This window comes from Rheinheimera marina, from assembly GCF_042654345.1.
GTDB classification, from domain to species: domain Bacteria; phylum Pseudomonadota; class Gammaproteobacteria; order Enterobacterales; family Alteromonadaceae; genus Pararheinheimera; species Pararheinheimera marina.
This window is the reverse complement of the sequence record NZ_JBHSGB010000004.1, coordinates 1-56835: the sequence shown is the minus strand read 5'-3', so window position 1 is coordinate 56835 and position 56835 is coordinate 1. Positions and strand designations below refer to the sequence as shown.

Annotated in this window: 51 protein-coding genes (1 of these 51 only partly in view); 25 read left to right on the top strand and 26 right to left on the bottom strand. The window is 53.8% G+C overall.

Annotation, left to right across the window (positions count from 1 at the left end; translation table 11 throughout):
• From ACFO3I_RS03710 to ACFO3I_RS03700, 3 genes are all read left to right on the top strand, one after another.
• Window positions 1–774 carry the 3' portion of an FAD-binding oxidoreductase gene (locus ACFO3I_RS03710; protein WP_377331870.1) on the top strand. It extends 738 nt beyond the left edge of the window, so 774 of the gene's 1512 nt are visible here — the last part of the coding sequence; its start codon lies off the left edge, out of view; the stop codon is at window positions 772–774.
• Window positions 775–1632 (top strand): SMP-30/gluconolactonase/LRE family protein, encoded by an 858-nt coding sequence (locus ACFO3I_RS03705; RefSeq protein ID WP_377331868.1) that lies wholly within the window; start codon window positions 775–777, stop codon window positions 1630–1632.
• Between the two features lie 115 nt (window positions 1633–1747).
• Window positions 1748–4465, top strand: coding sequence for a DUF2339 domain-containing protein (locus tag ACFO3I_RS03700; protein ID WP_377331866.1), 2718 nt, complete (start codon window positions 1748–1750; stop codon window positions 4463–4465).
• On the opposite strand, the gene ACFO3I_RS03695 is transcribed toward ACFO3I_RS03700, so the two are convergent.
• Both ACFO3I_RS03695 and ACFO3I_RS03690 read right to left on the bottom strand, forming a co-directional pair.
• Window positions 4395–5108 (bottom strand): AraC family transcriptional regulator, encoded by a 714-nt coding sequence (locus ACFO3I_RS03695; RefSeq protein WP_377331864.1) that lies wholly within the window; start codon window positions 5106–5108, stop codon window positions 4395–4397. The two genes, ACFO3I_RS03700 and ACFO3I_RS03695, sit on opposite strands and share 71 nt — an antisense overlap.
• A complete protein-coding gene (locus ACFO3I_RS03690; RefSeq protein ID WP_377331862.1) occupies window positions 5102–5530 on the bottom strand; it encodes a chlorhexidine efflux transporter in 429 nt (142 codons plus the stop codon). Before ACFO3I_RS03690 ends, ACFO3I_RS03695 begins: the two co-directional genes overlap by 7 nt.
• A 174-nt stretch (window positions 5531–5704) precedes the next feature.
• Here ACFO3I_RS03690 and ACFO3I_RS03685 point away from each other — a divergent pair, with 174 nt between their 5' ends.
• Complete coding sequence (locus tag ACFO3I_RS03685; protein ID WP_377331860.1) at window positions 5705–6577, top strand: 3-keto-disaccharide hydrolase; 873 nt, start codon at window positions 5705–5707, stop codon at window positions 6575–6577.
• Here the strand turns inward: ACFO3I_RS03685 and ACFO3I_RS03680 are convergent.
• The 6 genes from ACFO3I_RS03680 to ACFO3I_RS03655 all read right to left on the bottom strand — a co-directional run bounded on the left by ACFO3I_RS03680 (window position 6574) and on the right by ACFO3I_RS03655 (window position 10773).
• A complete protein-coding gene (locus tag ACFO3I_RS03680) occupies window positions 6574–6846 on the bottom strand; it encodes a hypothetical protein (protein WP_377331858.1) in 273 nt (90 codons plus the stop codon). The two genes, ACFO3I_RS03685 and ACFO3I_RS03680, sit on opposite strands and share 4 nt — an antisense overlap.
• A 207-nt stretch (window positions 6847–7053) precedes the next feature.
• Window positions 7054–7614, bottom strand: coding sequence for a CBS domain-containing protein (locus ACFO3I_RS03675; RefSeq protein WP_377331856.1), 561 nt, complete (start codon window positions 7612–7614; stop codon window positions 7054–7056).
• Window positions 7615–7687: 73 nt separating this feature from the next.
• Entirely contained in the window at window positions 7688–8011 is a 324-nt protein-coding gene (locus ACFO3I_RS03670; RefSeq protein ID WP_377331854.1) for a hypothetical protein, read from the bottom strand.
• A 184-nt stretch (window positions 8012–8195) separates the two neighbouring features.
• Window positions 8196–8321: a hypothetical protein gene (locus ACFO3I_RS03665; protein WP_377331852.1), complete on the bottom strand. Its 126-nt coding sequence runs from the start codon at window positions 8319–8321 to the stop codon at window positions 8196–8198.
• Window positions 8321–9364 (bottom strand): cytochrome d ubiquinol oxidase subunit II, encoded by a 1044-nt coding sequence (cydB, locus tag ACFO3I_RS03660; protein ID WP_377331849.1) that lies wholly within the window; start codon window positions 9362–9364, stop codon window positions 8321–8323. The genes ACFO3I_RS03665 and cydB overlap by 1 nt, the downstream gene beginning before the upstream one ends.
• The gene (locus ACFO3I_RS03655; RefSeq protein WP_377331847.1) at window positions 9364–10773 is read right to left on the bottom strand and encodes a cytochrome ubiquinol oxidase subunit I; all 1410 of its coding nucleotides are present in this window, start codon (window positions 10771–10773) and stop codon (window positions 9364–9366) included. The genes cydB and ACFO3I_RS03655 overlap by 1 nt, the downstream gene beginning before the upstream one ends.
• Window positions 10774–11046: 273 nt before the next feature.
• Between ACFO3I_RS03655 and ACFO3I_RS03650 the strand changes: the two genes are divergently transcribed.
• The 4 genes from ACFO3I_RS03650 (at window position 11047) to ACFO3I_RS03635 (ending at window position 15664) form a co-directional block, all read left to right on the top strand.
• Entirely contained in the window at window positions 11047–12930 is a 1884-nt protein-coding gene (locus ACFO3I_RS03650; protein ID WP_377331845.1) for a sensor histidine kinase, read from the top strand.
• On the top strand, window positions 12920–14326 hold the full coding sequence (locus tag ACFO3I_RS03645; RefSeq protein ID WP_377331843.1) for a sigma-54-dependent transcriptional regulator: 1407 nt from the start codon (window positions 12920–12922) through the stop codon (window positions 14324–14326). The genes ACFO3I_RS03650 and ACFO3I_RS03645 overlap by 11 nt, the downstream gene beginning before the upstream one ends.
• A 31-nt stretch (window positions 14327–14357) precedes the next feature.
• Window positions 14358–14789, top strand: coding sequence for a hypothetical protein (locus ACFO3I_RS03640; protein ID WP_377331841.1), 432 nt, complete (start codon window positions 14358–14360; stop codon window positions 14787–14789).
• Window positions 14790–14863: 74 nt separating this feature from the next.
• A complete protein-coding gene (locus tag ACFO3I_RS03635) occupies window positions 14864–15664 on the top strand; it encodes a hypothetical protein (RefSeq protein ID WP_377331839.1) in 801 nt (266 codons plus the stop codon).
• A 26-nt stretch (window positions 15665–15690) separates the two neighbouring features.
• On the opposite strand, the gene ACFO3I_RS03630 is transcribed toward ACFO3I_RS03635, so the two are convergent.
• The 4 genes from ACFO3I_RS03630 to ACFO3I_RS03615 form a co-directional block, all read right to left on the bottom strand.
• Window positions 15691–16329, bottom strand: a complete 639-nt coding sequence (locus ACFO3I_RS03630; protein ID WP_377331837.1) for a YkgJ family cysteine cluster protein — start codon at window positions 16327–16329, stop codon at window positions 15691–15693.
• 96 nt (window positions 16330–16425) lie between these two features.
• On the bottom strand, window positions 16426–19293 hold the full coding sequence (locus ACFO3I_RS03625) for an EAL domain-containing protein (RefSeq protein ID WP_377331835.1): 2868 nt from the start codon (window positions 19291–19293) through the stop codon (window positions 16426–16428).
• On the bottom strand, window positions 19294–19608 hold the full coding sequence (locus ACFO3I_RS03620; protein WP_377331833.1) for a DUF3630 family protein: 315 nt from the start codon (window positions 19606–19608) through the stop codon (window positions 19294–19296).
• Window positions 19609–19612: 4 nt separating this feature from the next.
• Window positions 19613–21055: a protein adenylyltransferase SelO gene (locus ACFO3I_RS03615; protein ID WP_377331831.1), complete on the bottom strand. Its 1443-nt coding sequence runs from the start codon at window positions 21053–21055 to the stop codon at window positions 19613–19615.
• Window positions 21056–21226: 171 nt separating this feature from the next.
• Here ACFO3I_RS03615 and ACFO3I_RS03610 point away from each other — a divergent pair, with 171 nt between their 5' ends.
• Window positions 21227–21550 carry a c-type cytochrome gene (locus ACFO3I_RS03610; protein ID WP_377331829.1) on the top strand — a complete coding sequence of 108 codons (324 nt, stop codon included), beginning with the start codon at window positions 21227–21229 and terminating at the stop codon, window positions 21548–21550.
• On the opposite strand, the gene recQ is transcribed toward ACFO3I_RS03610, so the two are convergent.
• A complete protein-coding gene (recQ, locus tag ACFO3I_RS03605; protein WP_377331828.1) occupies window positions 21532–23355 on the bottom strand; it encodes a DNA helicase RecQ in 1824 nt (607 codons plus the stop codon). The two genes, ACFO3I_RS03610 and recQ, sit on opposite strands and share 19 nt — an antisense overlap.
• A 101-nt stretch (window positions 23356–23456) precedes the next feature.
• Here recQ and ACFO3I_RS03600 point away from each other — a divergent pair, with 101 nt between their 5' ends.
• The 3 genes from ACFO3I_RS03600 (at window position 23457) to rarD (ending at window position 25804) form a co-directional block, all read left to right on the top strand.
• Window positions 23457–23909: a thioesterase family protein gene (locus ACFO3I_RS03600; RefSeq protein ID WP_377331827.1), complete on the top strand. Its 453-nt coding sequence runs from the start codon at window positions 23457–23459 to the stop codon at window positions 23907–23909.
• Between the two features lie 371 nt (window positions 23910–24280).
• Window positions 24281–24781 (top strand): arsinothricin resistance N-acetyltransferase ArsN1 family B, encoded by a 501-nt coding sequence (locus ACFO3I_RS03595; protein WP_377331825.1) that lies wholly within the window; start codon window positions 24281–24283, stop codon window positions 24779–24781.
• 123 nt (window positions 24782–24904) lie between these two features.
• Complete coding sequence (rarD, locus tag ACFO3I_RS03590; RefSeq protein WP_377331823.1) at window positions 24905–25804, top strand: EamA family transporter RarD; 900 nt, start codon at window positions 24905–24907, stop codon at window positions 25802–25804.
• Here the strand turns inward: rarD and ACFO3I_RS03585 are convergent.
• The 10 genes from ACFO3I_RS03585 to ACFO3I_RS03540 form a co-directional block, all read right to left on the bottom strand.
• Window positions 25801–26199, bottom strand: a complete 399-nt coding sequence (locus ACFO3I_RS03585) for a VOC family protein (protein ID WP_377331822.1) — start codon at window positions 26197–26199, stop codon at window positions 25801–25803. The genes rarD and ACFO3I_RS03585 overlap by 4 nt on opposite strands.
• A 57-nt stretch (window positions 26200–26256) precedes the next feature.
• Entirely contained in the window at window positions 26257–28338 is a 2082-nt protein-coding gene (recG, locus tag ACFO3I_RS03580) for an ATP-dependent DNA helicase RecG (protein WP_377331821.1), read from the bottom strand.
• 75 nt (window positions 28339–28413) lie between these two features.
• The gene (locus tag ACFO3I_RS03575) at window positions 28414–29100 is read right to left on the bottom strand and encodes a substrate-binding periplasmic protein (RefSeq protein ID WP_377331819.1); all 687 of its coding nucleotides are present in this window, start codon (window positions 29098–29100) and stop codon (window positions 28414–28416) included.
• On the bottom strand, window positions 29100–29885 hold the full coding sequence (locus ACFO3I_RS03570) for a substrate-binding periplasmic protein (protein ID WP_377331818.1): 786 nt from the start codon (window positions 29883–29885) through the stop codon (window positions 29100–29102). Before ACFO3I_RS03570 ends, ACFO3I_RS03575 begins: the two co-directional genes overlap by 1 nt.
• Window positions 29886–29906: 21 nt before the next feature.
• Complete coding sequence (locus tag ACFO3I_RS03565; RefSeq protein WP_377331816.1) at window positions 29907–30299, bottom strand: RidA family protein; 393 nt, start codon at window positions 30297–30299, stop codon at window positions 29907–29909.
• Between the two features lie 6 nt (window positions 30300–30305).
• Window positions 30306–32426 (bottom strand): bifunctional GTP diphosphokinase/guanosine-3',5'-bis pyrophosphate 3'-pyrophosphohydrolase, encoded by a 2121-nt coding sequence (spoT, locus tag ACFO3I_RS03560; protein WP_377331814.1) that lies wholly within the window; start codon window positions 32424–32426, stop codon window positions 30306–30308.
• A gap of 103 nt (window positions 32427–32529) precedes the next feature.
• Window positions 32530–32808 carry a DNA-directed RNA polymerase subunit omega gene (gene rpoZ / locus ACFO3I_RS03555; protein ID WP_377331812.1) on the bottom strand — a complete coding sequence of 93 codons (279 nt, stop codon included), beginning with the start codon at window positions 32806–32808 and terminating at the stop codon, window positions 32530–32532.
• A 47-nt stretch (window positions 32809–32855) separates the two neighbouring features.
• On the bottom strand, window positions 32856–33488 hold the full coding sequence (gmk, locus tag ACFO3I_RS03550) for a guanylate kinase (RefSeq protein WP_377331810.1): 633 nt from the start codon (window positions 33486–33488) through the stop codon (window positions 32856–32858).
• 63 nt (window positions 33489–33551) lie between these two features.
• Entirely contained in the window at window positions 33552–34028 is a 477-nt protein-coding gene (locus tag ACFO3I_RS03545; RefSeq protein WP_377331809.1) for a PaaI family thioesterase, read from the bottom strand.
• 33 nt (window positions 34029–34061) lie between these two features.
• Entirely contained in the window at window positions 34062–34541 is a 480-nt protein-coding gene (locus ACFO3I_RS03540) for a hypothetical protein (protein WP_377331807.1), read from the bottom strand.
• A 108-nt stretch (window positions 34542–34649) separates the two neighbouring features.
• Here ACFO3I_RS03540 and ACFO3I_RS03535 point away from each other — a divergent pair, with 108 nt between their 5' ends.
• The 3 genes from ACFO3I_RS03535 to ACFO3I_RS03525 all read left to right on the top strand — a co-directional run bounded on the left by ACFO3I_RS03535 (window position 34650) and on the right by ACFO3I_RS03525 (window position 41632).
• Window positions 34650–35768, top strand: a complete 1119-nt coding sequence (locus ACFO3I_RS03535) for an efflux RND transporter periplasmic adaptor subunit (protein ID WP_377331805.1) — start codon at window positions 34650–34652, stop codon at window positions 35766–35768.
• Window positions 35765–38848, top strand: a complete 3084-nt coding sequence (locus ACFO3I_RS03530; RefSeq protein WP_377331803.1) for an efflux RND transporter permease subunit — start codon at window positions 35765–35767, stop codon at window positions 38846–38848. The genes ACFO3I_RS03535 and ACFO3I_RS03530 overlap by 4 nt, the downstream gene beginning before the upstream one ends.
• A 348-nt stretch (window positions 38849–39196) precedes the next feature.
• On the top strand, window positions 39197–41632 hold the full coding sequence (locus tag ACFO3I_RS03525) for a TonB-dependent receptor (protein WP_377331802.1): 2436 nt from the start codon (window positions 39197–39199) through the stop codon (window positions 41630–41632).
• 100 nt (window positions 41633–41732) lie between these two features.
• On the opposite strand, the gene gntR is transcribed toward ACFO3I_RS03525, so the two are convergent.
• Entirely contained in the window at window positions 41733–42734 is a 1002-nt protein-coding gene (gntR, locus tag ACFO3I_RS03520) for an HTH-type transcriptional regulator GntR (protein WP_377331801.1), read from the bottom strand.
• A gap of 121 nt (window positions 42735–42855) precedes the next feature.
• Between gntR and ACFO3I_RS03515 the strand changes: the two genes are divergently transcribed.
• The 4 genes from ACFO3I_RS03515 (at window position 42856) to ACFO3I_RS03500 (ending at window position 48202) form a co-directional block, all read left to right on the top strand.
• Complete coding sequence (locus tag ACFO3I_RS03515; protein WP_377331799.1) at window positions 42856–43371, top strand: gluconokinase; 516 nt, start codon at window positions 42856–42858, stop codon at window positions 43369–43371.
• 74 nt (window positions 43372–43445) lie between these two features.
• Window positions 43446–44819, top strand: a complete 1374-nt coding sequence (locus tag ACFO3I_RS03510; protein WP_377331797.1) for an MFS transporter — start codon at window positions 43446–43448, stop codon at window positions 44817–44819.
• Between the two features lie 5 nt (window positions 44820–44824).
• The gene (locus ACFO3I_RS03505) at window positions 44825–47209 is read left to right on the top strand and encodes a GH36-type glycosyl hydrolase domain-containing protein (RefSeq protein WP_377331796.1); all 2385 of its coding nucleotides are present in this window, start codon (window positions 44825–44827) and stop codon (window positions 47207–47209) included.
• 3 nt (window positions 47210–47212) lie between these two features.
• On the top strand, window positions 47213–48202 hold the full coding sequence (locus ACFO3I_RS03500) for a Gfo/Idh/MocA family protein (RefSeq protein WP_377331794.1): 990 nt from the start codon (window positions 47213–47215) through the stop codon (window positions 48200–48202).
• Window positions 48203–48212: 10 nt separating this feature from the next.
• Here ACFO3I_RS03500 and ACFO3I_RS03495 read toward each other — a convergent pair whose 3' ends face one another.
• The gene (locus ACFO3I_RS03495) at window positions 48213–48641 is read right to left on the bottom strand and encodes an RrF2 family transcriptional regulator (protein WP_377331793.1); all 429 of its coding nucleotides are present in this window, start codon (window positions 48639–48641) and stop codon (window positions 48213–48215) included.
• A 138-nt stretch (window positions 48642–48779) separates the two neighbouring features.
• On the opposite strand from ACFO3I_RS03495, the gene ACFO3I_RS03490 reads away from it, so the two are divergent.
• Window positions 48780–49697 carry an NAD(P)/FAD-dependent oxidoreductase gene (locus ACFO3I_RS03490; protein ID WP_377331792.1) on the top strand — a complete coding sequence of 306 codons (918 nt, stop codon included), beginning with the start codon at window positions 48780–48782 and terminating at the stop codon, window positions 49695–49697.
• A complete protein-coding gene (locus ACFO3I_RS03485) occupies window positions 49697–50407 on the top strand; it encodes a class I SAM-dependent methyltransferase (RefSeq protein ID WP_377331790.1) in 711 nt (236 codons plus the stop codon). Before ACFO3I_RS03490 ends, ACFO3I_RS03485 begins: the two co-directional genes overlap by 1 nt.
• Before the next feature lie 41 nt (window positions 50408–50448).
• Here the strand turns inward: ACFO3I_RS03485 and katG are convergent, their stop codons facing one another.
• Complete coding sequence (gene katG / locus ACFO3I_RS03480; protein ID WP_417714984.1) at window positions 50449–52620, bottom strand: catalase/peroxidase HPI; 2172 nt, start codon at window positions 52618–52620, stop codon at window positions 50449–50451.
• 340 nt (window positions 52621–52960) lie between these two features.
• Between katG and ACFO3I_RS03475 the strand changes: the two genes are divergently transcribed.
• The 4 genes from ACFO3I_RS03475 to ACFO3I_RS03460 all read left to right on the top strand — a co-directional run bounded on the left by ACFO3I_RS03475 (window position 52961) and on the right by ACFO3I_RS03460 (window position 56693).
• The gene (locus tag ACFO3I_RS03475) at window positions 52961–53941 is read left to right on the top strand and encodes a tetratricopeptide repeat protein (protein WP_377331786.1); all 981 of its coding nucleotides are present in this window, start codon (window positions 52961–52963) and stop codon (window positions 53939–53941) included.
• 423 nt (window positions 53942–54364) lie between these two features.
• Window positions 54365–54808, top strand: coding sequence for an excisionase family DNA-binding protein (locus ACFO3I_RS03470; RefSeq protein ID WP_377331784.1), 444 nt, complete (start codon window positions 54365–54367; stop codon window positions 54806–54808).
• A 206-nt stretch (window positions 54809–55014) separates the two neighbouring features.
• Window positions 55015–55326, top strand: a complete 312-nt coding sequence (locus tag ACFO3I_RS03465) for a helix-turn-helix transcriptional regulator (RefSeq protein ID WP_377331783.1) — start codon at window positions 55015–55017, stop codon at window positions 55324–55326.
• Between the two features lie 56 nt (window positions 55327–55382).
• Window positions 55383–56693, top strand: coding sequence for a type II toxin-antitoxin system HipA family toxin (locus tag ACFO3I_RS03460; protein WP_377331782.1), 1311 nt, complete (start codon window positions 55383–55385; stop codon window positions 56691–56693).
• Window positions 56694–56835 lie beyond the last annotated feature (142 nt).

Here is a 56835-nt window from a genome sequence, read left to right as displayed (position 1 = left end):
CAGTTTGAGCAGGCCTTGCCGGTGCTGAATCTTTGGCAGCATTGGAGCCGTCAGTTGCCGCGAGAGCTCTGGTCGCAGGCCGCTTTTTGGTGGACGGACGATCAAAGTAAAGCACCGGTGCTGCAAATTCGGGTCAGTAGCCTGGGGGCCACCAAAGAGTTGCAGCAGCAATGGGCCACCTGGTTGCGGCGCTTGCCGTCCCAGCCTTTTGAGCAGGACGTGGTACTGCATGACTATGCCGAATATATGCTGAGCGACTGTGCTGGCCTCGAAATGCAGCAGTGCAAACTGCCGCATCAGTCTGAGCAGGGAGTTTTACGCCGGGTGGCGATGGCCGGCAGTTCTGATTTTTTTCAGGGCCCTTTACCCAAAGCCGGGTTGGATGCCTTGCTGGACGCGGTGCAGCAGCGCCAGCAGCAAGGCCATGGCGGAGGTATTTTGCTGACGCTGATGGGCGGGGCTATCCGGGATTTGGCACATAACGACAGCGCCTTTGCGCACAGAGCTGCCGATTTTTGCACTCAGTATTTAGTGAGCCGACCAGTAGGCACCGCTGAACAGGAACTGCAACAGGCCGATTTGTGGATGGGCCAGATGCGCCTCACCATGGCGCCCTGGAGTACAGGTGGCGCTTATCTGAACTACACAGATCCGCTCTTGTCGAATTGGCCGCAGGCTTATTATGCTGACCATTACCCAAGGCTGCAGCGCCTGAAAAAACAGTACGACCCGGAAGGTATGCTGCGGTTTGCCCAAAAAATTAAGGAGGATTAAATGACGTTATGGCTCAATGCAGTGCTGGCCACTGTGGTGATGACTTCGGCACCGGCAGAGCGTGACAGTACAGATTTTGTCGGCGACGGGGTGTTTTACGCCACCATTGAAGGCCCGGCCATGGACAAGTCCGGTAATTTGTATGCGGTAAACTTAGGCTCAGAAGGCACCATTGGCAAAGTCAGCCGTGATGGCAAAGCTCAGTTGTATCTGTCATTGCCACAAGGCAGCATCGGTAATGGCATTCGCTTTGACCGGAAAGGCCAGATGTTTATTGCCGACTATACGGGTCACAATATTTGGCGTTATGACGGTAAGCAGTTGACATTGCACAGTCATGAATACCGCATGTTTCAGCCCAATGACTTGACGATCGCCGACAATGGCGTAATTTTCGCGTCCGACCCAGATTGGGCTAACCGTCAGGGCCAGTTCTGGCGTATCGGGCTGGATGGCAAAGCGCAACTGATGGAAACTGGCATGGGCACCACCAATGGCATTGAAATCAGCCCGGATCAACGCCGCTTGTATATCAATGAAAGTGCGCAGCGCCGGGTCTGGGTTTATGACCTGGATACAGAGCTGAACCCAGGCAATAAACGCCTGCTGATCGAGTTTGCCGACTTTGGCCTGGATGGCATGCGCTGCGATAAAGACGGTAATCTGCTGATTGCCCGCTACGGCAAAGGCACTGTCGCCAAGGTCAGCCCGCAAGGTGAGCTGCTGCGCGAATACCGCCTCAAAGGCGAGTTTCCGACCAATGTCACTTTTGACAGTCAAAACCCCGACTTACTCTATGTCACTCTGCAAAAGCGCGGCGCAGTGGAACTGCTGAAGCTAACAACCGACAGCCACTAAGGGGCTTGCGCGCGGCAGCAGAATGTAACGGTTTTGTTGCAAATGATGAATCGTGTTATGGTGATTTCATCACCAGACAATCAACAGACTAGCACCAGAGCAAGGATGTTAAGGCATGTGGATATGGATAGGCCTGTTTTTTGGTGCCGTATTGGGGGCTCTTGCTGAGCAGGTTCTGGCCGGTGCTGGCCTGGGTCTGGCGCTGGGTATTGGCGGGGAGTTATGGCTGCGCCTGGCCAGAGTGCAAAATCAGGTTCAGCTGCTCAGCAAACAAATTTCCGCACTACAGCACAAGTTGCACACCGATGGCGCGTCTTCTGCTTCGGATGCTTCATCACAACATCAGACCATCGCAGACCCTGCTGATCCAAATGACCTCCAAACTGAACTCGTCTCTGTGGTTACGCTGATGTCGGCAGAACCAGAGCGGAGCCTGCCTGTCCCTTTGGCTTCCCAGTCCGTCAAAGATCTATCAGGGCGAAAGCCAGTGCCGATGCTGTTCCAACAATTGTGGGCCGTTTTGGCAGGCGTGAATCCGCTGGTGCTGGCGGGTTTGGGCGTGTTGTTTTTAGGCCTGAGCTTTCTTGCCACCTATTTTGCGCATCAGGGGTTGTTGTCGATGCAGGTCCGGCTGGGTTTTATTGGTCTGACAGGTGCTGGCTTGATTGGGCTTGGCTGGTGGAAGCGGCTGCGGCTTGGCAGCAATGCGGTGCTGTTGCAAGGGGCCGGTTTTGCTGTGGTTTATCTTTGTTTGTTTGCCGCGTGTAAGTATTACCCGATGATAAGCCCCGGTGTGGCTTTTGTGTTGATGTTGTTGACAGTGCTGGCGGGCTCTGGCTTTGCACTGGCGCAGCACTCGCAGCGGCTCGCCATTCTGGCGACAGCGGGTGGCTTTCTGGTGCCTATCTTAACGTCGGATGGGTCCAACCGTTTTGTCGCTTTGTTTGGTTATTATTTGTTGCTCAATGCTGGTGTGTTGTTGTTGGCCTGGTTGCGGCAATGGCGCTGGCTGAACTGGACGGGTTTTGTCGCGACCTTTGTCATTTCATTGAGCTGGCAATTGCTGCAGTACCGCAGTGCGGATTACCTGCTGGTACAGCCATTTTTTGCCGCCTTTTTCCTGTTGTACCTGCTGATTGGGTACCGGTTTACCCTGCGTCAGGGCCACCAAAGCCGCGGTCTTATTGATGGCAGTCTGGTGTTTGGTTTGCCATTGCTGTCCTTTAGCCAGCAATTGTTACTGACGGAGCATTTTCGTCATGGCGATGGCATCAGTGCCGCTGTGTATGCCTTGGTGTATGCCGGGTTGTATGCTCTGGTACGGCGGCAACAGCGCGACGATCTGCAACGTTTTGCGCAGATCCAGCTGGGTTTAGCACTGATGTTTGCTTCGCTTATCCTGCCATTTTCCTTTGGCGCCAGCTGGACCACAGTCGGCTGGGCGCTGGAGGCTGCGGGTTTATGCTGGTTAGGCTATCAGCAGCAGAGTCGCGCCAGTCGGGTGGGTGCTTACCTGTTGATGCTGGGAGCCTTGCTGGCTTTTGCACTGCAATGGCCTGCGCAAACCGGTGCCTTGTGGTTTGTGCAGGGCGATTTCATTAACTGGCTGGTGCTGGGAATATCCTTGTTGCTGTTGTGTATCAGCGCCGATTTGCGTCCTGCGGCAGCACGCTTATTGCCCGCTGAAGCTGGGCTGGCAATCTGTTGTTTCATGCTGGGATGGTATTGCTGGCACCGGGCATTTTTCGCCGAGTTTGCAGCCCATCTCGATACGCCTTTACCCTGGCAACTGATCATGGCTGCGGCTTCTTTGCTATTGAGTTGTGCTTTGGTAAAACGTTGGCCTTTACCCAGCTTCAGCCGTTTTGGCTGGCTGTTCTTGCCCTTGGCGTGGTGGTTGTATGGCAATGAATTGGCTCTGCAGCTGTATCAGGGTGTTTGGGGGCCTGTGTTGAGTTGGCAGGGTGCTGTGGCCGTGTTAGTGACAGTGGTGGCGTATTATCGCTGGCTCCAACCCCAGGCACAGCCTCATGCTGTGTATCTGTTGGGTATGCCTTGGTTGCTGTCATTGCTGCTGTTATGGCAGGGGCATTATCTGGCGACGCTTTGGTCTTTGGAGCAGCGGTATGAGTTAGTACTGCTTTTTTCCTGCCTGACGCTGCCTGTGATCTGTTCGTTATGGCTGACTTTGCGCCAGCTTTGGCCTCATCCGGCTCCGTTGGCCCTGTTCCTGCGGATATTACCTTTGCCTTGGCTGGGTCTGTTGTTGTGGCTCTGGTATCTCGCCTTGCTGTGGCCAACAGCAGGCTGGCCGCTGCTGAATCTGAACGATCTGCTGATGACTGGCTGCATTGGACTGAGTTGGCTGCAGTTGCTGGTACTGCGTCGGGAGCTGGCGGCAGAGCCTTATGCAGAACTCTTGCTCAAAAGCCTGAGTTTTATCAGTGCGACGACGCTGTTGGTACGGGCCATTCAGCTCAGTCTTGGCTTACCCTGGCAATGGTCTGTGCTTTGGCAGAGCAGTGAGGTGCAACTGGGGCTGGCCATTGGCTGGACACTGTTGGCGCTGGCATTGATGTTTAGCGGGCACAAAGCGCAGCACAGATTGCGCTGGCAGGCTGGTGCTGCCTTGCTTGCGTTGGTGCTGTTGAAGCTGTTTTTGGTCGATCTGGCAGATGCCGGTTCGCTCAGCCGTATTGTGTCTTTTATTACTGTGGGCGGTTTAACGGTGCTGATAGGTATAAAAGCCCCGCTGCCGGCTGCTAAGCAGAAGGCGGCAACTCACGATACTGCTTCGGTTTCTGCTGAAACTGCTGACGAAAGCGGGCGCTAAAGGCGGACGCTGAGGTGTAGCCGCACAACTGGGCGATGCGCTGCACCGGCAGGTCGGAGAACTGCAGCAATTGCCTGGCCTGTTCCATCCGCAGCTGGGTCAGGTAGTCGCCCGGCGTTTGCTGCAGTTGCTGGCGGAACAGTTGTTTAAACTGGCTCAGACTCAGGTTGGCTTTGTCGGCCAGCACGACTAAATCGAGCGGTGCTCCCAGGTTCTGCTGCATATACAACATGGCGCGTTGCAGCCGCTGGTCCAGCCTGGGTTGCAACTGGTACTGGCACAGCATATCCAGCAACAACTGACCTGCTTGCGGTAGCAGCGGCGACGGTTCCAGCAGCAGTTGCTCCAGCGTGCTCAGGTAGCTGGTGATGGGGCCGGGCAGCATCAGGGTCTGGCCGGAATAATTAGCAAAGGCCGCCGGGGCTTCGGCTAAATCCAACACCAGAAAACGGCTAAGGTTTTGCGCGGCAAAACCATGTTCGGTGCCTGGCGCAATAAACACCACTTCCCCCGGGTGCAGCATTACCAAGCCTGCCGGCATCGCCAGTTTTAATACGCCAGTCAGCGGTAACACCAACTGGGTAAACTCATGCTGATGGCTTTGCAGCTGCGGGCTGTACTGGCGGATGGATAAACTCAGCATTGGGGTGCGTCTGCCGTCGGAAACACTTTGTCATAGCCCAGATTAAACAGATAGGTATAGAGCGTAAAGGCGAAAAACATCAGCAGTTCACGCAACAGCGCCTGCTGCCAGCTAAACCCCAGCAGCCATAAGGTGAGCGGAATACTGATAAGCGAAGCGGTCAGCTCATAACTCAGGCAATGCCAGATACGGGCGCGCCGGCTTTTCTGCAGGCTGCCGGTCAGCCTGTTCAGCCAATAATCGAAAATACGGGTATGGCTTAACGTCAGCAAAAAGACGGTTAGCGTGCTGAGCAATGAAAAACTGGTCGCCACCCCTAAGCCAATTTGCGCCACCGCCAGCGTACAGAGGGTGCGCAAACCAACAGCCCCCAACTCATAACAAATTGCATGGCGAAACCAATCCAGATGTGAACGACGCATACCACTTCACTAAAGATGTACTCAGGTAAAGGTGCTCAGGCTAACACAGAGGGCTGTCGTCACAAGCTGTTGTTTTAGCGCCAAAAGCTGATCCTGCTTTGCACTGGTTTGGCTTGTTGTGTTGCTTGCTTTCTGTACAATGAAAGGCCTTTCATCAGAAGCAGGAAGCCTGAAATGCGTTGGATAGGCCTTTGGTTATGTCTGATAGCGCCACAATTGGCGGCATCGGAGTGGCAACAATTATTGGACCCGCAGTTAAGCCAGTGGGACACCTATTTAAGCTACCGTCATCAGCCGGGGTATAACGGAGACGTGCCCAAAGACGCGCAAGGTCGGGTGATTGCGCCTATAGGCCTGAATACCGGCAATGACAAGTTCAAGGTATTCACAGTACAAAACGAGCAGGGCGAGCCTGTGCTGCGGGTCAGTGGTGAAATCTATGGCGCCCTGACCAGCAAACAGAGTTACCGCAATTACCACCTGAAACTTCAATTCCGTTGGGGCGAGCTGAAATGGCCACCGCGCGAGCAGTTGTTAAAAGACAGTGGGGTGCTGTACCACGCTGTCGGTGAACATGGCAAAGAGTACTGGCGCTCCTGGATGTTGTCGCAAGAGTTCCAGATCATGCAGGGCCATAACGGCGACTACTGGAGCCAGGCCAGTTCCGCCATCGACATCCGTGCTTTGTTGCCAGAATCCATTATGAATGCCGTGGCAGACCCCACTCAGCCATTTTTGCCTGTGGGGGCGGGCGAAAAGAACCAGGGTTTTGTGTTACGTCATGCCGACCATGAATTGCCGGCTGGCCAATGGAACACGCTGGAGCTGATTTGCTTTGAAGGCCAGAGCCTGCATATCGTTAATGGCGAAGTGGTGATGGTGCTGCGTAACTCGCGCTATCTGGATCCGCAAGGCCAGCTGCAGCCGATGGTTGAGGGTAAATTGCAGCTGCAAAGTGAAGCCGCTGAAGTGTTTTTCCGCCGTATTCAGTTAAAGCCACTGGCCGGCTTGCCTGCGCAGTACCAGCCGTTGTTTAACCAACCTTAATGCACCTGGTACTGACGGCAGAAATAATCAATCACTTTGTCCGGGTCTGGCCGGAAGGGTAAGTCGTACTTTAGTGCCAGACCCTGGGCCAGCCGCAGCAAGGTGACTTCCAGTGGCACGCCGCTAGGACGTTGCAATTCGTGTTCACGGAACAGAAAGTTCAGTGCGGCGCCGGCATAGGATTGTTGGGCGGACGTCGACACTAACCGAAGTTCGTGTAATCTGACCCCAAGGTCTCGGATCCGTTGTAAGCGGCGGCTTTCTGTCATAGTGATGCTCTCTGCACAGGTCGATGACTTTATATCTGCAGATGCGGCAAAAACTTGAGGGGGAAGGCTGAAAGGGCCGCCATAAACTGCAATGCAGCAGAGGGGAGGTCTTGGAGTCACCTATGCTCTGTGGCGGCTTTCAAAATCCCCGTCCGCTGGGAATGACTGCAGACGGGGGCAGAAGAAAAACGTTTACAAATCAATCAATCAGGCATAAACCCTGTCGAAAATATTCAAAAAGGTGGGCGCCTTTTCAATGTGCACCGGCACATGCAAGCGGCTGGCAATATCGGCCGCCGACATCAGGCCACGGATATGGTGTGAGTCGGTATCAATCACCAGACAGTATTGTTCACCATGGCTTTGCAGCGTGTGCAGCACGTCGCCGATAGAGCAATGTTGCAGTTGCTGATAGGCCAGTGCTTTCACTTCGCTGCGTGGCAACATTAAGTCAGCAACGGACAGTTCTTTGCGGTTGATGCCTTTACCCATGCGCTGCAGTACATTCTGAATCGACAGCTGGTCGAAACTGATTAAACCAATCATTTCCTGGTTGGCATCGATCACCAGTTTCAGTTTGCTGTGTTCATGTTTCATCATGTCTTCCGCTTCCACAGCACAAGTGTCCGCGTCGATCATCATCGGGCTGTTGTGTTTGAAGTCGGTGACAAAATCCAGGGCGGCAGTGTTCAGGCTGCTGTCAGCAAACTCTGCTGGCTGAACTAAATGGTCGGCAGTTTCAACGGCAAATAAATTTAACTTTCTCATGGTAACCTCGATAGGCTTTGTGCAGAGGCCACAAAACCTGAAATTTAATTCAACAAATTCAAAACGTTGGTAATTAAACGAGGTCGACAGGTGGTGCGCGGCTGGCGTATGGCCTTACCTGCGCAGTAAAAACCGGGTTTTCGGCTGACTGAGGGCAAACAGCTGAACCAGACGGAAATTCAAAACTACGCCACAGCGCTAAGGTTTTGTCCGGATCAGAAGAATTCTCTGTGCTGTCAGTGGCTTGATGTGAGGATGTTGCTGCACTGACCAGGGCATGGTGGCTGATTTTGTTGCTTTCACGCACGTCTACCCAACTGCTTGACGCAGAATAGCCTGCTGAAGGGCTCAGCAAACTCAGGTAAAACAATGCAGCGATAAAACTCAACAATCTCATTTTTCGCACCCGGTCATGACCAAAACTGCTTGGTCTTGACCTGACTATAGCAGCAGTGATTTTTTAAAAGCAACCGGAAAAATGAAAAAAATGAAAAAAGATCCGGCCGCAAATCTGCCAATTTATTGTGACAGATCAAATTCTGCGGCCAGATTTCTCTGAAAAATGGTTGATTTTTAAGCGCTTACAGAAAACTCACAGCCCATTTCAGCAAGGACGCCAGAGCAGCCAGTGCTGCGACGCCCAGCAGATAAAACGCGACAAACCACAGCCACTGCTGGCGGGGTTGCTGAACACCTTGCTGTTGCATCAGTAGCCCTCCTGAAAATCTTCTACTTTGCCAGCGAAAATGCGGTAGCCCCACAGGGTGTAAGCGCAGATCAGCGGCACGAAAATAAAAATCCCCGGCAACATAAACTGCAGGCTCGAGTCTGGCGCAGCGGCCTGCAGGTAATCGAGCTGCCGGGGCAACAGGTAAGGGAAGACACTGACGACCAGGCCTGCGAATGCGAACAGAAACAGACTGGCTGCCAGCCAGAACGGCCTGTCTTCGTGGCGGCTTTGCACCTCTTGTTCGGCCTGGAACTGCCGTTGCACCCGGCCCAGGTCACGGAACAATAAACGGGCGGCCAGCAAGGACAACAAAGGGAGAGGAACGAACCACAACCCATGCCAGCCGCCAAACCAGCGAAGCCGGATTTCAGCTTCAATAAACACAGTCCAGAGACTGACCAGCAGCATGGCCAGCATCACCGCCAGCAGCAGGCGCTGGCCATAACGGGCGGCTTTTTGCTGCAGCTCACCGCGGCTTTTCATCACCAGGTAGCAGCAGGCCAACAAGGCGTAACCGGCCATCACGGCAAAACCACAAAACAGGCTAAAGGGGCTGAGCCAGTTCAGGCTGGATTGGTTGAGCAGGCTGTCTGACGAGCCTTGCACCAGGGTGCCCAGCATCAGTCCCTGGCAAAAAGCCGCCAGGCTGGAGCCTGCAGCAAAGGCGGTATTCCACCAGCGTCTGGAACTGTCGGATTTAAAGCGGTATTCAAAAGCGACCCCACGGAAAATCAACCCGAGCAGCATCAGCACTATCGGCAGGTAAAACTGCGAGGCGATGGCCGCGTAAGCTGCCGGGAAGGCACCAAATAAAATCACCCCGCCAAATACCAGCCAGGTTTCATTGCCGTCCCAGACGTGGGATACCGAGCGCATCAGGTGGTCGTGTTCGGCATCCGTATTAAACCAGGGGTATAAAATGCCGATGCCTAAGTCAAAACCGTCCAGCAGCACGTACATCAGCACGGCAAAGCCGAGCAGCAGGAAATAAAACAAAGGTAAACCCAGTGACAGTTCCATTAGTGTGTTCCTTCGGATTCATCAGCCAGTTGTTTGGTAAAGGACAAGGCGTACCCAGAAGCTTTCACCCCGATGCGTTGCTGCTGCAACTGCTCGACCGGTGCCGGGCCTTTTTTGATCAGCTTGCGCATAAAGTACAGATAGACCGCAAACAGCAAGCTGTAGGCCAGCACAAACAAGGTCAGCGAAAACAGTACCCGCTCTGCCGGTAAGGGGCTGACCACATCACTGGTGCGGATCAGGCCATAGACCAGCCAGGGTTGGCGGCCAATTTCCACCACGTACCAGCCGGCTAATACGGCGATCACACCGGCTGGAGCCAGCCAGCTGACAGGCGTCAGGAACCAGTTGGCCTGGTACAGGGTTCCGCGGTAGCGCAGGTAGTTGCCGACCAAAGCCACACCAATCATCAGCACGCCAATGCCGACCATCACCCGGAAGGAGAAAAACACCATAGGCACATAGGGCCGGTCGGCGGCAGGTACTGATTTCAGACCTTGCAGCTCGCCATGCCAGTTGTGGGTCAGGATCAGGCTGGCCACACCGGGCAAGGCAAGTTCGGCATGATTGGTTTCGTTTTTCATATCCGGCAGTGCAAACAGCAGCAGTGGCACATTGGTTTCTTTTTCTTGCCAGATGCCTTCCATCGCCGCCAGTTTCACCGGCTGGTGCTCTTTAACGTTCAGACCATGCAGGTCTCCCACCCAGGCCTGCAGCGGGGTGAGTACCAGCGCAAACCACAGCATCATCGACAAGCCTTTACGGCCAAAATCCTGATGTTCACCCCGTTTTAAATACCAGGCGTGGGTGGCCATTACCACAAAGGTCGCGGTGATCATTGCCGCCAGTAGCATATGAACCAGACGGTAAGGCATGGATGGGTTAAAAATCACCTCCAGCCAGCTGGCGACTTCCAGTTTGCCATTGACCCACTGATGCCCCTGTGGCGTTTGCATCCAGGAGTTGGCGGCAATGATCCAAAAGGCAGAAATCCAGGTGCCGATGGCGACTGTGACTGTGGCAAAGAAGTGCATTTTGGCGCTGACCCGTTGCCAGCCAAACAACATGACCCCGAGGAAACCAGCTTCAAGGAAAAAGGCGGTGAGTACTTCATAGGCCATTAAGGGGCCGAGTACGGCACCAGCCAGTTCAGAAAACTTGCTGAAGTTGGTGCCAAACTCGTACGACAGCACGATGCCGGACACCACCCCCATGCCGAAGGTAATGGCAAAAGGTTTGATCCAGAATTTGGCCAGCTGCAGGTACTGAGGATTACCGGTTTTCAGCCACAAGCCTTCCCAAATCGCGATCAGCGTGGCAAGACCAATGGTGATGGACGGGAAAATAATATGAAAACTGACGGTAAAAGCGAACTGCAGCCGGGATAACAGCGCAACATCCAGTTCCATCTCAGCTGTCCTTCCGTAAGCGGCTGGCAAGCAGGCCTGGGGCTAAGCAACACAGCAGCAGGCTGCCAAGTACTACAAATTCGGCCATAAGTAACGACAGGTCGGGCATTTATCTTCTCCGTTGACAGCTGTTGCAGCTCACCCTCTCTGATTGCGAAATTCAGGCCAGAAATTAATAAAACTTAAGTTTATGTTTTTTATTGTTTTTTTAAAGTTGTTTGAAATAACTGTAAACCTGGTTTACGATTTAAAAAGTGATGAGTGTCAATAAGGTTGACGTTTCAAATGGGGCTGGTGCTGATTTTTGAACTGGTGATGCTGCTCAGTACGGCTTGTGCTGCACTGATGGCTGGCTGGTTATGGTGGCATTCCCGCTATCAACGCTTGCTGGCCGGGTTGGCCGGTTTTGGCGCCATGATGGCGCTTTGGTGTCTGGGGCATATTTTTATCCTGCATCAGCAACCTGTGCTGGGGCGCAGCCTGTTGCTGGCTAACCCACTGATGCCAACCTTTTTCCTGCATTTTGCCATTCAGTTTGTGCGGCAGGGCGCACAGGACAGACCCTGGCTGCAACGACTGTCAGCCGCTATTGGCTGGGTGTATTTTGCCTCTGTGCTGGTGATCCTGCTGAGCCTGAGTCTCGGCGCCAGTGAGCTTATTCCCGGAGCTGTGTTGCCCGTGGTCTTTGTGTTCAGTGGTTATGGCTGGCTTAACCTGCTGTACACAGTGCTGCTGGGTGTCGCCGCGCATGCGGTGCTCTGGTATGGCTGGCGCCATCATCAGGGCAATAAAAAGCGTTCCATCGGCGCGATGTTTCTGGCTGGTGGCTGGGGCTTGTTGCTGGCCACCAGTTTTGTGTTTCCGTCATTTGGGCTGGATTGGTTTCCGTACCCTATGCTGCTGTTGCCTAGTTACCCGTTGCTGCTGGTGTACGGCGTGGTGCGCTATCAAATGCTGGCCGCCAATGCGATAGCCAACCGGGCATTGCTCTGGCTGGTGATGAGTTTGTTGTTGCTGCTGGTGATTGCGCTGATCAGTACGGTGTTTGGCCAGCTGGGTATGCAAACCCTGGCTACAGTGCCTGTCTGGCAGCTCTGGTTGTATTCCAGTCTGGTGTTGTTGCTGACCGCTGCCTGTTACCGGCCTGTGGCCCGACTGGCCGAGCGGCTGATTTACCCGGGGGCCAGGCTGGACGAACAGATCTTGCAGAGCTGGCAGTTGCAGCTGGCCGGTGCGGCGGACTGGCAAGAGCTGGCTGCTGCGGCTCAGCAGCTGCTGACAGCCCAATTGGGGCAACAGGTGCTGGTGCAACTGCAGGACATTGACCTGGGCCTGGGCGGTTTACGGCTCAGTGCTACTGAGCTGCAGGGCTTGTGGCGTTGCCAGGTCAGTGGGGATGAAGACTTACCACCCGGCTTGCGGCTGGTGGTGCAGGTGTTTGCGTCGTTGTTGCAAAGCCGCTGTGCCACCTTGCAACAAAGCCTGCAGCTGGCCCAGACCGAAAAGCAGCGCTTGTCGTCGCAACATCTGGTGGAAATGGGCGCGCTGGCGGCCTCGATGGCGCATGAACTGCGCAACCCGCTGAATATTATTTCGATGGCGTCGGCTGGAGTCGACGCTGAGTTACGTGGCCATATTCAGCAACAGCTGAAACGGGCAGACCGGCTGATTTCTGACATGCTGGTGTATTCAGGCCGGTTGAATCTGAATTACAGCCAGGTGCCACTACGGCCGCTGCTGGAAAGTCTGACTCAGCAATTTGACTGGCAGCAGGTACAGCTGATTTTACAGGTTCCGGCTGAATTATGGCTTCGGGCCGACCCGCACCGCCTGCAGCAGGTATTGCTGAATTTGCTGGATAACGCACATGCTTTTTTGCGCAACCAGCCGGATGCAAAGCTTTGTATTGAAGCGCAGGAACTGGCCGATCAGGTGCAGCTGCGGCTGCACAATAATGGCCCGGCACTGGACCCGGCGGTGTCGGCCCAGCTATTCCGGCCTTTTATCAGCAAGAGAGCGGGTGGTAGCGGTCTGGGGCTGGCCATTATTAAACGTATTATTGACGCCCATCAGGGCCAGATTTGCCACCGGGCAGATTTGGGCTGGGCTGTGACTTTTGAATTCAGTTTACCTAAGGAGCCTGCCCATGTTGGCTAAAGGCAAAGACGCAACCGCCAAAGTGCTGATTGTGGATGATGAGCCAGCGTTCCGCTTGCTGGCCGAACGATTTTTGCAGCAACAGGGTTATCAGGTGGTCAGCACCGCCAGCGTGGAGGAAGCTCAGCAGCAGCTTGGCCAGTTTGACGCCGATTTAATTTTGTTGGACCTGGCCTTGCCACCGCATTTTGACCCGCAGCATACATTAAACCTGGTGCCACAGCTGGCCAGCCGGCCAGTGATTATTCTGACCGGCCACGCGGAGCGCGATTTAGCCTTAAAAGCCATCAGTCAGGGTGCTTGGGATTTTATTGCTAAACCCATAGATCCGGATTTACTGGCGGTGGTGGTGAAACGGGCGGTCACCAAACATCAGCTGGAAAAAGAGCTGCTGCAATTGCGTCAGGCCACGCCGGTCAGCAGCCCATTACCCAGCCTGGCCGGGCATTCCGCTCATATGGAAAGTATCCACACTCTGGTGCAGCGCATTGCGCCCACTGAGGTGCGGGTGCTGGTGACCGGGCCATCCGGCACCGGCAAAGAGGTGATCTCCAAAGCGCTGCATCAACTGAGCAACAGAGCCGACAAAGCCTTTGTGTCGGTGCACTGCGGCGCTATTCCGGCGGAGCTGCTGGAAAGTGAGTTGTTTGGTTACGTCAAAGGGGCCTTTACCGGCGCTGACAAAGACCGTCAGGGCCTGCTGAAACTGGCCGACGGTGGCACCTTGTTTCTCGATGAAATAGGTGAAATGCCATTGCCGATGCAGGTGAAATTGCTGCGGGTGTTGCAGGAAGGCAGCTATTACCCGGTGGGGGGGCGCGAGATGCAGCATATTGATATTCGCCTGGTGTCTGCCACCAACGCCAACCTGCCCGACTTAGTGCGGCAGGGCAAATTCCGCGAAGATCTGTATTACAGGATCAAAGGCGTCACCATGGAAACCGTGGCGCTGGACCAACGCCGGGAAGATATACCGCTGCTGATCCGCTTTTTTCTGGAGCAACTGAAAGAACAACAGGGTCAGGCCTTTGCGCTGGAAACCGGTGCTATGCAATGGTTTTTGCAAAAGCAGTGGCCGGGCAATGTGCGGGAGCTGAAAAACACGCTGGAAAGTGTGGCGGCTATTGCCCAGCAGGGCGTGATCCGGTTGTCGGATATTCAGTTGCTGCATCTGGACAGTCAGGGCGGCGGCGCCGACACTGAAGTGGTCGACAGCGCGCTGCTTGGCGGATTGGATGAGCAGGTAAAAGCACTGGAAATCCGTTTAATTCAGCAGGCTTTGCAGCAGCATGGCGGCAATAAAAGCCAGGCGGCACGCACCCTGGGTATTTCCCGCCAGGGCTTATTAAAAAAACTGGAACGCTATGGCTTAAGCCATTCCAGCGCTGACGACTAGCAGAGAACCCAAGCGGGTACAGAGAGGTGGTATGACAGAGCATGAGCTAGCAGACACACTGCAACTGGAATGGCAGCAACAGGTACTGATTTGCCGCATCAAGGGCGCCTGGACCCAGGCCGTGACCACAGAGCTTATTCGTCAGGTACAGCAACAAGTGCAGGCCTTCGGCAGTCGGCCTTGGGTGCGAGTGATGGATATGCAGCACTGGGCGCTGGCCACCCCGGACGCGCTGGCGCAGATGCAGCACTTTATCGGCTGGGAAGATCAGCATGGCTGCGCACTGCGCTGTTTTGTCGGCTTAAACGACGTGCAACAACAACTGCTGGATTTTAAATACGACAACACCCATAAGCCGTTGTATTTTGGTCATATCGACACCGCCACCAGTTATGCGCGGCAAGTACTGCAACAGCGCGGGCGAAGCGGACTCGTGGGTGGTGACAAAGGAAAATCAGGCTGAAAGTTAAAAATTTGTCAGTTAAGCAGCCAATCCATTAAAGTACAGTTCACAGTGAACAAGGATTGGAAACTCAGGTGTCAGAAGTTCAATTAGCCGAAAATTCAGCGGTGGCGTCTGCTGAAAACCTGCCGGATGAGCAGCCACTTTACCCGCATTCTATGCGGGCTGAACAAAGTTTGAAAAATATGCTCGGCTTTAGCCGGCACCTGTTGCTGAAGCATCCCAGCCTGGCGCTCACCTTATTTTATTTACTGGCAAGTTCATTGGGATTGTTTTTAACCGTTGAGCTGCTCAGCCGTTTTGATTTCAGTATTTTGCCTTATCTGGAACTGACGGACTTTTTACTTGCCGCTATTGTTAATCCCCGTTCTCTGGTGATTTCAGCGTTATTTTTCCTGATGTATTTCTCGCTGATTGTGCTGGATAAAAAATGCCGTCAATGGTGGGGCGGTTATGCCTGGGCCATGGAATGGACCCAGCGCATGACCAGGTGGATACCCATGTGGCTGTCAGCTGTCTTCGGTGGTATGGCGTATCTTTACTTTTCAGGGTTGGTTGCAGCTCAGCAGATTTATCAGGAGATCCAGGACAAAGCCAGTCCTGAATTCAGCCTGAGTCTGATTTACCCGATGAACCCTGGTGGCAAGGAAACCCGGATGCTGCAGCCGGTGCAATTAATCAGCCGCACCAGTGGTTATTTGGTGTTGTATTACGAAAAGCAGGTGATGTTGATCCCTCATGCCAATGTGGCGGCCTTTGTACCATTAGAAAAATCTGTGACAGCACCTGCCGGAAAACCCGCTGAAAACCCACCATCGCAGAGCGGAGCTGCGACCCCGGCAGCGCCAATAAAAGAACCAGAAAAAGCAGCCTGAAGGCTGCTTTTTTATGACGAAATCAATCAGGCTGGCAGCGCGTAATCCAGCGGGTCTGCCAGAGGGATCACAGGTTCAGGTTCTGTCATGCTGGCGTAGTAGCCTTCAAACAGCACTTTTTCCAGTGCCTGCTTAATGGCGTCATTGACTGGCAGATTGCGGCCACCCAACTCGTAATCCACCTGGCGTACCAGCTCTTTACCGTGCCGGATCATTGGCGGCGGGTCGGACTCCAGTGCAATCAGGCTGTCTTTTAACGCCTGTGGATGGTCGGCTTTAATCACTTTGCAGACCGAAAGCTCAACCTGACCTTCACGGCCCGTATAGCCAGCAGCGCCAAATAAGCGACAGACCGCCGGACGATGCGCATAAGAACCACATTGGCCTTGTTTGCCGTCTTCGGAAAAGGACTGATACAAAAAGCAACCGGCTTTTTGATGCTGTTGTATATCGTCCAGTGCTTGCTCGGCCCGGCCTTCGTCATACAACTTAATAGCCAATGGCAGCATTTCCAGCACGGACGCTTCAATACCCGGGTGTAAACAGCATTCACCACAACCACTACGACAAAACAACTCACGCTGACGCTGATAAGCACTGTATTGCTCACTTATCTGCTGGTACACAACGTCGAGCTGCTCCGCTAAAACACGCAGCCGCTGCATAGATTCTCCGAAGAAAGGACCCCGGAACTGGGGCGGGCGCTATTGTAATGACGCCAATTTGAACGCCGCAAGAGGGAGCGCTAAATATAGTTTTGTTTAGTTTGTGTACAGCGGCTGTGGTTTGGCGATGCCATAGCCCTGACCAAAGTTAATTCCCATATCTGTCAGATGCTTAGCTATTTCCGGGCTTTCGACAAATTCGGCTACGGTCTGAATATCCATTGCAGTGGCGATGTCGTGAATCGACTGCACTATGGCGCGGTCAAACGGGTCCTGCAGCAGGTCGCGCACAAAGTTACCGTCAATTTTGACAAAATCGACCGGCAGGTTTTTCAGGTAGGCATAAGATGAAAAGCCGGAGCCAAAGTCGTCCAGCGCAAAACGGCAACCGCAGGCACGCAGGGTGGCGATAAAATCCAGCGTGTGCTGCAGGTTCAGAATGGCCATACTTTCCGTCACTTCAAAACAAATTTTGCTGTAGGGGATGCGGTAAATCTGAAACAACTCCAGCACATAAGCCTTAAATAGCGGGTCGGTCAGCGACGCGCCGGACAGGTTGATATTGCACAGCCACAGCTGGTCCAGATGGGCAGGCTGACTGGCCAGCCAGCGGAAATACTGCTTCAGCACCCAGCGGTCAATTTGCGGCATCAGGCCATAGCGCTCAGCCGAGGTTAAAAAACTACCCGGAGGGATCAGGCTGCCGTCGTCCAGCTGCATGCGTAGCAGCAACTCATAGTGCAGCCCGTTGTCCTGATGCTGCAGCGCCTGCACCTGTTGGCTGTACAGCACAAACTGGTCCTGCGCCAGGGCCTGGCGCAATTGTTTCAGCCACAACACCTCTTTCTGATGTTTAATCAGCTCGTCATCGTCCGGGTTAAACAAATGAATGCGGTTGCGGCCTTTCTCTTTGGCCACAAAACAGGCGGCGTCAGCACGTTTCAGCCAGTGCTCAACATTCACTTCATCCGGCAGTTTGTCGGCCATACCAATGCTCAGGCTGATGTTAAATACACTGTCTTGCCAGATAAACCGGTATTCTTTGGCGCAGTCCAGCAATTGGTAAGCCAGTGCAAAGGCCTGTTGGCTGCTTTGGCCTGGCAACAGCACGGCAAATTCGTCGCTTTCCAGCCGGGCCAGAATGCCGCGACCCGCCAGTACCCGTAGCAGCTGGTTGCTGATTTGACAAAGCAACGCATCACCCGCGCTGTGATCGCAGGTGGTGTTAATCAGCTTAAACTGGTCAATGTCGAGATAGAGCAACACCGCACTGGCCGGTTGCGACAGTTGCTGTTGCAGCTGCCCCAGCAGAAAATGCCGGTTGTATTGCGAGGTTAAGCTGTCGTGATTGGCCAGATAATCGAGTTGCTCGGTGTTGCGTTTTTGTTCGGTGATATCAATGACTGAGCCATGCACATAAGGCAACTGCTCCTGATCGTGCACCGACAAACGTGCTGACATCAGCGCCCAAAAAGGTGTGCCATCTGAGCGTAAACCTTTAATTTCAAAGTTCTTATTCCCGTCGTGTTGCAGCTGCTGCAACATACGTTGCCGGTCGGCCGGGTTGGCATAATAACGGCTCATACTGCTGCGGCTGACGTCGGCTTTCATTTGTGCCAGCGAGTCATAGCCCAGAATAGCCAGCAGCGCGGCATTGGCGGTGATCAGCTGGCCGTCAGTGGTGGAGGTGAACAGGCCTTCCACTGCGTTGTGGAAAATATCGTGGTATTGCTGCAATTGCTTCAGTTGTGAGTTTTGCTCAGGCGTGTCTCCAGCAGACCGTCTTTGTTTCAGCAGGTTATAACTCATCAGCCCCATACTGCCGGTTACCGCCATCAGCAATAAGGCTTGCCAGGACTGTTTGGCTGGCAGGTAACCGGTTTGCGACAGGGCAAGCAGTAAAATGCAGCCAAAAAACAAAAACCAACCCAGCGCAAAAGCCTGTGCGGCGCGGCCACCACGCAGCGCATACCAACAGGCGAAACTGACATTGATCAGCACCGAAAAACCTATGCTGACCAGCAGTAACCAGTAGCGGTCGGTGTTGCTCAGATACAATGGGCTGAACAGCAGCAACAAGGCGCTGAGCAGACACAATACAAAACAAAAACGGCCCAGCAGGAACTGCGGTTTTTCGATCACAGCCCAGCTGAACAGGCTCAGGCAGGCCAGCGTTGCACCTGTGGCGACATACAAAATGGCTTGATTAATTTCCGGGTAACCAGGCCAGAGCACCGCAAAGGCCAGGCCGTTCAGAATGGCCAGCACCAAAGCACTACCAAAAAAGAAACCGGAAAAATACAGGTAAATGCGTTCGTGGTTGGCGGCAAACAGGACGATTTTGTAAAAGGCCATCAGCAGCAACACGCCACAGAGCAGCCCATCCAGAATATTTTTATACAGCTGATCCAGCACAAAGTCTTGCTGCTGCCATAAGGTCAGTTGCAGTGGCACTATGCCGGCGTCCAGTACCCGGATAAACACATCCAGCTCCTGGCCTGGCTCAAAATGAAAGCCAAAGGCAAAACTGCGGTAAGGCAGGCCACGCTCTAAAAACGGCACTTGTGAGCCGGTGCGGTGCAGCAGCTGAATTTCATTGCGGCTGCGATCGTAGCTGTACACTTCGACCTGATCGGCCAGCGGGAAATCATAGTGCAGCACGGTATCCGCCGGGCTTTGGCCTTGATAGGCCAGCCGGGCAAACAGCCAGACTGCTTTGTCAGTACTGATCCGGGTCAGGCCTGTTTCACCCAGCAGCCGAAAGCCATGGTGGCGCTCCGGATCGGACACCAGCTCTTCCAGCCGGGTGTCAATGTCGGTTTGTTGCATGTAGAGGGTCGGCGTCAGGTCCAGCTTGGCCTGCTGTTTGTCGAACTTAGTCAGCTCGGCAAAAAATGCCTGGCAAGGCGGCACCAATGCCAGCCAGAACAGCAGGCTGAAAAACGCGACCCAGCGATTATTCAATTAAGACCCCGTTAATTCCAACTGTCTGAATAGATTAGCTAATTCAGACAATAACATGGTCGCGGCGGCGGTGTCAGCGCTTACCCAGCAGCTTTCACTGTAATCTTCGTAATGCAGGGTAAAAGCTTCACCTGCATAACGCAGCTGCAGTTCGACCAAATCGGCACCGTACTGCAGCTCGCGGGCGTTGATGGCGGTGCCGGCGAACCAGCTTTTACACTGCAACCACTGCTCGAACCGCAGAGGCTGCAGCGGGGTCAGATAGATCTGTGGCGATTCCTGGGGGTGTTCTACGATAAAACTATTGGTTTTCATTGGCCTAGCTACTGCAAGAGATTTCCATCGACTTGCCCCAGTCTGGTGGTGGGGCGGCGAATGCGGCCTGAGTGGCCTGCTCAGTATAGGGCTGTTTCAGCACGTTAAAAAGCGCGGTCAACGGCTCGGTATTGCCTTGTTCGGCTGCACTGATGGCCTGCTGTGCCAGGTAATTACGTAGTACATACAAGGGGTTGTGCTGTTCAATTTGCTGAACCCGTGCCTGCTCTGCCAGAGCGCTGTCAGCCAGCCGGGCCCGGTACTCGTCTGCCCAAAGGTCAAAGGCGGCTGTATCCAGCATATGGTCACGCAGCGCCGTGGCTTTGCTGTCGGCACTGAACTGCGCGAGCCGGCGCATCGACAGGCTGTAATCCTGCTTTTGGCTTTGCAGCAAGGCCAACCAGCGGCCAATCAGGGCCCGGTCAGTCTCACGGTACTGATCCAGGCCGAGTTTTTTCGCCATCAGCTGCATGTAACTGCTCACCAGCTCGGCTTCATACAAGCCCAGGGTCTGGCGTAAGTCTTCGGCGGGCACTAAGGGCGAAAATGCATGCGCCAGCGCATTCAGGTTCCACAACGCCACGCCGGGCTGCTCGTCAAAGGCATAACGGCCGCTGTGATCCGAGTGGTTGCAGATATAACCCGGCTGGTAATCGTCCAAAAAGGCGTAAGGGCCATAGTCAAAGGTGATACCCAGAATCGACATATTGTCGGTATTCATCACCCCATGGTTAAAGCCAACCGCCTGCCACTGTGCTATTAAGCGGGCCGTGCGCAGCACCACCTGCTGCAGTAACGCCTGGGCCGGGTTAATGGCCTGGGCACAGTCCGGAAAATACTGCTGGATACAAAAGTCGACCAGCCGCTGCAGCGCCTGCTGGCCACCCTGATAAAAACAATATTCAAAATGGCCAAAGCGGATATGACTTTGGCAGACGCGGATCAGCATCGCGCCTTGTTCTGTGGTTTCACGCCGAACCGGCTCGGTGCTGCCGACCAGGCTCAAGGCTCTGCTGGTTGGGATACCCAGGTGAAACATGGCTTCGGAGGCTAAAAACTCGCGGATACTGGAGCGCAATACAGCACGGCCATCACCAAAACGGGAATAGGGGGTGCGGCCTGCGCCTTTTAAATGCAGCTCATAACGCTGCAGGTCGGTGCCGAGCCGATCGCCCAGCAATACACCGCGGCCGTCGCCTAAATCCGGGTTGTACTGGCCAAACTGATGGCCAGTGTATTTTTGCGCAAAAGGCTGGCTACCCGGCCACAGCTTTTTACCAGACAGATAGTCGGCGGCGTCCTGCTGCAAAAAGAACTCTGGAGCCAAACCTAATAGGCGGGCTGTTTCCGGGCTATGCAGCAGCAACTTAGGTTCGGCAAAAGGGCTGACGGCCACCGGGCTGCCTAAATCGCCCAACTGATCGGTAAAGGTATTCTGTAACTGCACTGAGCTCACCGCTGGCATTGGATCAGGCTGTATTGTCGCCCTCTGGCTGTGCCGGCTCAAGGTTTTTGTCGGCAAATTGGTTTTTCTGCCGCGACTCACTTGTATAAACAAGGACTTGGCTCTTTAATGGTGGAAAAGCAAACAAAGAAAAAGAACTCAAGGAGAGTAAGGATGCAAAAGACAGCCCTAGTAATAACAGGCTTACTATTGATGATGGCCCCGTTGACCACAGTGGCGCAGGACAAAGCAGCAGGCCAGGCCAAAGCTGCCGTCTGCGCGGCCTGCCATGGCGCTGACGGCACCTCGGTGATGCCGGATTATCCGAATCTGGCCGGTCAAAAAGAAAAGTATCTGCAAAGTGCCATTACTGCCTACCGCGATGGTAGCCGCAAACATGCCGTGATGTCGCCGATGGCCAATGGCTTAACCGATACAGATATTGCCAATCTGGCGGCGTATTTCGCCAGCCTGCCGCCTCAGTCTCCTGCCAAATAATCAGCAATACAGTCGAGAAACTCTGCGCCGTACCGGGCCAGCTTGGTCTGGCCGACGCCGCTGATCGCCAGGAACTCCGGCGCTGTGGTGGGGCATTGCTGCGCCATTTCCATCAGGCTGGCGTCGGAAAACACCACAAAAGGCGGGACGTCAGCTTTTTCGGCCAGTTGCTTACGCAGTGCTTTAAGCCGGGCGAACAAGGCTTTGTCGTACAACATGTTGACGTTCGCTTTGCTTTGGTTTTTGCCCGGTATCAGCCGCGGCACGGCCAGCTGCAACTGTTGCTCACTGCGCAGCACAGGGCGGGCCGCTGGTAACAACTTCAGCACCGAGTGCTGGCTGATGTCCTGCTGCACTAATCCACAATGCACCAACTGGCGCAGTATGCTCAGCCAGTAATCGTGCGAATGTTCTTTGCCGAGGCCATAAGTCGACAGCTTGTCGTGCCCTAATTCGACAATGCGCTGGTTCTGGCTGCCACGTAACACGTCAATCACATGGTTCATGCCAAAACTCTGGCCGACGCGGTACACACAGGACAGTGCCTTTTGCGCCAGTTCGCTGCCGTCAAAACGTTTGGGCGGGTCGATACAGATGTCGCAGTTGCCACAAGGCTGGTGGCTGGCTTCACCAAAGTAGTTCAGCAGCACCAGGCGGCGGCAGGTCTGAGCTTCGGCAAAGGCTGCCATCTGGTTAAAACGCTGCAGTATCACTTCGGTCTGGCTGCTTTCATCCTGAGCTATCCAGTTACGCATCCGTCCTATATCGGCCGGGTCCACCAGCATCAAGGCTTCGGCGGCCACGCCGTCACGGCCAGCGCGGCCGGTTTCCTGGTAATAGGCTTCAATGCTGCGTGGTAATTCAAAATGCACCACATAGCGGATATTGGATTTATTCACACCCATGCCAAAAGCCACTGTGGCGACAATGAGTTGCAGTTCATCCCGTTTAAAGGCGTCCTGAATGTGCATGCGCTCTTCGTGGCTGAGGCCAGCATGGTAAGCACCGGCGGCAAAACCTTTGTCTTTCAGCTGCTGCGCCAGGTCATCGACTTTTTTCCGTGAGTTGCAGTAGACAATGCCGCTTTGTTGCTCCTGGGTTTTCAGGTAGCTGACCAACTGATTCAGTGCGCTGAATTTTTCCTGCACTGTGTAACGGATATTGGGTCGGTCAAAACTGCCGACCGAAATAAAAGGCTGCTGCAGTTGCAACTGCTGACGGATGTCTTTTTGGGTGGCTGGGTCTGCGGTGGCGGTCAGCGCCATCACAGGCACTTGAGGAAACTGCTGTTTCAGCTGCGCCAGGGCCGTGTAATGCGGCCGAAAATCGTGGCCCCACTGCGAAATACAATGCGCTTCGTCGATGGCGAATAAACTGACACCCACATCCTGCAAGCGCTGCATAAAGTCCTGCTGCAGTAAACGCTCGGGCGCCAGGTACAGCAGTTTTAATTCGCCAAAGCGCAGCCGGTTCAGCACGTCCAGCATCTGCTCACGACTGATGCTGCTGTTAAGAAATTCGGCGGCTATGCCGTTGGCTTTGAGCGCGTCGACCTGATCTTTCATCAGCGACATCAGCGGCGACACCACCACAGTCACTTGCGGCAGCACTAAGGCAGGTAACTGATAACACAGCGATTTGCCGCCACCTGTGGGCATCAGCACAAAACAATCCTGCCCACTCAGGCAGGCCTGAATGACCTCAAGCTGGCCATGACGGAACTGGCTGTAGCCAAAGGCCTGTTTCAGCAGATTGTATAAATCGGTGTCGGACATGCTGCGGTGCTGTGGTTGAAAGGCGGGCATTGTACTGAAATTCTGCGGCGCTGTCTTAGTTGGTATAGTGCCTTGTTTCATAGGGCAGTATTGGCTATTGTGAAACTCCTCTTACTAGTTGGAATTAAAGGATGCAGCCAGAACAGTTATTGCCTTATATAGCCCAGGTGTTTGACCAGATGCCGTTTAATCAATTATTGGGGCTGAAAGTCACTGGCTTTGATGAGAGCAGGGCGGAAGTGCGTTTTGCTTTTAAACCTGAGCTGGTGGGCAATCCTGTGCAACAAATTCTGCATGGCGGCGTCATTGCTTCAGTCTTGGATGTGGTTGGTGGCCTGATGGCGGTATCCAGCGCGTTAAGCCGGTTGGGCGATGTGCCTGCTGCAGAACTGCAGGAAAAGTTCGGCAAAATGAGCACCATCGACATTCGCACCGACTACCTGCGCCCTGGCCGCGGCAGCGAGTTTATTGCCAGCGCCATAGTGATCCGCTCTGGCAATAAAGTCTGTGTCTGCCGGATGGAACTACACAACGAAACCGGCCACCACCTGGCCCTCGGCACAGGAACCTATATGGTGGGGTGAAACTGGTCTTTCGGAACGCAACCAATGTTGCGTTCCGCCAGTTTCACGCCCTGAGCTCTGTGAAGGGCCGGGCAGAACGGTCTTTCGGAACGCAACCAATGTTGCGTTCCGCCAGTTTCACGCTCCGAGCTCTGCGAGGGGCCGGGCAGAATGGTCTTTCAGCAAGCCAACAATTTGGCTTGCTGCCAGTTTCACGCCCTGAGCTCTGCGAAGGGCCGGGCAGAAGCTGCAACAAAGTTTCACTCCCTGAGCTCTGCGACAATAATCCTGCTGCGAACATCGCCCTTGGCGACGCTCGCGGATCAGGCTATAAAACTGCAGTCATAATGAACAATTTCGTTGTCAGCATGAGCAAGGCGGAGTAATCGCGAATGAATCCAACCACTGAGCTGCGAGAGGCCACGGCCGCGGACGCCGCGGCGATAGCCGCGATTTATAACCATTATGTACTCAATACTTGTGTCACTTTTGAAGAAGAGGCCGTCACAGCCGGGCAAATGGCGCAGCGACTGGCCGATGTTCAGCAGGCTGGCTTGCCCTGGCTGGTGCTGCTGGAACAGGGGGAGCTGCTGGGCTATGCCTATGCCAGCCTGTGGCGGGTGCGCAGTGCGTATCGTTTTTCGGTTGAAAGTACCGTCTATTTAAAACAGGACCTGTCTGGCCGTGGCTACGGTAGCCAGCTCTATATGGCCCTGCTGGGGCGGCTAAAAGAGCGGGGCTTTCACACTGTGATAGGTGGCATTACCTTACCGAACCGGCAAAGCGTGCAACTGCACGAAAAATGCGGTTTTGCTAAAACGGCGCACTTCAGTCAGGTGGGTTTTAAGTTTGAGCAATGGCTGGATGTTGGTTACTGGCAAAAGCTGCTGTAGCGGAAAGTCGGCTTTTCGGGCAAAAACACTGAGTTTCCGGCCAGAACTGGCTTTTTCTGCTGTGGTGCTGCGGCAGGCTCAAGTACAATAGCGGCCGTTCCGTTTTCCTGCTGAGTAGTGCCTATGTCTTTTAGTCCGGCGCAGAAAATTGGCGGCACTTTTGCTGCAACTGCCTACACCTTATGGGGCCTGGCGCCTCTGTACTTCAAACAAATTGATTTTGTGCCCGCCGAAGAAATTCTGATCCACCGAATAGTCTGGTCATTGCTATTGCTGGTGCTGATTGTCTGGGCTATGCGCCAGGGCGAAAAAGTACTGGCCGTGATGCGTCAGCCCAAACTGGTGCTGTCGCTGCTGGGTACTGCACTGATTTTAGGGGCCAACTGGGGACTGTTTATCTGGGCAGTCAACAATCACCATCTGCTGGATGCCAGTTTGGGCTATTACATTAACCCGCTGCTGAACGTGCTGCTGGGCATGGTGTTTCTTGGCGAACGGCTGCGCCGTTTTCAGTGGCTGGCGCTGTCGCTGGCGGTAACCGGAGTGGTGATCCAATTAGTGACTTTTGGCTCAGTGCCCTGGATTGCTCTGGTGCTGGCTGGCACCTTCGCGCTCTATGGTTTATTCCGCAAAAAACTGGCTGTGGAAGCCATTACCGGTTTGTTTGTCGAATCTTTGCTGCTGGCCCCACTGGCGCTTTGGTATTTGTGGCAATTTGCCAACAGCAGTGCGGCCGACCTGACGCAAAACAGCTGGAGCCTGAATCTGATACTGATAGCCGCAGGTCTGGTGACCACAGTGCCACTGCTGTGTTTTATTGCGGCCGCCAAACGCTTGCAGCTGTCGACCATGGGGTTTTTCCAGTACATAGGCCCAAGTTTTATGTTTGTGTTTGGCGTCTGGTTGTATAACGAGCCGCTGACCGACAGCAAACTGGTGACCTTTGGTTTTATCTGGGCTGCTTTATTGCTGTATAGCGCAGATGCGGCGTTGCAGCTGAAGAAGAAAAAGTCAGCGGTTTAACGGCTGGCTTTTAATTCAATGCTATTGCCTTCAGGGTCCTGAATGTAAAGCGAGGGGCCGAAACCCAAGCTGCCATAACGTTCGGCCACCGGGGAACAGGGGATTCGCTGTGCCTGGCACCAGGCTTGAATAGCTGCAGGATCAAAGGGCTGAATTTGCAGGCAAAAGTGCTCCAGGTTCCGCCCCGTCTGCCCTGGTGCTTCTCCGCCTGCTGCCCCTAACGGCTGGTCAACCGGTACCAGATCAATCAGCTGGGCACCAGCGCGCAGCTGATACAAACCTTGCTCCTCTTCAACCCGTTCCAACACACAGCCGAGCTGCTGATAAAACGCCAGCATCGGCTGCAAGTGCCGCACTCGTAACACCAGATGATCAAGACCTATAATCCGGAACATGGATTTCCCCTATGGATGGCGGAACTTGACTAAGCCTATCAAAGTGACGCGACAGGATCAGGCCTGGGCGTAAATTTCTTTAAATCCCAACCAGCGTCGTACCAGCGGCGCCATATGCTGCGGATAATGCTGGTGCAGCTGCTGCGCTGCTTGTTGTGCGGCAGGGATCAGTTCGGCGTCTCGGCTGAGGTCGGCAATACGGTAGTTCACCTGGCCAGTCTGGCGGGTACCGAGTAACTCACCAGGGCCACGGATCTCCAGATCTTTTTGGGCAATCACAAAGCCGTCATTGCTTTCCCGCAGCACCGCCAGCCTGGCCTGCGCTGTGGCGGACAATGGTGCATGGTACAGCAGTACACAATGGGAGACAGCACTGCCGCGGCCGACCCGGCCCCGCAGCTGATGCAGCTGGGCCAGACCCAGCCGCTCCGGGTTTTCAATAATCATCAGGCTGGCGTTGGGCACGTCGACCCCGACTTCAATCACTGTGGTGGCGACCAGCAAGTCCAGCTGGCCTTGCTTAAAGGCGTCCATCACCTGTTGTTTTTCGGCAGATTTTAACCGGCCATGCACCAGGCCTATTTTGAGTTCCGGCAGCGCTTCGGCCAGCTCGACTGCGCTGATTTCGGCGGCCTGGCATTGCAGCTGCTCTGACTCTTCAATCAGGGTACAAACCCAATAGGCCTGGCGACCTTCTTGCTGCACCGCCTGGCGCACCCGCTCTGTCACTTCGCCACGCCTGCTATCGGGAATCGCCACAGTGGTGACAGGGGTACGGCCGGGGGGCAGCTCATCAATAATGGAGGTGTCGAGGTCGGCGTAAGCGGTCATCGCCAGAGTTCGCGGAATCGGCGTAGCGGTCATCACCAGCTGGTGTGGGTAAAAACCGGTATTGGCGCCTTTTTCCCGCAGTTCCAGCCGCTGATGCACCCCAAAGCGATGCTGCTCGTCGATAATCACCAAAGCCAAGGCACTGAATTCCACCTGCTGCTGAAACAGCGCATGGGTACCAATGACCATGTTGGCCTCGCCGCTGGCGATGGCGTCCTGCTGCAGTTTCTTTTGTTTGGCGCTGCTTTTACCGGACAGCCAGGCGACCTGAAAGCCCAAAGGTTCCAGCCAGCGCCTGAAGGTGTTGGCATGTTGTTCGGCCAGCAGCTCAGTCGGTGCCATCAAGGCGACCTGGGCGTCACTGCCGAGCACTGTCAGGGCTGATAAGGCGGCCACCAGGGTTTTGCCTGAGCCAACGTCGCCTTGCACCAACCGCAACATCGGTGCATGCCCGGCTAAATCGGTGCGAATTTCCTGCACCACCCGCTGCTGGGCATTGGTGGGCGCAAAAGGCAGCTGGGCCAGCAGTTGCTGCTCCAGCACGTTGTTGATGCGAAATGAACGGGCCTGTTGCTGACGGCTCTGTTGACGCAGTTGCAGCATCGACAGTTGCTGGGCCACCAGTTCTTCGAAAATTAGCCGCTGCTGCGCCGGGTGTTGGCCTTGCTCAAGCAAAGTTAGCGAGGCATCTGGCGGTGGCCGGTGCAAATACAACAAGGCGTCCGACAGCGACCAGGCTTGTGGGCCTAATACCGGTGCCAGGTATTCGGCCGGGCTGCTGCGCTGCAGGTACTGCAGTGCCTGTTCGGTCAGAGCACGCCAACTGGCTTGTTTTAACCCTTCAGTGGTGGGGTAAACGGGCGTCAGGGTTTCCGCCATTTCCGGTTCATGGCTGTCTTTTTGCACCTTGTATTCCGGGTGCATCATTTCCACGCCACGACTGCCGCGTTTGACCTCGCCATAGCAGCGCAGTTGAACACCAGGGCTGACCGCATTTTTTTGCGCTGCACTGAAATGGAAGAAACGCAGGGTAAGAATGCCACTACCATCGCGGATGCTGACCAGCCAGCTGCGTCTTTTGCCAAACACCACTTCACTGGTCAGCACTTCGCCAAGCACAGTGGCCTGGATACCAGGCATCAGCTGGGCTATGGGATAGATCCGCGTGCGGTCTTCGTAACGCAGTGGCAGGTGAAACAACAAGTCCTGCACGCTCTGGATCCCCAGTTTGTGCAGCAAGTCGGCATTTTTAGCACCCACGCCTTTCAGTTGATGGATAGCCACAGCATCCAAAGCGGTAACGGTCAAAATAAGCCCTGATAAGGTACTGAATGGCTTCAGTTTACCTGTTCAGGCTTGGCAGGAACAATAGAGGATTTGCGCTCAGTCATGGCTGAGCGCCTGTTGCAGTGCAGCCAGTTCGTTATCGGTCAATCGTTGCCGCGATAACCCCAGATAGACAGCACCTTCGACCGTTCTGGCGAGCTGCAAAGGCGCGGTTTTTACCTGTGATGCCCAGTCCGGTTCCGCGGCCAACACGTCCTGTGCCTGCGCTTTGGTCGCGACCATCGCATCGATACGGCCAGCCATCAGCATGGCAAACCCCTGAGCCAGCGAGCCGATTTCGACGGTTTTCAGCTCCACCAGATCCTTCAATAAAGGCGCGCTATAGACGGCACCCCGTACCACGCCCAGCCGGTAATGGATCAACTCCTGCCTGCTTTGAATGGCTTTGGCCTGTTTGGCCTGGTACAGCAGTTCCGGCTGCGCCTTGCCATAAGGCAGTAGGTGCATAATGCGGGATCTGTCGGCGGAATAATTTAACCTGGCCATCAGGTCCACTTCGCCTTGTTCCATCAGTCGCAGGCAACGTGGCAAGGGAGTGGGAGGAGTAAATGCCAGCTCAAAACCGGCAGAATGGACCAGCTGGCGGACTACATCGACGGTCGGGCCTTCGAAGTCGTGGCCGTTGAAGTGATGGCGGCCAGGCACATCATCCAGGCACCAGAGCAGTTCTTTGGCCTGCAAAGCGGGGCTGACCAATGGCAGCATCAATAACAGCCGGCGCATCAATGCTCGACCAGGTAGGTTGGGCCTTGCTTAAGCGGGTCAAAGCCATAAAGGCGTTTGACTGTACCGTCGGCGATCATGGACTGGATGGCAGCTTCGATCTGTGGTTTTAATTGCAGATGCGGACTGTGGCGCGATAAGCCTATATTGATAAAGCGTTTTTCCTCCACAGAGAAATCCACAGCGGCACGGCGGAATTTATAGTGCAGCCCGGCGTTATGGGCTATCACATCCAGCGAACTCTGAGTGGGAACCACCAGGCCATCGACCCGGCCCCGCAGCAGCATCTCAAAACCGGTAGCAATGCTGTCGATTTGGACGTGGCGGGCAGATGCGCTCATCATTTTCATCAGACTGGGGTGGTAGGTGTAGTTGCGTACTGTGGCAATCCGCAGCGTGGTGAGCTGAGTCAGCTCGCGGATGGAACGGCTGTCCGACCCCAACAGATACAATGATTCTGGGATGCGTTCGTTGTAAGGCAGCAACCACATGGTGCTGGCCCGCTCCTCGGTGTAATTCAGGTTGCTCATCAAATCGACTTCGCCGGTTTCAATCTGACGAAAACAACGGGCGGATGGCGTCCTGGTGGTGTATTTCAGGGTAAATCCGGCATGCTTGGCCAGCTCTTGCATCAGGTCAACAGACGGACCATAAGGGGCCTTGCCGTTTTCATAGGCATGAAACCGCGGAAAGTGATCCAGACACCAGGTCAGTTCAGCTTGAACTGGCTCGGCCCAAAGCTGAGGGCTGAAGAGCAACAAAGACAACAACAGCCCGCACCGCATAAACAACCTGCCTTAGTACCGCTAATTGGTTGAAGGGACTTCCATCACGCCATCAATTTCGATTTGAACGCCGCGCGGTAGAGCGCTGACCTGCACTGCTGCACGAGCCGGGTAAGGGGCGCTGAAATGCTGGCTCATAATTTCATTTACAGTGGCGAACTTGCTTAAGTCGGTCAGGAAGATATTCACTTTGACCATGTCATTCAGGCTGCCACCGGCGGCCTGGCATACGGCGGCCAGGTTCTGAAACACTTGCTGGGCCTGAGCAGCGAAATCGTCCGATACCACTTGCATGCTTTGTGGCTCCAGCGGAATTTGACCGGACAGATACACTGTGGTGCCAATTTTGACCGCCTGGCTGTAGGTGCCAATGGCGGCTGGAGCTTTGTCTGTACTGATGATGACTTTAGACATCTGGGGTTACTTCCTTCTGTACACTTTAATCACATCCGGTAAGACCCGGATTTTACGCATCACATTGGCCAGGTGGATCCGGTCTTTCACCGACAGCGTGATCTTAATCACGTATTCGCCGGTGTCGCGGTCGTCGGTGGCCAGGTCCTGGATATTGGAATCCTGCGACGCAATCACTGTGGTCAGCTTGGCCAGCATGCCTTGTTTGTTGACGATAAATACGCGGATATAGGCGAGAAATTGTTTATCGCCGGTTTTATCCCAGCGCACCGGGAAGTATTTACCCGGTTCCTTTTCCCAGCCACGGATATTGCGGCATTCCACGCGGTGCACGTTCAGGCCTTTACCTGGCGTGGCATTGGCGGCAATGTCGTCACCCGGGATAGGGCGGCAGCATTTGGCGAAGGTCACCAACATGCCTTCCGAGCCAATGATCAGCGCTTTAGGTTTATCGCTTGGTGTCAGCGACAGTGGCTGTTCGTCACCGGATTCAAAGCCGCCCAATAAACGACGGGCGATGGCGATCGGCAGCTGATTGCCCAGACCAATTTCCACCAAGAGTTCGTCCAGCGATTTTTGTGTGGTGCTCTGCAGCACCTGCTCAATGCGCTCCATCGGGATGGATTCGAGTTTGGTGTCGCCCAATGCTGAGGTCAGCAAGCGGCGTCCCAGCGTAATGGCTTCACTTATTTGTTGTTTTTTCAGGTAGTTGCGTATACCTAAAATTGCCCGGCTGGTGACTACATGGTTCAGCCAGTTGGCATTGGGTTTACCGCCCGGACTGGTAATAATCTCGACGGTCTGGCCTGTTTCCAGCGGTTTGTTCAGCGGGTAAGGTTTGCGGTCTACCCGGGCACCAACACAGCGGTTGCCGATGTCGGTATGCACTGTGTAGGCAAAATCTACTGCATTGGCACCTATAGGCAGCTCAACAATTTTACCTTTGGGCGTAAAGACATAGAGTTCATCCGGGTAGAGTTCGGATTTGACGTTTTCGACGAACTCGTAGGTGTTGCCTGAGCTTTGTTGCAGTTCCAGCAGGCTTTGCATCCAGCGCTGGGCCCGAATTTGTGCTGTGGTGTTTTGTGCTTCACCCGCTCCTTTGTAGGACCAGTGCGCGGCCACCCCTTTGTCAGCCATTTCGTCCATTTCCTGGGTGCGCATCTGAATTTCCACCGGAATACCGTGTGGGCCCACCAGGGAGGTGTGCAGGGACTGATAACCGTTTTGCTTCGGGATAGCGATGTAATCTTTAAAACGGCTTTCGATCGGCTTGTACAGGTTGTGCACCACGCCGAGCACCCGATAGCAGTTGTCGATGCTGTTGATCAGCACCCGAAAGCCGTAAATGTCCATCACGTCATTGAACATCAGCTCTTTGCTTTTCATCTTGCGGTAGATGCTGTACAGGTGTTTTTCCCGGCCAGCCACTTCGGCGTCAATGCCGGCATCCTGAATACGCTGCTGAATTTCGTTCTGAATTTTTTCAATAATTTCTTTGCGGTTACCACGGGCCTGTTTGACCGCAGTCTCCAGCGCACGGTAACGCATAGGGTAGAGTGCTTTGAAGCCCCAGTTTTCCAGCTCGTTTTTAATATGGTGAATACCCAGCCGGTTGGCGATGGGGGCGTAGAGCTCAAGAGTTTCGCGGGCAATACGACGGCGTTTTTCCGGCTTCAGGGCACCTATGGTGCGCATATTGTGGGTGCGGTCGGCCAGTTTAATCAGGATCACCCGGATGTCCTGGGTCATCGCCATAAACATTTTTTGCAGGTTGGTGACTTCAAATTCTTTTAAGTCTTTGAATTTCACCTTGTCGAGCTTGCTGACGCCCTGCACCAGCTCGGCCACTGTAGTACCAAACTGGTTGGCGAGTTCGTCTTTGCTGACGGGCGTGTCTTCAATCACGTCATGCAGTAAGGCGGCCATCAGGGTTTCATGGTCCATCCGCATATCGGCCAGAATACTGGTCACTGCTACGGGATGGGTAATATAAGGCTCGCCGCTGGAGCGGATTTGCGGGGCATGCGCATCACGCGCAACCACATAAGCCTGCTGCACCTGAGCCACTTGCTCTGGTGGCAAATACGCGCTGATTTGCTGCTTCAGGCCTTCAAACAGATACATTCAGAACTCCCCCAGACAACCACGCATGGGCGTGCTCTTTGAATATACGTGGATTTAGAGCAGTTGCCAACGGCAGGGCGCCGTTGGCAAAGGAGATGCGAGACTAGTCGTCGTCTGAACCGATGATCGCTGCAACAGCGGCCATTTCTGACGCTTCTTGTTGCAGTTGATCACGACGTTCCTGTTGGTTCAGGATGTCTTCAGTGATCAGGTCTTTTTCGATTTCACGCAGTGCGATCACAGTGGCTTTATCGTTTTCCGGATCGACCATTGGCTCTTTGCCTTCCACTGACAGCTGGCGGGCACGGCGTGCGGCGACCAGGATCAAATCAAAGCGGTTACCAATTTTATTTACTGCATCTTCAACTGTTACGCGAGCCATCTGCCACTCCAGTGATATAGGTTCAAATTAAGACCGCATAGTCTACTCTATTTGGCCGGATTCGCCAACAGGCCCGACAGTAAGGCACTCTGGCGCTGCATCTGTTTGGCTTTGCTCAGACGATGGCTCAGGACCACTGCTTCAAACTCGGCGCAGGCTTGCTGCAGATTGTCATTTACTATCCAAAAATCGTATTCGTCCGCGTGGCTGATTTCTGCCCGGGCCTGAGCCATCCGGCCGGCGATCACGTCGGCGCTGTCCTGGCCACGCTGGTTCAAACGCTGCTCTAATGCGGCAACGCTTGGCGGCAGAATGAAAATGCTGCTGATAAATGGCAGCTGCGCTTTCATCTGACGGGCGCCTTGCCAGTCAATGTCCAGAAACACGTCAATGCCACGAGCCAGCTGGTCGCTGATGGCGCTTTTAGAGGTGCCGTAGTAATTGCCAAACACTTCTGCCCATTCGAGAAACTGTTGTTGTTCAATCAGCTGTTTGAAACTGGGCACGTCGGTGAAGTGGTACTGCACACCGTTGCTTTCGCCCGGACGTGGCGCCCGGGTGGTATGCGAAACACTCAGCTGCATATCGGCGTGTTTTTTCAGTAACGCATTAATCAGCGTGGATTTGCCGGCACCGCTTGGTGCCGAAATAATAAAGAGATTACCTGGTAAGTCCTGCATGACTCTGTCTGCTGTAATAGCCAAAAGGCGATTTTAGCTTTCAGTGACAGCGCTGCCAACCTTTCAGCGTTTTTTCGCTTTAATAGACAGGGTCAGTTCAAAGCGGGCCATTACTTCATCGCCGTTTAAGGACGGGCAGGTCACGTTAATAGTTACCGACTGATTGACGCGCTCGCCTGTCTGCAGCGACTGTTCAATCATCTGATCGATTAAGGCGCCGTCATTACTGACAAAATGCACGTCGGCTTCAGGGCGTTTTAAAAACTCACCTTTGACATCTTTAAAAGCAAAGTGGATGGCCAAACCACGCTGGCGGGCTTTGTAAAACACCAGAAAAGCACCGGCTAAATCGGCCCCTATGGCCAAAGCACCAAAATAAATACTGCCCAGATGGTTTTTGGTATGACGGTGATGCGGCATCCGGATCACGGTGCGCTGGTCATCCAGCTCGATAATTTTTGGTTTACAAAAACCAATCAGGGGAATGTAACGAAACCCAAACCACCATAATTGCCAGTTGGCCTTGCGTAATGCGTTCATCTGCGACTCCGGAATCTAACTGGTCGGAGCTTATCATTCAGGTAGCGATTTCGCGAGTTTTTGCTGCCATTGTCGGTCAAACTGCGCTTTCGCCCGTTGCCGCTGTTCAGCACACCAGGCGATTTGAGCCGTGTCCCGTACACCGTAGCAACGTTCTGGTGGCTGGTAGTACTGCAGCCAGGCTTGTTGCTGTTCACCCTGATAGGGGCCGCTTAGTTGGAGCTGGCTGGCGGAAAAAGCCGGGCCAGAAGGCATGTTGCTGCGGGCTGGCGTTTTGGCTGGGCGGGCTTGACTGTGTTGAGCTGATTTCGCCTGCTGCTGGTCGAGACAGCGCTGAAAACGGCTCGACAAAAGTTGCTGTTGTCGCTGTAATTTTGGCAATTCGTTCAGGCGATAGCCTTGTTTCAGTTGCAGTTCCAATGCGTTAAGTTTGATTTCAAGGTCTGCACAATCTGCAGCCAGCAGCGGCCAACTGAATAAAGCGCAACCTACGCACACCAGAGTTGGGTTCATCCTTAAACCCCTTTGGTTAATAAAAAGTAAATAAAACTATAGCTGGTTTTTTGATCGTCAGGTCAGTGCTGGCTCAGGGTTCAGGCAATGCAGAATAAAGGCTGGAAAATGAAGATAAATGGGGCACTGATCCTGGTGGCAACGCTGGTGAGTAGCACGACTGTACTGGCACAGCAAGCCAGCAAAGTTCCGGTACGGACTGCAGCGGTGCAGCAGCAGGACATGCAGGTCTGGATCCGTGGCATAGGCCGGGTGAAACCTTTGCAAAGTGTTGAAATTCGCCCGCAGCTTGACGGATTACTGCAAGAGATCCTGGTCAATGAAGGCCAGATGGTTCGTAAAGGAGAGCTGCTGGCCGTGTTGGATGACCGGGCTATTAAAGCGGCTCTGGAGCAGGCCAAAGCTCAGCAGGGGGTGATCAAGGCGCAGCTGGATTCAGCCCGGCTCGATCTGCAGCGTTATATCAACCTTGGCAAAACTCAGGCTGTTTCACAGCAGGTGCTTGACCAGCAAAAAGCGCTGGTGCAGCAACAAGAAGCTCAGCTGCGCAGTGTTGAAGCGGCTATTCAGGCGCAGCAGGTGCAATTGTCCTACACCCGCATTATGTCTCCTGTGACAGGTCAGGTTGGTATTCGCAATGTGGATGCCGGTAACTATGTGCGCTCCAGCGACAGCAGCGGCCTGTTTTCTGTGGTCCAGCTGGACCCCATCAGTGTAGAAATGGCGCTGCCTCAGTCCAGGCTGCCGCAACTGCAGCAGTTGATGCAACAAACCCGGCAACAGCAACAGGTTCCGGTGCAGGCCTTTATGCAGGATGGTGCAGAGGTACTGGCACAAGGGGTGTTGCAGGTGGTAGACAACAAAGTCGCTGCCGGGACTGGCACCATCCGGGTGAAAGCAGACTTCGCCAATCCTGACCACAAACTGTGGCCGGAGCAGACAGTAGTGGTGGCGTTGCAGCAGGAGAAACTGGCCAGTGCCCTGACCTTGCCAGCCACCGCGGTGGTGCAAGGGCCGGAGGGCCCTTATGTCTGGCTGAATGATCAGGGCAAAGCTAAAACTCAGCCGGTTCAGGTGCTGCTGCAGCAACAAGAGCTGGTGGTGATTTCTGGTGTTCAGCTGGGTCAGCAGGTAGTGGTGGATGGCCAGAACCGGCTGAAACCTGGGGCTGAACTGGCGGTGACTGCCGAGCCTCGTCTGGCGGCCAGCAAGGAGCCGAAGCCATGAAAGCCAAAGGCGTTTTTGCCTGGTGTATGGAACACCCGATAGGTACTGTGTTGCTGGCCTTTGCGCTTGTACTGCTTGGGTTGCTGGCTTTTCCCCGGTTGTCGGTAGCGCCTCTGCCTGAGGCCGATTTTCCAACCATTGAAGTGAATGCGCGTTTGCCCGGTGCCAGTGCAGAAACTATGGCTTCAGCGGTGGCGACGCCGCTCGAGGTGGCGCTCAGTGCAGTGCCGGGGATTTCCGAGATGACGTCATCCAGTGCGCTGGGGTCAGTCAGTATTACGCTGCAGTTTGTGCTGGAAAAAGACATTGATGCAGCAGCCCAGGAAGTGCAGGCGGCGCTGAACCAGGCACAGGGGCGTTTACCTGAGATGCCGAACGCGCCGACCTGGCGCAAGGCCAACCCGGCCGACAGCCCCATTCTGATTATTGGTGTGACCTCGGCCACCTTGTCCCGTACTCAGGTAAGCGATCTGGCCGAAACCGTGCTGGCGCGGCAACTGACCCAGATTAACGGCGTGGGTGAAGTTTTTATTGGCGGTCAGCAAAAACCGGCCATTCGTATTCAGGCCAGGCCTGAAGTGCTGGCGGCTGCCGGTATCACACTGGCCGATATTCGTGCTGCGGTGCAACAAGCCAGTGTCAACCAGCCCAAAGGGGCCTTGTACGGCAACAGCAAAGTGTCCACCTTGTCGGTCAATGATCAGGTGTTCAGTGCAGAAGAGTATGCCAATCTGATTGTCACATACCAAAACGGCGCCCCAGTGTATCTGCGTGATTTAGCGGTGGTAAAAGCCGGAGCCGAAGACGATTATGTCGAAATTTCGCCAAACGGCGAGTCCGGTGTAGCGCTGATTATCCGCCGGCAGCCTGGTGCCAATATTGTTGCGACAGCGGATAGGATCACCGCCGCCTTGCCGCAGCTGACCGCCGCTTTACCAGCGGATGTCAAAGTGGAAGTCTTTAACGACAGAACCCGCACCATCCGAGCGTCTTTGCATGAAGTGGAGCTGACCTTGGCCATCGCAGTGGCTTTGGTGATTGGTGTGATGGCGGCATTCTTACGCCAGTGGTCGGCGACTTTTATCGTCACCACAGTGCTGCTGATCTCGCTAATCGCCACCTGCGCTGTGATGTATGTGGCGGGTTTTAGTTTGAACAACCTGACCTTGGTAGCGATAGTGATCGCCGTCGGTTTTATTGTGGATGACGCCATAGTGGTGATTGAAAATATTCACCGTTATCTGGAGCTGGGCTACAGCAAAAAAGAAGCGGCGCTGCGTGGGGCTGAGGAAATTGGCTTTACCGTAATTTCGATCAGCGTGTCGTTGATTGCGGCTTTTATCCCGCTGCTGTTTATGGGCGGTATTATTGGCCGCTTGTTCCTCGAGTTCTCGTTAACCGCGGCGGCGGCCATTTTAATTTCCGTGCTGGTTTGCTTAACGCTGGCACCGACTTTAGCCTCATTGTTTATGGACAAAGCGCCGCATCACAGTGACAACCCCGGGCTGTTTGACCGGCTGATCGGCCACTATGACAGAGTGCTGAGCTGGGCGCTGGACCACCCTAAAACCATGCTGGCAGTGTTTTTCCTGACGATTGCGGGCAGTGTCGGCAGTTTTATTGCCATTCCGAAGGGCTTTTTCCCGCTGCAGGACACTGGTTTTATTATCGGCACCACTCAGGCGGCCTCTGATATCCCGTACGAGGATATGCTGGCCAAACACAAGCAGCTGGAACAGATACTGCGCAACGACCCGGACGTCACGGCGTTTAACCATTTGGTCGGCGGCAATTCATCCAATGGCTCTGGCCGGATCTGGATAGTGCTGAACGACCCGGACGACAGGGAAGCGGATGCCAATGCCATTATTGACAGGTTGCGGCCGCAGTTCAGTCAAATTCCAGGCTTGCAGGTGTTTTTGCGCTCGGCACAGGACATCAATCTGGGCGGCCGTGGCTCCCGCGCTCAATACCAGTACGTGCTCAAAGCGCTCGATAGCGACGAGCTGGCACAGTGGACCAATGCGCTGACCAGCAAGTTGCGGCAAAACCCGATCTTTACGGACTTGTCGAATGACCTGCAGTGGGACGCCAATATCATCCGGCTGGATCTGGACCGGCAGGAAGCGGCCCGGCTTGGCTTTAGCGCGGCAGATGTAGACCAGGCGCTGTATGACGCTTTTGGCCAGCGTCAAATCAATGAATACCAGACCGAAACCAACCAATACAAAGTGATACTGGAACTGAGCCCGGATCAGCGCGGCACAGCACAAAGCCTGGATTACTTCCATTTGCGCTCGCCCCGCACCGGTGAGCTGGTGCCTTTATTGGCCTTTGCCAAAGTGCTGCCGGCCGAAGCTGGCCCTGTGGTGATTAACCACCATGGGCTGCAGCCGTCCGCCAATATCTCGTTTAACCTGGCCGCTGGTGTCGCACTGGGCGACGCGGTACAGGCGCTGGAGCAGGTCAGGACAGAACTGGCGATGCCGGCCTCTGTGCTGGGCAGTTTTCAGGGCGCAGCCCAGGCATTTCAGGAGTCCTTGGCCAGTCAGCCCTTGCTGATCCTGACGGCTTTGCTGGCGGTGTACATTATTCTGGGGGTGCTGTACGAAAGCTTTGTGCATCCGCTGACTATTTTGTCGACCCTGCCGTCGGCGGCCATTGGCGCTATTTTACTGCTGTGGTTCTGGGGGCTGGATTTCTCCATTATGGCGTTGATCGGGATTATTTTGCTGATAGGCATAGTGAAGAAAAACGGTATTCTGATGGTGGACTTCGCACTGGCGGCGCAGCGTGAACAAGGCTTGTCTGCCAAAGAGGCTATTCATCAGGCCTGCCTGGTCAGGTTCAGGCCCATTATGATGACCACACTGGCGGCCATTTTGGGCGCGGTACCGCTGACGCTGGGTTTTGGTACCGGCTCGGAGTTGCGGGTCCCGCTCGGGGTGGCGGTGGTGGGTGGACTGGCCTTTAGTCAGGTGCTGACGCTGCTGACCACTCCGGTTGTGTTTATGACGCTGGACCGCGTGTTCCTGCAAAAACGTCGTCAGCAGCGTGCCGCTCAGGCGGCGTTGGTGTAACACAAAGCCGACTGCAGTCTGCAGCTGCAGTCGATTTCCTCTGATAGCGCTACCAGAATAACGGACTTTTTGTGTAGTGCTTCTATCCTTACTTATCCAGACTTTTCATAGTGTTAGATTAGGTTGTTTAGCTGCTTTGGTTTTTGGTGACACAAAATGGTTGCGCAATCATTTTGTGTCGGTTAATTTATTGCCGGGCGTTCAGCCTCTGCTGGTTTTTTGTACGCTTCAGGCCTGTATTGTCTGGGGATCCTGAATGGTGCTGCAAAAAACCAGTTGAAAATTCTAAATAAATCAACAGGTGTTAGCGCTATCACGCTAATAGAAAACCGGGACAAGGTGACAGACGTGAAAGAATTCAGACCGACTCAGGCGGCACTGCTGATCAGTGCGGCTTTGGCTTGTATGGCATCAGCTCAGGCGGAACAACAGGGCGCCGCTGAACGGGAAATCGAAGTAATCCAGGTCACAGCGACCAAAAGAACCACCACTTTACGCGAAACGCCACTGGCGGTGACCGCTTACGACCAGAAAACGCTGGATAAAAACCATGTGATCCAGTTGGAAGATTTACAAGGTTCAGTACCGAGCCTGCAGATTGCACAAAACGGCACGCAAAACACCCCTATGGTGTATATCCGCGGTATAGGTTCGTCTGATCAGACTGAAAGTGGTGATCCGGCCGTCGCATTCCACATTGACGGTGTCTATTCAGCCCGCTCGCAGGGCGCTTCTGCATTGATGTTTGATCTGGAAGGCGCCGAAGTATTACGCGGCCCGCAAGGTACATTATTTGGCCGCAACGCCACTGGTGGTGTGGTAAACCTGCATACTGCCAAAGCCCGTCTGGATGGTTTTGAAGGCAATGCGGAAATCACGCTTGGCAACTACGACCGCAAAGCGGTGCGTGCCATGGTCAATATTCCGGTGTCTGACACCTTTGCTTTCCGTGTGGCAGCTGCCACGGACCAGTCAGACGGCGTAGTCGATTTTCTGCCTGGTTCTGCCATGGGTGAGAAGTACGGTTCGACTGATCTGGCCGCCGCCCGTTTCAGCACCTACTACCAACCCAATGACCAGCTGGACTGGACTTTATCGTATGAACATTTTACCGATCAGGGCACTGGCCATATTCCAACCCTGACTGGTGGGGATGACCGCAGCTCTTATGTGCAAGTCCCTGGTTTCAATGACTTTGTGATTGATTCAGTTCGCACCCGCATTAACTACACCTTCGAAAACGAGCTGGAGTTAGCCTATATCGGCGGTTACACCGATTCATCACGCGAATCGCTGTGGGACAGAACCTGGAGCCTGACCAAATATGAGTGGGGTGGTTGTGTCGACTGTACCCATGAAGCCGTGCAACACGAACTGCAGCTGAAAAACGAAGACAGCGCCCGTTGGCAGTGGATGGTGGGTTATTTCTTCTTTGATGAAAGCAACAAAACCATCTTTGACATTGTACACCCGGATGTGGATTACGAAGGCGGCAGCACACCAAACCCGAACCTGTGGTCGACCTACCGTCAGCCTGACCGTGGTTTACGCTCAAACAGCATTTATGCTCAAAGTACCTTTAAGCTAACCGACGACTGGCGGGTGAGTGCCGGCCTGCGTTACACCAACGACAAGCGTTGGGACAAAGGCGGACGCAACATTATGTGTCCGGTAAAAAAAGGCACAGAAACCATGGAGCCGAATACTGATTACGTTGGCCTGATGGACCCGGATAACCTGCTGGGTGGCCTGGCGCCAAACAAACATCTGGTACAGCCTGGACAATGCTGGGTCGATACCTACAACGACACCAGCCCGGAATGGTCGAAAACCACCGGGATGGCGCGCTTAGAATGGGACATGACCAAAGACATTATGGTCTATGGTTCGGTCGCCACCGGCTTTAAATCTGGCACTATCCAGGACGGTAACAGCTACAAAGGGACAGGTCCTTTTACTCAGGACGACCTGGACGCCATTATTGCGGCCAACAATAACGAAGCTGCCGGTACCAATGCCTATGTGGCGCCGGAAGAAAACACCAGCATTGAACTGGGTATGAAAGGCATGTTCCTTGATGGCAGTCTGCAGCTTTTTGGCGCTTTGTTCTCCACCGAATACACCGATCTGCAAGTGACCAGTAACGTGGTCACCGCCACTGGAGCGGATTTACTGCGTAAGACCAACGCCGGTAAAGCCACCATCAATGGTCTGGAGCTGGAAGCCAAGTACCTGGTCAGCGCCAATGGTGAGCTGAGCTTTGCCGGTTCTATTCTGGATGCCACTTACGACGAGTTCCTGACCACAGACTCCAAATATGGTGCCGCAGGTTCGGTGTTTAATCCGTCTGCCGGTGTGCCGTCGCAGCCAAACCTGCTGGATTTCAGCGGTAACCACCTGGTGCTGGCCCCTGAGTTCTCGGGCTCTGTCAGCTACGAGCACTTTATTGGTCTGGACAGCGGCGCCACGGTAACGCCACGTGCCCGTGTCAGTTATTCGTCAGAAGTCTGGTTTGACCCGGCCAACCGCGGTGACCGCCCTGAAGGCTTCCGTAATCTGCCTTATGCGGCAGATATCGACCGTCAGGATGCCTACACCAAGCTGGACCTGAGCCTTAATTATCAGCCGTCAGACGGCAACTGGAGTGCGGAAGCCTTTGTGAACAATGTGACAGACCGTGATATTAAGAGCGATCAGGGCCGGACTCATGGGGATGCAGTCCCCAACTTTATGTGGCAATCGCCGCGGACTTTTGGTGTGCGCTTCAGTGTAAGTTTCGATTAATTCCTGCCCGCCGCTCCTTTACCGGAGCGGCTTTGCCGTTGTTTTGCACTCCACCCGGAGTGCATTTTTTTTGGCTTAAGGGCTGAGCGAGAAGCGGGCTTCAGGTGGAAGCGCGGCGGATAATTTGATAACCAACGTCGATAGGGGCTGTGGGCACGGCCTCGCCTTTGCTGCGGGCGACCAGTAATTCTACCGCTTGTTTACCCATCTCAAAGCGCGGCGAGGCAACAGAGCTGATGCCTGGTTCCACCAGAGCCGAGGCTTCCAGATCATTAAAGCCGCAAATCGCCAAATCCTGCGGCACCCGCAAATTCATCCGTTTGCTTTCAAATAAAGCACCCAAGGCTAAATCGTCGTTGCAGCAAAACACAGCATCACACTGACCGGCCGATTCGGCCAGCACAGCCTGCAGCAACTGGCCGCCTAACTTAATCGACGAGGATTGTGGTGTGGTCATCACGTAGCTTTGGCAGGCGTCGGGCCAGGCAGCTATGGCTTGTTTAAAACCGATTAGCCGCTGCTGAGTGCGTGGGTCCATCCGGGCACCAATAAAACCCAGCTTGCGGTAACCCTGCTGCAATAAATGGGTGGTCATATCGAGGCCTGCGGCCAGATGGGAAAAACCGATGTTTAAATCAATAGGTTGCTCTGTCAGCTCCATCAACTGCACCACCGGAATACCGGCGTTTTTCAGTAAACGTTTGGCGTAATCGGTCTGGTCTGTGCCGGTCAGGATCATGCCTTCCGGCGACTGGCTAAGCAGGGTGGTGATCAGCTTTTCTTCTTCCAGCGGCGAGTAATGGCAATCGCCGAGGATCACCTGCAGCTGGTGCTGCTTCACCGCGCTGTACACCCCTTGCAGCACTTCGTTAAATACGATGTTGGATAAAGACGGAATAATCACCGCCAGCACACCGGAGCGGTTCGACGCCAGCGCACTGGCGGCATGGTTGCGAATGTACCCCAACTCTTCAATGGCGGTCTCAACCTGATGCCGCAGTTTGTCAGACACTTTCTCCGGATTGGTTAATACGCGGGAAACGGTAATGGCGCTGACTCCGGCCAGTTGTGCCACATCTTTTAGGTTGGGTTTTCTGTTCATGCAATCCTGCCTTGCTGTTAGGGACTCACCTTAACGGAAAGCAAAGAAATGGTCAAAATGGTTGCGCTAACATTTTGTCTGAATTAAGCTCTTGTCACTTCATTTTTGAGCTTAATTTTTGATGCAGCAACAGACTTGTTATCAGAGCCTGGTACTGATGGGCGTCGCTGGCAGTGGTAAATCCACCATGGCGCGATTGTTGGCAGAGCAGTTAGGGTGGGAATGCCTGGAAGGGGATGACTTTCATTCCGAGCAAGGCAAACAGATGATGGCTGCCGGTCAGCCATTGGCAGCCGAGCTGCGCCAGCAATGGGTGGAGCGGCTTTGCAGTACGTTAAAACAGCATCAACAGCAGCAACAACATACAGTGCTGAGCTACTCTGGTTTGATTAAAACGCAGCGCGAGCAGATCCGAGCCGCCAGCTGGGCGCCGCTGTTTGTTTATCTGAAAGGCTCGGCGGAACTGCTGTCGCAGCGTCTGGCCGAACGCAAGAACCACTTTATGCCGGAATCCATGCTGGCCAGCCAGCTGGCAACCATGCAAGAACCGCTGGCAGAGGCCGATGTACTGGTGCTGGATATCAGCCAGAGTACCGGCCAGTTACTGCAGCAGGTGCTCGATAAATTAAAGGGCTGATAGCGCTATCATAGATTTGCGCTTTGCAATCAAGCCAATGGTACAAGCTAACAACATAACAAAAGAGAGACAGGGTGACAGCAATTAACAAGCAACCAGGCTGGCTGGAAAAGCTGGGCTATGGGGCAGGGGACATCGGCTTTAACTTCTACTGGGCCAATATCTCGGCATTTTTACTGATCTTCTACACCGATGTGTTTGGCATTTCTGCTGCGGCCGCCGGTACCATGATGCTGATCACCAAGGTGATTGACGCCTTTACCGACCCGCTGATGGGCGCGCTGGCTGACCGCACTCAGACCCGCTTTGGTAAATTCCGCCCTTATTTGTTGTGGCTGGCCTTGCCTTTGGCTGGTGCCGGGGTCTTAACCTACAGCACGCCGGATTTAGACGCCGACGGCAAACTGCTGTGGGCTTATGCCACCTACAGTCTGCTGATGCTGATTTACACCGCCATCAATATTCCCTATTCAGCGCTGTCCGGTGTGATGACCAATAACAGCCAGGCCCGTACCACGCTGGTCAGTTTCCGTTTTATCGGTGGTTTTACCGGCGGCATTCTGGTGACCTACCTGACACCCAAGCTGGTGGTCTGGTTGGGACAGGGTGATGAAGCGCTGGGCTGGCAGCTGACCATGGCCGTCTTTGGCGTGGCGGCGGCGCTGTTGTTCCTCTGGACTTTTGCCGCCAGCCGCGAGCGTATTCAACCGGTGAAAGCCGAACGACACCCGATTAAACAGGACTTAGCCGACCTGGCTGCCAATAAACCCTGGCTGGTGCTTTTTGTGCTGGCGCTGGTGATTATGATCACCATCACTATGCGGGCGGCCAGCGGCGTTTACTACTTTAAATACTATGTGATGCGCCCTGAGCTGGTCGGGGAATTTCTGTCGTCCTATATGCTGGCGCTGGCATTAGGCGCAGCTTCCACCCCATTAATGACCCGATTCCTGCCGAAAAAACAGCTGATGATGCTGTTAATGGCGTTGGCTGGCCTGTTGTCGATCAGTCTGTTTTTTGTACCTGCTGACCAGATTGGGCTGATTTTTGTGATTAACCTGGCGATAGGTTTTGTACTGGGGCCCAAATCACCACTGGCTTTTTCGATGTACGCCGATACCGCCGATTACAACGAATGGCGCACTGGCCGCCGGGCTACGGCAATGACGTTTTCAGCGGCCACCTTTTCACAAAAGCTGGGTGGTGCTATCGCCTCTGCCAGTATTGGCTGGTTGCTGTCGCTGATGGGCTATGTGGCCAATGCGGAACAAAATGCCGGCTCGCAGCTGGGCATTGTGCTGATGATCTCGGTGATCCCTGGAGTGGTTGCCTTAGTGGCCGCTGCCGTGATGTGGTTTTACCCGCTGACAGAATCGCAGTTGTTGCAGATGCAACAGGAACTTGAACAACGGAAAACAGCCGCAGTGGCGGCCGGACAAACAGAATGAAGCCGATGACAACTCCCATCATGAGCCCCAGCGCTGATCAGCAGCGCTACGAATTATACAGCCCAACCCTGATGCCGCAGGCGGCTGCCTTTTTATGGAATTCGCAGCTGATGATCCAGCTGAACTGCCGCGGTTATGCCACGGCCCAGTTTATGCAACCAGAACCGGCCAAATACGCCCATGCGCCGAACCTGGAAGCCAAAACTTTTATGCAGCCGGAGCAGCCGTATTACGCCCATCATCCGGGGCGTTTTGTCTATATCAAAGACGAAGACAGTGGCGAGATTTGGTCGGTACCGCATGAACCGGTGCGTAACGGCGCTGAACGGTTTGTGTTTTCCGCCGGTAAAACTGATATCGCCTGGCAGTTAACCTTAGCGGGAGGTATTGAAGTGGACTGGCGTCTGACCTTGTCAGCCGACCGGCCGCTGGAACTCTGGACCTTGTCGGTCAAAAACAGCGGTTCAGGCCATCGTCGACTGAGCCTGTACCCGTATTTCCCGGTTGGTTATATGTCGTGGATGAACCAGAGCGCGCGCTACCTGCCTGAGCTGCAGGCGGTGGTCTGCTCGTCGGTAACGCCCTACCAGAAGTACCCGGATTACTTTAAGAATAAGTACTTTAAAGACAAAACCTTCCTGTTGGCCGAACAGGCGCCAATAGCCTGGGAAACCCAGCAGCAACTGTTTGAAGGCGAAGGTGGCTTGCATGCGCCATCGGCCTTGCAGCAGGCAGAACTCAATTGCTCTGACGCCGATTACGAAACGCCGGTCTGCGCCATGCAATACCGGCTGGCGCTCGGCAGCGGGCAACAGCAGCAGTACCGTTTTGCTTTTGGTCCGGCCTATGACGAAGCTGAAGTGGCCGACATTCGTCAGCAGCTGTTTGGCAGTGCGGCGGGGTTCAACCAGGCGGTGGAGCAGTATCAGAGCTGGATGAACCGCTTGCAGCCAGCACTGCAGATACAGACGCCGGATGCGGGCCTGGATAACTTTGTTAACCACTGGCTGGCGCGTCAGGTGTATTACCATGGCGATGTCAACCGTTTAACTACCGACCCGCAAACCCGCAATTACTTGCAGGACAATATGGGTATGGCTTATCTGGCGCCGGCGGTAACCCGCCAGGCATTTCTGACGGCGCTGGCGCAACAGCACCAGAGCGGCGAAATGCCAGACGGTATTCTGCTGCACAAGGATGCAGAACTGAAATACATCAACCAGGTGCCGCATGCTGACCAGTGCATCTGGCTGCCGGTTTGTCTGCAGGCGTACCTGGACGAAACCAACGACTACGGCATTTTGCAGGAACTGCTGCCGTACAAAGACAGCAACGAGCAAAGCACGGTGTTTGAGCATATCTGCCGTGCCATGGGCTGGCTCTGGCTGAAAAAGGACGAGCGTAACCTGAGTTACATCGACCAGGGCGACTGGTGCGACCCGATGAATATGGTCGGCTACAAAGGCAAAGGTGTGTCGGGCTGGCTCAGTCTGTCGGCCGCGTACGCGATGAAACTTTGGGCACAGGTGTGCGAGAAAGCAGGTAACACTGAGTTGGCAGCGCTGTATCAGCAGCAAGCAGAGGCCTTTAATCAGGCGGTGAATCAGTACCTGTGGGATGGTCAGTGGTACGGCCGTGGCATCACTGACGACAATGTGGTGTTTGGTATCAGCAAAGACAACGAAGGCCGGATTTACCTGAACCCGCAAAGCTGGGCTTTATTAAGTGGCGCGGCGAACGAAGAGCAACAGCAGCAACTGCTGGCGGCGGTGGCCGCGCAATTGCATACCCCATATGGCCCGCAAATGCTGGCGCCAGCTTATACCGCAATGCGGGATGATGTAGGCCGGGTGACGCAAAAATACCCGGGTTCAGCAGAAAACGGCTCTGTGTATAACCATGCGGCGGCATTTTATTTGTATGCGCTGTATCAGGTGGGGCAGGCCGACAGTGCTTACCATGTGCTGCGCCAGATGCTACCGGCCGATGACGAGGCGGATCAGCGCCAACGGGGTCAGTTGCCGGTATTTATTCCGAATTACTACCGTGGCGCTTACCAGCAGTTACCCCGCACCGCCGGTCGTTCCAGCCAGCTGTTTAATACCGGCACCGTGCATTGGGTGTACCGCTGCCTGATTGAAGGCCTGTTTGGTTTAACCGGCGACGGCGACGATTTGCGCATTGAACCGCAGTTGCCATCACACTGGCCTGAAGCCAAAGTGACCCGGCAATTCCGCGGTGCACAAATTCAGCTGCATATTCGCCGTGACGCTGGCGTGGATAAAGCGCAGTTGTGGCAAGGTGAACAGCAACTGCCAGAGCTAAAGCTGGCACAACCACAGTCAGGCCAAAGCTATCAGCTGACCTTATTACTGCCACAGGAGGCGTAACCCATGACCAGGCTGCGGATTGGATTATTAGGTGCATCGCGCATCGCAGACAAAGCCATACTGCAGCCTGCTGCGCTGCTGGCCAGTGAAGTAGAAGTGCGGGCGGTCGGCGCGTCCAGCGCCGCCAAAGCTCAGGCCTACGCCGGGCAGCACCAGCTGCCGGGCTGGGAAGCCAGTTACCAGGCGCTGCTGCAGCGTGACGATATCGACCTGATCTACAACGCTTTGCCAGCGTCTTTGCATGCACAGTGGAGCATCAAGGCGTTACAGGCTGGTAAGTCGGTGCTCTGCGAAAAGCCCTTTGCACTTAATGCGGCTGAAGTACGCGCTATGCTGGCGGCAGCGGAACAAAGTGGCCAGTTGTTACTGGAAGGCTATCACTACCGCTTCCATCCGGTGTTTTTAAAAGTGCAGCAGCTGCTGCAGTCCGGCGTATTAGGAAAATTACTGACAGTGCGCAGCAATTTTTCGGTGCGAATTGCTGAAACGCCGGGTTCGCTGCGCCATCAGCTGGCGTTAGGTGGTGGCGCTCTGATGGATTTGGGCTGCTACCCATTACACTGGGTGCGTCAGTTACTGGGCAATGAACTGCAATTGCAGCAGGCTGTCGCCAGTTGCCACACAAAAGGCGTGGATGAAAGCTTCAGCGCCCGTTTGCTGGGGCCAGCCGGTGAGCAGATTTACCTCGGCTGTTCGATGGCCGAGCACTTAAATCGTCAGCATGATGCCTATCTGGAATTGCAGGGCGAGCAGGGCAAGCTGGAAGTATTTAACTTAGTGGCGCCGCATCAGGGCCATCAACTGCGGCTGGAGCTAAACGGCCAGACTCAAACCGAACAGCTGGAAGGCGAAAGCACTTATTATTACCAGCTGAAACACTGGCTGGATTGCCTGCGTGGCAATGCCGCACCATTAACCGGTGGCCAGGATGCGCTGCAACAAATGCAGTGGATTGACCGGCTCTATCTGGCCGCAGGCCTGCCAACCCGATAATGCTGCAGTATTACTGTTCTGACGCTGGCCCGGCAAAACCGCTGGCCAGCTGATCCAAGGTAACTTCGCCGAAGCGCTGCAGTACCAGCCGCTCGGCCTCCTGTAACACATCATCAATAGCAGCATTAACCGCCTGCTCAATAGGGCACTGATTGTGCTCATCGGTCAGCCCTATGGTAAATAACGAACCTTCTTTCAGGCTTTTGTGAATGTCCAGCAGGCTGATCTCAGTCAGTGGTTTGCACAAGGTCCAGCCGCCGCCATGGCCTTTGCCGGAACTGACATAGCCCTGAGCTTTTAAACTGGCCATAGTACGGCGCACCACCACAGGATTGGTGTGCAGCATCTGAGCTATCTGTTCTGACGTGGCTGGGTGTTGTTGATGATGCATATGCACCAATACATGCAACATGCGGGATAAACGGCTGTCTTTTCTCATTTTTTTCTTTGGCGGCAAAGGCGTTTGCATAGTGTACGCCGAATTTTCATGAAACAAATAATGTTTCATGAGTTGAATTTAACTTTTTATGTAACTTATAATGTTTCGTAAGTTGAGTTATGGCTAAGGTACGGAACTATGTTGGATTGTCTGGTGATTGGTGGCGGTTTTGCCGGTTTGTCGGCGGCGATGCAGTTGGCGCGGGGTCAACGCAGTGTAGTGGTACTGGACGCGGGAGAACCGCGTAACAGGTTTTCCAGCCAGTCGCATGGCTTCTTTACATTGGATGGCGTCAGCCCAGCCGAAATCCTTAAGCGGGCCTGGGCTCCACTGTTGGCTTACCCAACGGTCAGCCGGGCGGCGCTGGGCAGGGCTGTGCAGGCCACAAAAACGGCGGACGGTTTTGTGGTGGCAAGTACTGACGGCCACAGCTGGCACAGCAAAAGCCTGGTGCTGGCGACTGGGGTGACGGATACCTTACCTGCTATTCCAGGCCTGGCTGAGCGCTGGGGGAAAACGGCAATCCATTGTCCTTATTGCCATGGTTACGAGCTGCGCAATCAACCTACCGTCGTGATCGCCAGTTCGCCTCATTCAGTGCATCAGGCGGCCATACTGCCGGATTGGGGGCCAACTACCTATTGCACGCAGGGTCAGTTTGAGCCAGACGCAGAGCAGTTAGAGATGTTGCAAAGGCGCGGTGTGCGCGTCGAGCGAAGCCCGGTAGTGGCGGTGGAAGGCGAAGGGCAGCAGATTGACGCCGTACGGCTGGCGGATGGCCGGCGTTTGGCGGCTGCGGCCGTGTATCTGGCACCTAAAACCAGCTTCGGCCATCAACTGGCGGAACAATTGGGGTTGGCGGTTCAGCCCGGAATGACCGGCCCTGTCGTTGTGGTCGATGAGATGAAACAAAGCTCGGTGCCAGGAGTGTTTGTCGCCGGTGACAATAGCAGCCCAATGCATAACGCCACCCTGGCATCGGCCGCCGGGGTATTGGCTGGCGGCGCGGCGCACCGCTACCTGATGTTGCAATACCAAACAGTGGAGCATCGCTGATGGACGCCGGGCAACTGCAGCAGTTGTTTGATCAGCAGGCAGGGCAGTACGACCAGCAATGGCAGCGGCTGCGACCTTTGCAATCGGCGCTGTTCTTTTTGGTGGAGCAGTGCCTGCAGCAGCTGCCAAAGCAGGCGCGCTTGCTCTGTGTTGGTGTGGGCACAGGGGAAGAATTACTGTATCTGGCCGAGCGCTTTCCACATTGGCAGTTCACTGCAGTGGAGCCAGCAGCTGCAATGCTGGAGCGTTGCCGGCAAAAAGCGCAAGCCGCTGGGGTGCTGCAGCGCTGTGATTTGGTGCAGGGGTATCTGGACGACCTGCCTGCCACGGCCAGTTTTGATGCTGCCACCGCATTTCTGGTGTCGCACTTTCTGACAGAGCCGCAGCAGCGTCTGGCTTTTTTTCAGCAGATTGCCCGTCGGTTAAAACCAGCGGCTCTGCTACTGAATGCCGATTTGGCGTGTGCGGAACCAGCATTGACGATGCAGGCGCAAATTAGTTTTTGGCAACAACTGATGACAGGCCAGCAGCCAGATGCGGCAAAATTAGTCCAACTGATGCAAAGTTACCGCCAGGATGTGGCGGTGTCTGAACCTTCAGAACTGCAATGGTTGTTACGGCAAGCGGGCTTTGCTCAGGTGCTACCACTGTTCCAGGCTGGCCTGATGCAGGCCTGGTGCGCGCAGCGGGGGGCGACTGAGCTGGCATAAAAAAGCCGGGGCAGGCCCCGGCTGGTCAGTTGTTTTCAGGCTCAGATATCAAAACGGTCCAGATTCATTACCTTGGTCCAGGTTTTGACGAAGTCGTCGACAAACTTCTGCTTCGCATCGTCTGACGCATAAACTTCAGCTACAGCACGCAGTTCAGAGTGCGAACCGAAAATCAGGTCGACCGGGGTGGCCGTCCATTTCAGCGCGCCGCTCTTACGATCGAAGCCTTCGTATAAGCCTTCTTGCTTGGCTGATTTCTCCCAGCGGGTGGACATGTCCAGCAGGTTGACGAAGAAGTCGTTGCTCAGCGTGCCTGGCTTGCTGGTGAATACACCGTGTTTCACACCGGCAGTGTTGGCATCCAGAGTGCGCAGACCACCTACCAATACGGCCATTTCTGGCACCGACAAGGTCAGGTAATTGGCTTTTTCCACCAGTGCTTCAGCCGGAGGCAGTTGGCTGTCGCTGCTGAAGTAGTTACGGAAACCATCGGCTTTTGGCTCCAGTACCGCAAAGGACGTCACGTCAGTCAGCGCCTGGGTGGTGTCCATCCGGCCCGGCGTAAATGGAACGCTGACACTGTAACCGGCGTCTTTTGCCGCTTTCTCCACGGCGGCAGAACCTGCCAGTACAATCACGTCTGCCAGTGAGACTTTCTTGCCACCTTTCAGCGTCTTGTTAAAGTCGTTCTGAACTTTAGTCAGCGCGGCCAGCACTTTGGCGGCTTCTTTCGGGTTGTTGGCCGCCCAGTCTTTTTGCGGCGCTAACGCCAGACGGGCACCATTGGCACCGCCACGCATATCGGTACCACGGAAGCTGGACGCTGCAGACCAGGCGGTGCGCACCAGTTCAGGTACCGTCAGCTTAGTGGCCAGGATCTTCGCTTTCAGCGCAGTGATCTCTGCTGCTTCAATCACCGGGTGATCCAGTGCTGGAATTGGGTCTTGCCAAATCAGCGCTTCTTTCGGTGCATCTTTACCCAGATAACGGGTCGACGGGCCCATATCACGGTGCGTCAGCTTAAACCAGGCTTTAGCGAAGGCCAGTTCAAACTCTTTTGGATTGGCGCGGAAACGGGTGGTGATTTCGCGGTAGATTGGGTCTTCTTTCAGCGCGATGTCACTGGTAAACATGATAGGTGCATGACGTTTGCCTTCCACGTGTGCATCTGGCACCAGGTTTGCGGCTTGGCCATTGGCCGGGATCCACTGCGTGTGGCCTGCCGGGCTCTTGGATTTCACCCATTCGAAGCTGTACAGGTTGTCCAGGTACTGCATAGTCCACTTGGTTGGGCTGACTGACCAGGCGCCTTCTAAGCCAGAAGTCACAGTGTCTTCTGAGTGGCCTTTACCGCATTTGTTTTTCCAGCCAAAACCTTGTTGTTCAACGCCTGCTGCTGCAGGGTCTGCACCAACGCACTTGTTTGGATCATGAGCACCGTGCGCCTTACCGAAGGTGTGACCACCGGCAATCAGTGCCACGGTTTCTTCGTCATTCATTGCCATACGGCCGAAGGTGTCACGAATTTGCTGCGCAGACGCCAGTGGATCAGGCACGCCATTCGGGCCTTCCGGGTTGACGTAAATCAGACCCATCTGGGTCGCGCCCATAGGTTTGGCTAACTCACCTTTGGCGTAGCGGCTCTTGTTGTCCAGCCATTTTTTCTCTGAACCCCAGTCCACCATTTCGGCTTCCCAGTCGTCTGTACGGCCACCGGCGAAACCAAAGGTTTTAAAGCCCATGTCTTCCATTGCGACAGTACCGGCCAGCACCATTAAGTCTGCCCAGGATATTTTGCTGCCGTATTTTTGCTTGATTGGCCACAACAGACGACGGGCTTTGTCCAGGCTGACGTTATCTGGCCAGCTGTTCAGAGGCTCAAACCGCTGTTGACCGCCGTTGGCGCCGCCACGGCCGTCAAAAATACGGTAAACACCGGCACTGTGCCAGGCCATACGTACGAAGAAGGGGCCGTAGTGGCCATAGTCGGCAGGCCACCAGTCTTGTGATGTGGTCAGTGTTTTCCGGATTTCACCTTTGAGGGTATCCAGGTCGAGCGATTTGAACTGCTCAGCATAATTAAACTGGTTGCCGTATGGGTTGGATTCAGCACCGTGTTGACGCAGAGGAGCCAGATTCAGTCGCTCCGGCCACCAAAAGCTATTGCTGGTAGTCGTAGGTTGGGTGGTTTCGGCCTGCAGCGCGATCGACATCGACAGCGCAATCACAGACAACAAAGGGATCGTTTTTTTCATATTCGTTGTTCCTGTCCTTGAGGTGCCTTGGTGGGCACAAGACTTATGTGGGGCTGTATACACAGCTCTCGTATCGCTGTTCTCTGCGATTGCAGCTTCCGGACGCAACAACGGGCAGGCAAAACAGCTGTTAAAAGGTAGCGGGACATGATCCATAGTGCTAAATGATAAAAAGCGATTGTTTTAATCAGTTAATCTGATATGTCAGTACAGGCAAGCGATGCAAAGGCTTTTGAAGGCAAGTGTGGTGACACAGAATGTCTAAGAAATTTCGTTGATTTTGCCGTGTTCAGCCAGCATGATGCTAACTGCATTGATTGTTGAGTGGGCGGCGTCGGGCCTGATGAGTTATCGCCTGAAGTATAAAAGATTGTTGTTATGCGCTGTGGCGTTGTGCGCTGGTTCTGTGTCAGCTTCAGAGCACTTAAGTGACCATGAACTCTTTTGCCAGACGCAACCTCAGGTGCCGTGTGAGGAGTTTATTCGCCAGCATTTAGCACAGGCAGAACCGCATTCGGCAGACTGGTTTAAGGTAAAAACCTATCAACTGGATTACCTGTTTGATAAACAGCAATTTAAGGCACTTTTTGACGAAACTTCCGCGTTGCTTCAACTGCAAAGCTTGCCGCAATCCATTGAAGTACAAGTGTATTTTTACCATGCGAAGGCCTTGATCGCCTTTGGCCGTAAAAATGAAGCGCTGATTTTTGCCGACAAAGCAACACAGATCCTTGAGCAAATTTACCAGGTGTTTGGCGATCCGCTGCGGATGGTTGAACTGGCTAACTTGCACTACAGCATGGGGCAGATTGCCCAGGCAAAACGCTTACTTTTGCTGGCAGAAAGTCAGTTTTTACGCAGCAAAGACCCGGTGTTTCTGTTTGAGCTGAATTCGAACAAAGCCTTGTTATCCGATATCGCAGGCAATTATGCCGAGTCTGCCAGCTTCAGAAAAACGGCGCTGGACGCGATAGCGCCGTTGCAGCACAACGGCAAAAATATTGTGGCGTACGGCAATCTGGGGCGCACTTACCAGTTACTGGGAGATTACCCACAAGCGGTGTATTACTACACGGAATCTCTCAAGTTTATGCAACCCGAGCAGGATGCCCATAACCTGGCGTTGTACCAGTTGAAAATTGCCGAGTTGTACAGCCAGCTGAACCAGCTGCAGCCAGCTACAGAATGGCTGGCGAAAGTGGAATTTGCCCAGTTGCCTGTCAACCGCAGGAACTTGTACCTGCAAGTGGAAAGCTGGTGCCAGCAGCATACGAAGTAATGCTTAGGGCCCGTCGAGGATAACGTACGGGCCTGCATATTACTCCAGGTTCTGGACCTGTTTATTGAGTGAAAACTGTAAATTATTGATATATATAGATATGAATTAGAGATGGCTCTCGACTGGTAACCATACTGGTAACCATTTTTGTGATGCTGAATGAATCAGTTTGATTGGCTTTGAGTGAGGCGTTTTAGGTCAAGATTGGAGGCCGCTAACGGCTTAAGAACTATAGCTGCTCAGCTAACTAAAAGCTAGATGTGCCGAGAGAGCATCGACTACAACTGAGCAGAATAACCTCTACCTTTGCGCTAGAGCGTTGGTCATTCACCATTTTTACACTGTCATCATCAGTTGCGAATATTTCGAAAAACTGACAGTCTGAGTTATTATCTCGTTTTTTAAGACTGTCGGATTGTCAGCATGTCATCAATTCCATGCCCAAAAGAAATTGCACTAGCAAAAACAAGTTGTCGCGAGCTTTCAGCTTTATTGAAGGCTAATGGAGAACTAATAAATATTCAGGTGATCGGAGTGGATGGTGAAACCCATTGCTTAAAGCTCCCAACAATTGCTATTCAATTAATGATTGAGGTACTAGCTCAGCTAGGACAAGGAAACGGTGTAAGGATTAATCCAATACAAGCCGAGCTTACGACACAACAGGCCGCTGACATGCTTAACATGGCTCGTCCGACTTTTATAAAGCTACTTGATTCAGGTGTGATTGCTCACTATCGCACAGGTAATCGTCGTAAAGTCTCGTTTGCTGAGGTCACAAGATACAAGCAAGAGCTTGATTCTAAACGCCTATCTGCTTTAGACGAGTTGTCAGCGCTCGATCAGGAGCTAAGTTTGGGTTTCTAGTTCTCTTGCAGCACTTTAGCACTGAGTTAAAAGTTGGAGATTATCGTGAGATCTCACTTCATCGCCACATCCAACACTATTCATCTCGCTTTCTAATATTAGCTTCTTGCTTCAATTAAAGAGTCATATAAGTTGCTATCTTACAAAAAGAAACTAATATGTTTCTTAGTTGATGTGCATACAGATTAAGAACCTCGGAGCAATACATGGCAAATTCGCTATTGACACAAATCAGGCAGAGAAGGCTGCAGTTGTCGCTGAAACAGCAAGACATGTACATGCGAGTGGGTATTTCGCGTCAGCAATATCATCGTATAGAGCATAAAGGGAACCCACGTCTGGATACTCTTGAATTGATTGCGCAAGGCTTAAATGCAGAGTTGCTGCTTATCCCCAAAGAGTATGTTGCAGCAGTTAAAAAATTGCTGGCAAGAAATGTAGTGAGCGGTGAGTTGGTGGCTGAGCAAGCCGATGAGCAAGCTAGTTTGGTTGATGATCCTTGGCAAAATTTGCTGTGAGTTTTGATGAGGCACTTAGACTCCAAGACATTTGAGTTCAGATAAAGGTGGGATAAATGGAAAAACTAAGGCTATTAGAACTCACATTACATGGCAACTTAGTGGGTTATCTCGCTGGATTTCAAGGTGGTCGTAATGTGCTGTTATTTGATGAGTCGTTCAGGAACGATGCCAATCGTTCAACGCTGAGTGTGATTACGCGTCCAGACTTTCCAAAATCAGACCAATTGCTGGCGCAAGATTGGGTTAAAAACCACAAGTTGCATCCAATATTGTCCAATCTTTTACCTGAAGGTTCATTACGTGAACTGATAGCGCAAGGTCTGAAGGCACACGTTGATCACGAGTTTAAGCTGCTGAGTGCATTAGGCCATGACCTTCCTGGTGCATTAATTGCAACTTCAATCAGTGCTGACCAAGTTCCGACATCAATCAAACAACGGTTGCGCTTATCAAGTAACCAACCATTCGAAATTGATAACGACGCGCTCATTCAACATGACAAGTTTTCGTTGGCTGGTGTGCAAATCAAATTTTCAATGCGAGAGAATTCAGGCCGTTTCACGCTAGGTTTTAATAGTGGTAGCAAGCCAGAACTAGGTGATTGGATCATTAAAACGCCTTCAGCAAAGCATCCGAATGTGCCGCTAAATGAATACGCTGCGATGAAATTAGCTGAGGCGGTTGGTATTGAGATACCAGAAGTTCGACTTGTAGACATGTCGAAACTCGACAACTTGTTACCAGTCAATTTACCTGATGAGCAGTTTGCGTACGCGATTAAACGTTTCGATCGCGACAAAATGCAAACCTCTCAAAATGAACCGCAAAACAGTGAGCTTAAACGCATTCATATGGAGGATTTTGCACAAGTTTTGGTTAAATACCCTTACCAAAAATATGACTCAGCAAATTACGAACAAATTGGCCGCGTGATACGTCAATTTTCAGCTGAACCAATTGCAGACTTGCAGCAATTTGCGCGTCGCTTACTGGTCAATATTCTGTTAGCGAATGGCGATGCGCATTTGAAAAATTGGAGTCTGATTTATCGCGATGAGAAAAATCCAAGATTGTCGCCAGCATACGATATTCTGACTACCAGTCTCTACATTAAAGATGAGAGTCAGTTTTCACTAAACTTTGCAAAAAACAAAGATTGGTATCAGGTCAATCTTGACCACTTTAAATTCTGGTCTGAACAAGTGGGTGTGAATTGGCGAGTCATTAAACCGCATTTGGATGATACACTCGAAAAGGCGAGGGATTTATGGCCAGCACTGATATGCCAATTACCAATCACTGATGCGCATAAAACGAAACTTCAAGAGCATTGGAGGTTAATAGATCCATATTTCAGTATGTAAAGCGTGGAAGTATTTGAAGAATAAAATATGGTTTTTGAGGTGCTAAATAACTGATCCTAATTGTGATACACCGTCTTTAGCCCATGGTTGCCACCTGGAAACGGGGCTGCCGTCTCCATAAAATGGTCGACCTGCTCCAGTA

Excerpts from the sequence above, each read along its gene's own strand:
- ACFO3I_RS03630 (WP_377331837.1), bottom strand. The coding sequence starts at position 16,329 with ATGCAGCGGCTGCGTGTTTTAGCGGAGCAGCTCGACGTTGTGTACCAG.
- ACFO3I_RS03680 (WP_377331858.1), bottom strand. The coding sequence starts at position 6,846 with ATGACAGAAAGCCGCCGCTTACAACGGATCCGAGACCTTGGGGTCAGA.
- ACFO3I_RS03465 (WP_377331783.1), top strand. The coding sequence starts at position 55,015 with ATGGCAAATTCGCTATTGACACAAATCAGGCAGAGAAGGCTGCAGTTG.
- ACFO3I_RS03565 (WP_377331816.1), bottom strand. The coding sequence starts at position 30,299 with ATGTCTAAAGTCATCATCAGTACAGACAAAGCTCCAGCCGCCATTGGC.
- ACFO3I_RS03460 (WP_377331782.1), top strand. The coding sequence starts at position 55,383 with ATGGAAAAACTAAGGCTATTAGAACTCACATTACATGGCAACTTAGTG.
- ACFO3I_RS03655 (WP_377331847.1), bottom strand. The coding sequence starts at position 10,773 with ATGGAACTGGATGTTGCGCTGTTATCCCGGCTGCAGTTCGCTTTTACC.
- ACFO3I_RS03640 (WP_377331841.1), top strand. The coding sequence starts at position 14,358 with ATGACAGAGCATGAGCTAGCAGACACACTGCAACTGGAATGGCAGCAA.
- ACFO3I_RS03610 (WP_377331829.1), top strand. The coding sequence starts at position 21,227 with ATGCAAAAGACAGCCCTAGTAATAACAGGCTTACTATTGATGATGGCC.
- ACFO3I_RS03530 (WP_377331803.1), top strand. The coding sequence starts at position 35,765 with ATGAAAGCCAAAGGCGTTTTTGCCTGGTGTATGGAACACCCGATAGGT.
- ACFO3I_RS03585 (WP_377331822.1), bottom strand. The coding sequence starts at position 26,199 with ATGTTCCGGATTATAGGTCTTGATCATCTGGTGTTACGAGTGCGGCAC.
- ACFO3I_RS03695 (WP_377331864.1), bottom strand. The coding sequence starts at position 5,108 with ATGCTGAGTTTATCCATCCGCCAGTACAGCCCGCAGCTGCAAAGCCAT.
- ACFO3I_RS03495 (WP_377331793.1), bottom strand. The coding sequence starts at position 48,641 with ATGAGAAAAGACAGCCGTTTATCCCGCATGTTGCATGTATTGGTGCAT.
- ACFO3I_RS03595 (WP_377331825.1), top strand. The coding sequence starts at position 24,281 with ATGAATCCAACCACTGAGCTGCGAGAGGCCACGGCCGCGGACGCCGCG.
- ACFO3I_RS03620 (WP_377331833.1), bottom strand. The coding sequence starts at position 19,608 with ATGAAAACCAATAGTTTTATCGTAGAACACCCCCAGGAATCGCCACAG.
- ACFO3I_RS03540 (WP_377331807.1), bottom strand. The coding sequence starts at position 34,541 with ATGAACCCAACTCTGGTGTGCGTAGGTTGCGCTTTATTCAGTTGGCCG.
- ACFO3I_RS03700 (WP_377331866.1), top strand. The coding sequence starts at position 1,748 with ATGTGGATATGGATAGGCCTGTTTTTTGGTGCCGTATTGGGGGCTCTT.
- ACFO3I_RS03475 (WP_377331786.1), top strand. The coding sequence starts at position 52,961 with ATGATGCTAACTGCATTGATTGTTGAGTGGGCGGCGTCGGGCCTGATG.
- ACFO3I_RS03685 (WP_377331860.1), top strand. The coding sequence starts at position 5,705 with ATGCGTTGGATAGGCCTTTGGTTATGTCTGATAGCGCCACAATTGGCG.
- ACFO3I_RS03500 (WP_377331794.1), top strand. The coding sequence starts at position 47,213 with ATGACCAGGCTGCGGATTGGATTATTAGGTGCATCGCGCATCGCAGAC.
- ACFO3I_RS03505 (WP_377331796.1), top strand. The coding sequence starts at position 44,825 with ATGACAACTCCCATCATGAGCCCCAGCGCTGATCAGCAGCGCTACGAA.
- recQ (WP_377331828.1), bottom strand. The coding sequence starts at position 23,355 with ATGCCCGCCTTTCAACCACAGCACCGCAGCATGTCCGACACCGATTTA.
- ACFO3I_RS03470 (WP_377331784.1), top strand. The coding sequence starts at position 54,365 with ATGTCATCAATTCCATGCCCAAAAGAAATTGCACTAGCAAAAACAAGT.
- cydB (WP_377331849.1), bottom strand. The coding sequence starts at position 9,364 with ATGGAACTGTCACTGGGTTTACCTTTGTTTTATTTCCTGCTGCTCGGC.
- katG (WP_417714984.1), bottom strand. The coding sequence starts at position 52,620 with ATGTCGATCGCGCTGCAGGCCGAAACCACCCAACCTACGACTACCAGC.
- ACFO3I_RS03665 (WP_377331852.1), bottom strand. The coding sequence starts at position 8,321 with ATGCAACAGCAAGGTGTTCAGCAACCCCGCCAGCAGTGGCTGTGGTTT.
- gntR (WP_377331801.1), bottom strand. The coding sequence starts at position 42,734 with ATGAACAGAAAACCCAACCTAAAAGATGTGGCACAACTGGCCGGAGTC.
- ACFO3I_RS03535 (WP_377331805.1), top strand. The coding sequence starts at position 34,650 with ATGAAGATAAATGGGGCACTGATCCTGGTGGCAACGCTGGTGAGTAGC.
- ACFO3I_RS03670 (WP_377331854.1), bottom strand. The coding sequence starts at position 8,011 with ATGAGATTGTTGAGTTTTATCGCTGCATTGTTTTACCTGAGTTTGCTG.
- ACFO3I_RS03600 (WP_377331827.1), top strand. The coding sequence starts at position 23,457 with ATGCAGCCAGAACAGTTATTGCCTTATATAGCCCAGGTGTTTGACCAG.
- rpoZ (WP_377331812.1), bottom strand. The coding sequence starts at position 32,808 with ATGGCTCGCGTAACAGTTGAAGATGCAGTAAATAAAATTGGTAACCGC.
- ACFO3I_RS03545 (WP_377331809.1), bottom strand. The coding sequence starts at position 34,028 with ATGAACGCATTACGCAAGGCCAACTGGCAATTATGGTGGTTTGGGTTT.
- ACFO3I_RS03570 (WP_377331818.1), bottom strand. The coding sequence starts at position 29,885 with ATGCGGTGCGGGCTGTTGTTGTCTTTGTTGCTCTTCAGCCCTCAGCTT.
- ACFO3I_RS03645 (WP_377331843.1), top strand. The coding sequence starts at position 12,920 with ATGTTGGCTAAAGGCAAAGACGCAACCGCCAAAGTGCTGATTGTGGAT.
- spoT (WP_377331814.1), bottom strand. The coding sequence starts at position 32,426 with ATGTATCTGTTTGAAGGCCTGAAGCAGCAAATCAGCGCGTATTTGCCA.
- rarD (WP_377331823.1), top strand. The coding sequence starts at position 24,905 with ATGTCTTTTAGTCCGGCGCAGAAAATTGGCGGCACTTTTGCTGCAACT.
- ACFO3I_RS03575 (WP_377331819.1), bottom strand. The coding sequence starts at position 29,100 with ATGCGCCGGCTGTTATTGATGCTGCCATTGGTCAGCCCCGCTTTGCAG.
- ACFO3I_RS03690 (WP_377331862.1), bottom strand. The coding sequence starts at position 5,530 with ATGCGTCGTTCACATCTGGATTGGTTTCGCCATGCAATTTGTTATGAG.
- ACFO3I_RS03490 (WP_377331792.1), top strand. The coding sequence starts at position 48,780 with ATGTTGGATTGTCTGGTGATTGGTGGCGGTTTTGCCGGTTTGTCGGCG.
- ACFO3I_RS03485 (WP_377331790.1), top strand. The coding sequence starts at position 49,697 with ATGGACGCCGGGCAACTGCAGCAGTTGTTTGATCAGCAGGCAGGGCAG.
- gmk (WP_377331810.1), bottom strand. The coding sequence starts at position 33,488 with ATGCAGGACTTACCAGGTAATCTCTTTATTATTTCGGCACCAAGCGGT.
- ACFO3I_RS03705 (WP_377331868.1), top strand. The coding sequence starts at position 775 with ATGACGTTATGGCTCAATGCAGTGCTGGCCACTGTGGTGATGACTTCG.
- ACFO3I_RS03675 (WP_377331856.1), bottom strand. The coding sequence starts at position 7,614 with ATGAGAAAGTTAAATTTATTTGCCGTTGAAACTGCCGACCATTTAGTT.
- ACFO3I_RS03515 (WP_377331799.1), top strand. The coding sequence starts at position 42,856 with ATGCAGCAACAGACTTGTTATCAGAGCCTGGTACTGATGGGCGTCGCT.